This is a genomic window from Roseomonas sp. F4 (assembly GCF_053891155.1).
This window is the reverse complement of the sequence record NZ_JBSSHK010000002.1, coordinates 1-57671: the sequence shown is the minus strand read 5'-3', so window position 1 is coordinate 57671 and position 57671 is coordinate 1. Positions and strand designations below refer to the sequence as shown.

Genomic DNA, 57671 nt, shown 5'->3' with positions numbered 1-57671 from the left:
GCGCACGCGCATCCTGCACCTGGATCCTGAATTGATGGTGTTGGACAAGCCCGCCGGCCTGCCGGTTTCCGCCCGCCAGGGCGAAAGCCTGGAGAGCTGGCTGCCCGCCTTGCGCCTCGGCAAGAAGCGGCTGCCGCAGCCGGCGCACCGGCTGGATGCCGATACCGCGGGCTGCCTGGCCTTGGGCCGCACCGCGCCGATGCTGGCGCGGATCAACGCGCTATTCGCCGCGCGGCAAGTGCAAAAAACCTATTGGGCCGTGGTGCGCGGCGATCCCGGCGCCGAATCGGGCGTGGTGGAGGCGCCACTGAAAAAGATCAGCAGCGCGGCGCAGGGCTGGCGGATGCAGGTGGATGCGAAGGGCGACCCCGCGCGCAGCCCCTGGCGGGTGTTGGGGCGCGGGGCGGGACTCACCTGGCTCGAACTGGCGCCGGAGACCGGGCGGACGCATCAGTTGCGGGTGCATTGCGCGCATCTCGGCTGCCCGATCCTGGGCGATGCGCTGTATGGCGGCGGCCAGGCTGGTGGCCTGCACCTTCTGGCGCGCGCCCTGACCCTGCCGCTGGAGCCCGAACTGCGGTTCGAGGCGCCGGTGCCCGCCCATATGCAGGCGGCGATCCGGGCCTGCGGGGGATAGGTCAGGCCAGATCTGAGGGATGGGAGGCCTGAGGCTGAGGTCCGGGCCTCGCCGCGCTCACCGCACGCGCAACTCGGCCGCCGCCGCAACGCCATCCGCGTCCAGCACCGTCACCCGATAAAAACCTGGGCCGGGCGGGGTCCAGGCGGCCTCGCGCCGGGCGCGGTGGTGGTCCAGCGGGGCGCCGTCGACCAGGAAGGTCAGCGGGCGGCGGCCGCCGGCGGCGCGCAGCGTGACATGGCCGGCCCCCTCCGACAGTTCGGCGCCGGGCATGGGGAACAGCAGGCGCAGCCGGTCCGCGGCCTCGGCGAAGGGGCGCGGGGTCGCGCGGATGCGCAGCGGCTGGCGCGGCGCGGCGGGCAGGCGGGCGAAGATCGCGGCCAGTACCGGCAGGGCGGCGGTCCGCCCGGTGAGGCCCGGAATCGGCGTGCCATCCGGCCGTCCGACCCAGACGCCCGCCACATGCCGCGCATCCAGCCCCAGCGCCCAGCCATCCCGCCCACCCCAGGAGGTGCCGGTCTTCCAGGCCACCCCCTCGGGCCCGCCCCCCGGAAAGGGATTTACCAGTATGCCCGCCACCTCCGACGCCGCGCGCGGGCGCAGGACCTGCACGGGCGCGGAAGCGGCCCCCGGAAGCGCCACCAATGGCGCGGCGCGGCCGGCATCGCCGAGCAGGGCATAGAGCGCCACCAACTCCCGCAGCGTCGTCCCCGCCCCGCCGAGCGCCAACGGCAGGGAAGGTTCCGCGCCCGGCGCCATGCGTGGCGGGCTGCCGGCCAGCTTCAGCGCGGTGGCATAGCGCAGCACGCCCAGCTCGCTCAGCAGCGCCACCGCCGGCAGGTTCAGCGACTGTCGCAGAGCATCGGCCGCCGTGATGCGGCCCATGAAGTCGCGGGAGAAATTCTCCGGCGCGTAATTGCCGAAGCGGAAGGGCAGGTCCGCCACCAGCGTTTCGGGCCGCGCCAGTCCCGCCTCGAAGGCCATCGCATAGAGGAAGGGTTTTTGGGCCGAGCCGGGGGAGCGGATGGCGCGCGTCAGGTCCAGCATGCCGGCGCGGGTCTCGACGCCAAAACTGCCGCCGACAAGGGCGCGGATTTCGCGGGATTCGATTTCCGCCACCACCATCGCCATGGCGGCGTGGTCCGACAGGGGTAGCAGCCGGTCCTCCGCCAGCGCCTCCGCCGCGCGTTGCAGGTCGCGGTCGAGGGTGGTGCGGATGCGCGCGCCCGGTTCCGCGCCCTGGGCCAGTTGGCGGGCGAGGTGTGGCGCCAGGCGCGGCATGGGCTGGCGGGCGGCGGGCACCGGGCTGGCCAGGGCGAGGTCACGCTCCGCCGCGCTCACCTGGCCGGCGCCGGGGGCGCGCTGGCGCAAAAGGGCGTCGCGGGCCTGGCGCGCGGCGTCCGGATGGCGGTCTGGCCGCAACGCCTCCGGCCGCCGGGCCAAAGCGACCAGCAGAGCGGAGTCGGCGGCGTCGAGCTGGCCCGGCTGACGGCCGAACCACGCGAGCGAGCCGGCGCGCAACCCTTCCAGATTGCCGCCCTGGGGGGCCAGGGTCAGCCAGATGCCCAGGATTTCGTCCTTGCTGAACCGCGCTTCCAGTTGCAGGGCGCGCAGCATCTCGACGAATTTGCTGCGCAGCGTGCGGGGCCGGGGTTCCAGCAGGCGGGCGGCCTGCATGGTCAGCGTGGAGCCACCGGAGACGATCCGCCCGGCGCGAATCCACTGGAAGGCTGCGCGGCCCAACGCCAGGGGATCGACGCCCGGATGCCAGCGGAAACGCGCATCCTCCGCCGCGATCAGCATGGCGAGGAGGTGCGGCGGCACATCGGCGGTGGCCGTGGGCAGGCGCCAGATGCCGCCCGTGGCCGGCAGGGTGGAAAGGGTGCGGCCCTGGCGGTCCAGGATTTCGACGCCGGCGTGGAGGCGGGCGAGGTTGGGGGGGAAGGCGCGGTCGAGGGTGAGGAGGGTGGTGGCGATCACGAAGCCAAGACAGCCGGCGAGAACGAGGCGCCTCCTTCTCCCCCTGACAGGGGGAGAGGGTGGGGGTGAGGGGGGCCGCGACTTGGAAGGCGCGCCCTCGCCACCCAAAGCCCCCCTCACCCAACCCTCTCCCCCCGTTGGGTGGAGAGGGCTATCACGCGCACACCCCTCCATCACTCGCTCGGCAACACCGTGATCCGCGCCGCGTTCTGCCGCGCGAAAACGCCCGGACGGTACATGTCCTGCGCCTCCATCCCCGGCAGTTCGAAGCGCCCTGCGGTCACCGCCCGCAGCCGGACGGCGAAGCGCGCCAGGGGCTCACCTGCCGTCAGGGTCATGGCGGCGGCGTAGCGGTCGTCGCGGGCGGGCTGGGCCTCCGGCTCGGTCAGGGTGCCGAGCCAGGCCATGCCCTGCACCTCGCCCGAGCCGAGCCGCCCGGCGATCTCCCAGCCGGCTGGCAGGCCCTGGATCAGCATGGCCTGGTGCTGTTCGTTGGTGGTGGCGCGCACCTCCATCAGCAGCACGAAGCCGGTGCCGGCGCGCAGCGTGTCGAGGTTCAGCGGCTGGCCATCCAGCGCGAAGAAGCGCCGCGCCACCCGCATCCCCTGCGACGCCGCGGGCAGAGGTGAGGTCGGAACGCCGGTCAGCGACACCGCCTGCACCACCGGCGCATCGCCCCGGTTGCGCACCTCCCCGGCTGCCGTCAGCGGTGCGGTCACCACGCCGGCCACCGGCAGGTCACGCTCATCCAGCGTGATGCGCGCCGGCCGGCCATCCCGACCGAGCACAAAGGCGGCGGCGACGGCCCAGGCCTGTTCCTGGGTATTACTCACCGCCGGGGTGAATTCCGATCCGGGCAGACGGCCGAGCAGCGCCGGCAGCCGGTCCTGCGCCACGCCGCTTTCGCGCAGCAGCAGGGCAGTGGCCAGCGCATCCCGCGCCGCGCTGCCGAAATCGCTGTACCAGACCTGCCGCGCCGGGGCGGCCAGGCTGTCGGCGAAGATCGCCTCCGCCCGCCCCCGATCGCCCGCCCGGGCGAAGGCGGCGGCCAATTGCGCCTTGGCGAGCGGCGTTGGCAGCCGGTCGAGCTGTTCCGCCAGCCGCCGCGCCGCGCCCAGCCGGTTGCGCCCGGCCAGCGACAGCACATGCACGCGATAGGCCTGCACGGAGAGCGCCTCCGGCGTGTCGCCGCCGCTTTCCAGATCATCCTCCGCGGCCTGAAGCGCGGTGTTCAGCGCCGCCTCCGGCACCGGGGCGCCATTGGCGCGCGCCCGCAGCAGCGCTTCCGTCGCATAGAGGCTGGCCCATTCCTGCACCTGGCCCTCCGCGCTCCAATAGCCAAAGCGCCCGGAATAGGTCTGGCGATCGAGCACGGAGGCGATGGCCCGGCCGAGCAGCGCCGCATCCTCCTGCGCCGTGTCCGGATTGGCCGGGGCGTAGGACAGCGCCAGGACGCGGGAGGAAGCCTGTTCCACGCAGTCCAGCGGGAAGCGCCGCAGGGCGGAGAGCAGGGCCTGCGGGTCGTAGCGCACCGGCGCGCCCCAGCTCGCCGTGGCCCGCCAGGTGCCGGGCAGGAAGCGGGACGAAGGCAGGGCCAGTGGCGCGGTGGCGCCGGGAGCCAGCGTGCTGACCGCCACCTCCGTCACCGGGGGGCGGGAGGAGCGGATGGTGATCGCTGCCTCGCGCTCGGTCCGAAACCCATCCGGGCCGGTGACGGCAAGCCGCACCACCCCCTGCCCCACCATGGTCGCGCGCAGCGTGGTCGCCGGCACAGCGCGGGCGCCGGTGGCCAGGGACTGGTCGAAGCTGGCCAGGCCGGCGAGTTCGATGGCGCCGGTCGCGGTCAGGCTCATGCGGAAATCGCCCGCAGGCAGTTCCACATTGTGCAGCAGCAGCGGCAGCCGTGCCTCGTCGCCCGGGGCCAGGAAGCGCGGCAGCAGCATCTCGGCCACCGCCTGTTCCCGCACCGTCATCGGCTTGGCCGCCGCGCCGATGCGGCTGCCGTCCCAGGCCACCGCCATCAGCCGCAACTCGCCGGCGAAATCCGGCAGGTCGAGGGGGATGGTCGCAGTGCCATCGGAGGCGAGCTGCACCGGCCCCTCGAACAGCGCCACCAGACGCTGCGGAATCTGGAGCCCGGCGCCACCCTCCATGCCGTCGCCACCCTGGCGCAGCAGCGCGGCCTCGCCTTCCGCCGGGGCGATCAGTCGGCCGTAATCGTCGCGAATATCCAGGCCCAGCCGCCGCCGCGCCAGGAAATGCGCGACCGGATCGGGGGAGGCGAAGTTGGTGATCCGTAGAATGCCCTCATCGACGGCCGCCAGGGTCACCATGGCGGTGCCGCTGGCGCCGGCAAGGCGGATCGGCACATCCACGCGGGTGCGCGGCCGGGCCAAGGCGGGCGAGGCGATGGTCAGCTCCATCCGCCGCGCCGCCGGGTCCAGCCCGATCCAGGCGAGGCCCAGCGCCCGCGCCGGCCGCCCCGCCGGGGCACTGCCGGGCCGGAAGACCGTGACGGCGACATGCGCACCAGGCCCCCATTCGGCGGCCACCGGCACCTCCACCTCCAGCCCCGCCTCCGGCACCTCGACCTCTCGCAGGGAGACCAGCCGGTCGGTCAGCACGGCGATGCTGGCGCGGCCGGCGAAGGGCGGGGTGATGCGCAGCCGCGCCGTGTCGCCGGCCGCATAGGCGCGACGGTCGGCGGCGACATCGACGCGGTCCGGCACCTCGGCCGATTCCGCCTGCGCCCAGCCGGCGCGGAAACGGTAGCTGGCGATGCCGAGGCCATTCGGCTCCGTCACCTCCAGCCGGTAGCGGCCGAAGGGCAGGTTGCGGGCGAAGCGCGCCGGGCGGCCGGGGGCCACCTGGACATCGGTGGAATCCACCGGCTCATCGCGCCACACCGTCTCATAGCGGGCGAGGCGTTCGCGGGTGACGATGCGCCAATCCGGCCTTTCCCGCACCAGCCGCACCCGCAGCGTGCCGCTGGTGGCGGCGCCGTCCGGGTTTACCGCGGCGATGTCGAAAGCGGCCTCCGCTCCGTCATTCACCGCGCCGCCCTCGAAGGCCGGTCGGATGGCCAGCAGGGTGCCGCGGGCGCGCACCGGCAGGGACAGGCGCGTGCCACTGGTGCGCCCGCCGGGCTCCGACATCAGCACCGAGACATCGGCACGCAGCGGCCGGGTGGTGTCCGGTGCCTGGGGCAGCAGAAGGGAGAGCGTCGCCTTGCCCTCTGCATCCGTCTCCGGCACGTCGAAGGCCTGCATGTCCGGCGTGAAGCTTTCGTCCATCAGGCCGAAGCGCCAGCCGCGCCAGGCCTCGAAGGGCTGCGGATCGACGGAAAGGCGCAGCTCCGCCGAGCCGGTCAGCCCGGCGCCGGGCGCGCCATAGAGGAAGCGGGCCGTGACCGGCACCTCCAGCGCCTGTCCGGCCACCAGCGGGCCGGGGGTCGGGCCGGCGGTGACTTCCAGCCGTTCCGGCACGAAGGCATCCACCCGGAAGGTGGTGGTGCCGATCGGCGGGGCGTTGGGGTCGGCCAGCACCTCCACCGTCCAGGCGCCCGCGGGCGCGCTGGCCGAGAGCGTCACCAGCGCCACGAAGGCCGCGCCCGCCACCCGATCCGGCACGGATTCAAAAAACACCTGGCCATTGGGGCGCTTGATGCGCAGCCGCGCCGGCAGGTCCACCGGCTGGCCGCCGCCATCGCGCAGCAGCGCGCCCACCCGCACCACCTCACCCGGGCGATAGATGCCGCGGTCGAGCCAGAGGAAAGCATCCAGCGGCCCCGGATGCGGCCGACCCTCCGCCCCACGATCGGTCAGGTCGAAGGCGGCGCTTTCCAGGTTCAGCGTGGCGAAATCCTCGCCGGAGAAGGCCTGCACCGCCAGCGGGGCAAGCTGGCCGGCGCCACGCAGCGCCGCCGCGCCGAAGCGCGCCAGGCCATCCGCGCCCGTCTCGGCTTCCGCCAGTACGTCATTGTTGCGCGCCAGCAGCGCCACCCGCACGCCGGAACGCGGCGCGGCATCCGAGAATCCGCGCAGCTGCACGGCCAGCCCCTGCGGCCCGCGCCAGGCGGTGATGCCGAGATCGGTCGCCAGCACGGCCAGCGAGGCGCTGCCCCGCCCCCGCGTGCCATCCCCCGGCCGCGCCACCAGCACATACATGCCGGGGCCCGAAGCGCGCAGCGCCTCCGGCAACGGCAGGGCCGTGCGGGTCATGCGGTTGGGCTCGGCGGCGGGCAGTTCGGCGCGGCCTTCCCAGACAATGCGGCCGAGATCCTCCGACAGATTCTCCGCCACCCATTCATCCATGATCTGGCCCGGCCGCCAGTCCCGCATCAGCGGCACGGTGTTGCGCTCCGTGATCCGGACCAGTCGCAGATGCAGCGCGGTGACATTCACGGTGGCGACCGTCACCCGCGGCTCCTGGCCCTGCGGCAGCAGGAAGGCGCGGCTGTCGAAGGCGATGCGGGCGGGGCGGTTCGGCATGGCGATGCGCAGCGTGGTGTCGCGCAGCATCCGCAGCCCATCCTCCCCGGGCAGGCCGGTGCGCAGGGTCAGCCGCGTGGTCTGGCCCCAGGGCAGGCCGGCGACGCAGATCACATCGCCTTCGCGGGTCACCGCCATCTCCGGCAAGGGCGGATCGGCGGTCAGCCAGTCCTGAGGCTGCCAATCCGTGCGGCGAGCGGGGGCGGAGCTGAAGGTCAGGCAGGCCCGCGCCGGCTCGGCATCCGGCTCCGTCTGGATGCGGCGCACCAGCAGGCCGGCGGCGCGGCGGGCGGCGCTGAGCAGCTCGCGCTGCTTCACATCCTCCGGCGCCCGTTCCACCACAGCCTCCAGCGCCTCGATCTGCCACATCGGCTGGTTCAGCCGGCGCAGCGCCTCCGCCATCAGGGTCAGGGAGGGGATTTCGGGCGCGCCGCCGGGGACCATCATATAGGCGCGCCAGCCGGCCTGGAGGGCGCGCAGCGCCTCCGGCGGGTTGCGGGCGAGCTGGGCGCGGGCCAGCGCCATCCAATGATCGGCGGTGGCCTGGCCGGCGCCGACGCGCTCCTCCCAGGCCGTGGCGGCAGCCGTCCAGTCATTGCGGGCTTCCGCCGCGCGGGCGCGGGTCTCGGCCTGGCTGCGCTGCTGCGGCGTGGCGCCGGCGGGGAAGCGGCGGTTCAGCGTATTTTCGTAATTCGCCGCGTCATTGGGCAGGCCCGGCGGGTCGAAGGCCTGCGCGACCCCCGGCAGCAGCCAGCCCAGCAGCATCAGGACAGGCAGCAACAAGCGTGGCGACATGGGCGGCTCCCGCGCGGCGTTTTGGGCAGCATGGCACGCCACGGGGATGGCGTGCAGCAGCGCAGCCAGGATCGTCCGAACAAATAACCGGCGCGAGGCCCGTGGGATTCACGCTTTCGCAAGCAGCCTCGGCGCAGGCTGCCCGGGCCGGGGCAGCGCCCCACCCCTTCTGGGAGCCTCTCGCATGAAGCGCGCGCGCAAACGCGTCCTGGTTACCGGCGGCGCCGGCTTCCTCGGTTCCCATCTGTGTGAGCGGCTGCTCGCGGAGGGGGAGGAGGTGATCTGCCTCGACAACTTCTTCACGGGCTCGCGGGACAATATCCGCCACCTGCTGCCGCATCCGCATTTCGAGGTGATCCGCCACGACGTCACCCAGCCGATCCAGGTCGAGGTGGACGAGATCTACAACCTGGCCTGCCCGGCCTCCCCGGTGCATTACCAGCACAATCCGGTGCAGACGGTGCGTACCTCCGTCCATGGCGCGATCAACCTGCTGGACCTGGCCAAGCGCCTGGGCGCGCGGATCTTCCAGGCCTCGACGTCCGAGGTCTATGGCGACCCGGCGGTGCATCCGCAGCGGGAAAGCTACCGTGGCAACGTCAATCCCATCGGCATCCGCGCCTGTTACGACGAGGGCAAGCGCTGCGCGGAAACGCTGTTCTTCGACTATCACCGCCAGGACGGGGTGGAGATCAGGGTCGGGCGGATCTTCAACACCTATGGTCCGCGCATGCATCCGCAGGATGGGCGCGTGGTGTCCAACTTCATCGTGCAAGCGCTGCGCGGAGAGCCGATCACACTCTATGGCGATGGGCGGCAGACGCGATCCTTCTGCTATGTCGATGACCTGGTCGACGCCATCGTGCGGCTGATGCGCGCGCCGGATGGCGTGAGCGGGCCGGTGAACATCGGCAACCCATCCGAATTCACCATCCGCGAACTGGCGGAGGAGGTGGCGCGACAGACCGGGTCCCGCGCCGGCTTCGTGCTGCGGCCGCTGCCGCAGGACGACCCGATGCAGCGCTGCCCGGACATCACTCTGGCGCGCAGCCTGCTGGGCTGGCAGCCGGAAGTGCCGTTGCAGGAAGGGCTGCGCCGCACCATCGCCTATTTCTCCGAATTGCTGGATCTGCGGCTGCCACTGCACGCGGCGGCGCGCTGACGCGCTTCCGGTTTACCGGCGGGCAACACCGGCCAGGGTAGAATTCCCGCATGACAATGGCCGACAGAAAGTTGGCACCGGAACTCACGGCGCTACGCTGCGTGTTCCTGGTGGCCATGCATCACGGCCTCCAGCTCGCGCCGGATGAGCTGCCGCAGCCGGGCCATGGCGACATGGTGCCGGAGGTGCTGCGCGCTTTGCAGGGCGCCGGGCTGAAGGCCCAGGCGCTGCGCCGCGCGGGTTGGGACAAGGCGGCCGGGCTCGGCACGGCCTATCCGGCGCTGGTGCTGCGCAGCGATGGCAGCTGGGTCATCCTGATCCATATCCTGGACGGCAGCGATGGCCAGCCCGTCGCCGCCGTGCTCGACCCGGTGCGGGAGGCGGAGGGTGTGCGGCTGATGCCGCGCGCGGAATTCCTGGCCGAATGGTCCGGCACGCTGGTGCTGGTGAAGCGCGTGCACGCCCTGACCGATGAGGACCAGCCCTTCGGCCTGCGCTGGTTCCTGCCCGAAATCATCCGCCATCGTCGCTGCTTCGCCGGCGTCGCCATCGCGGCGCTGGTGGCCAATCTGATCGGCTTCGCGATTCCGCTGCTGTTCCAGGTGCTGATCGACAAGGTGATCACGCACCAGGCCTGGCAGACGCTGTATGTGGTGGTCGGGGCCTTCGTGCTGCTGACGGCGTTCGACGCACTGTTCGGCTATATGCGGCAGCAATTGATGCTGCTGGCGAGCAACAAGATCGATGCAAGGCTCGGCGCCCGCACCTTCCGCCACCTTCTGTCCCTGCCGCTGAACTTCTTCGAAACCCACGCCGCCGGCGTGCTGGTGCGGCACATGCAGCAGACCGAAAAGCTGCGCCACTTCCTGACCGGGCGGCTGTTCCAGACCCTGCTGGACGCCGCGCTGCTGCCGATCCTGCTGCTGTTCCTGGCCCTGTATTCGGGTGTGCTGACAGCGGTGGTGCTGGGCTTTTCGCTGGCCATCGCGCTGGTCATCGGCGCCATGGTGCCGAGCTTTCGCGCGAGGCTGAACCGGCTCTATGCGACGGAGGGCGCTCGCCAGGCACATCTGGTGGAAACGCTGCACAATATGCGCGCCGTGAAATCCCTGGTGCTGGAGGGTGCGCGCCAGGCGGATTGGGACCGCAAGCTGGCCGCCGCGGTGCGCCAGCATGCCGAGGTCGGGCGCATCGGCGCGGCGGGCAGCGTCGCCACCGGGGCGCTGGAGAAGCTGATGCAGATCGCGGTGCTGGCCACCGGCGCCACGCTGGTCTTCGACGGCGCGCTGACCATGGGTGCGCTGGTGGCCTTCACCATGCTGTCCGGGCGCGTCAGCGGGCCGCTGGTGCAGATCGTCGCGCTGATCAACGAATACCAGGAAGCCGCCTTGTCCGTGCGCATGCTCGGCACGGTGATGAACACCACGCCGGAGCGCGGTTCCACAACCCGCATGGCCCGCCCGGCCATCAGCGGCCGCCTCGCCTTCGAGGAGGTGAGCTTCCGCTATCCCGGCGCGGCAACGCCGGCGCTCGACCGCGTCTCCTTCACCGTGGAGGAAGGGCAGGTGATCGGCGTCGTCGGCCGATCGGGGTCCGGCAAGACCACCATCACGCGGCTGATCCAGGCGATCCACGCGCCGCAATCAGGGCTGGTCCATCTGGATGGCGTCGATCTGCGGCATATCGACCTGAACCATCTGCGTCGTTCGATCGGCGTGGTGCTTCAGGACAATCTTCTGTTCCGCGGCACCATCCGGGAGAATATCGCCGCGACCCGTCCCGATGCCGGCCTGGACGAGATCATCGAGGTGGCACGGCTCGCCGGCGCGCAGGAATTCATCGACCGGCTGCCGATGTCCTACGACACGCTGGTGGAGGAAGGCGCCAGCAACTTCTCCGGCGGCCAGCGGCAGCGTATCGCCATCGCCCGCGCCCTGCTCACCAAGCCGCGCCTGCTGATCTTCGACGAGGCGACCAGCGCGCTGGACCCGGATAGCGAGGCGATCATCCAGCGCAACCTGGCGGAGATGGCGCGTGGACGGACCATGGTGATCGTTTCCCATCGCCTGTCCTCGCTGGTGAAGTCGGATGCGATCCTCGTCCTCGAACAGGGCAGGCTGCTGGATTGCGCGCCGCATGGCGTGCTGCTGGAGCGCTGCGAGATCTATCGGCACCTATGGCAGCAGCAGACGCAGTTCATCCATTGATGGGCCTTTGCCCCTCCCGCCGCCGCGCCAAGCCCGCGCGGCCGCCGGTGGCGAAGGAAGCGATTGGCTTCCAGGACGACCTGGAAGCACTGATCGCCGAGCCGCCCTCGCGCTTTCTCGGCGGCGGCCCCTGGCTGCTGGCGCTGATGGCGGCCGCGCTGCTGGGCGGCGCGGCGCTGGCGCGGGTGGATGTGGTGGTGACCGGCAGCGGCAGGCTGGTGCCCGATGCGCCGCCCATCGTGCTGCAACCGATCGAACGCGCCGTGCTGCGCGAATGGCGCGTGCGCCCCGGCCAGGCGGTGCGGCAGGGGGAGGTGCTGGCGCTGCTCGATCCCACCTTCGCTGAGGCCGACCGCCAGGCCCTCGCCGCCCAGGCGCAATCCTTGCAGGCGCAGCTCACGCGGGTGGAGGCGGAGCTGGCCGGCACGCCGCCCGCCCCGGCCGGCAACCCGGATGCCGCCCTGCAAGCCGTGCTGCATGCGCAGCGCCAGTCGCTGCGCGCCACGCGGTTGCAGGCGCTGGAGGCGGATACGCGGGCGCTGGACCAGGCGCTGCACGCGCTGACCGCGCAGCAGGCCAGCCTGGCCGAGCGCGCCGCCATCGCCCGCGACGTCGAAGCCATGCGCCTGCGCCTGACCGAGGGCCAGATCGGCTCCCGCCTGAACCTTCTCGCCGCCCGCAGCGCGCGGCTGGAGGCGGAACAGGCGCTGGAAGCGGCGCGCAGCCGGCAGCAGGAACTCGCGCACAGCCTGGAAGCCCGCCGCGCCGAGCGTGACGGCTTTCGGGATGACTGGACCCGGCAATTGCTGGAGGAGGCGGTGCGGCTGCGCGGCGAATTGGTGCGCGTGTCGGAATCGCTCGGCAAGGCGACACGGCTGGCGGCGATGAGCACCATCACCGCACCGGCCGATGGCGTGGTGCTGGAAGTGGCGCGCCGTTCCGCCGGATCGGTGCTGCGGGAGGCGGAGCCGCTGGTGACGCTGGTGCCGGCGGATGCGCCGCTGATCGCGGAGATCACGCTGCGCTCGGCCGATATCGGCCATCTGCGCATCGGCGATCCGGTGGTCCTGAAGGTGGACGCCTTCCCCTTCCAGCGCCACGGCCCTTTGCACGGCACCCTGCGCGCCGTCAGCCGCGAAAGCTTCGGCGCCAACCAGCCGGCCGGGACGGAGCCTCTGCCGGGCGTCACCGGCGGCGCGGTGCATCGTGGCCAGGTGGAGATCTCGCCCGGCGCGGCGCTGCGGCTGGCGCCGGGGCTGGCGCTGATCCCGGGCATGACGCTGGCCGCCGAGGTGAAGGTCGGTGACCGCAGCGTGTTGGGCTACATCCTGAACCCGCTGCTGCGCGGTTTGCAGGAAAGCCTGCGGGAGCCATAGCGGCGCGCCGATCTCGACAAGCTTATTGGCGGCCGATGTCCCAGTGGCTGGTCTCGAACTGCCTTCGACGGCTGCTCGGCAGCATGGCCGCCTGTCCGCGCAACAGGCTCTCAACCTCCCTCGCCGGCAGGGGACCGCTGTAGAAATAGCCCTGCAATTCGTGGCAGCCATGGCGTTGCGCCCATTCGGCCATCGCCAGCGTCTCGATGCCTTCGGCCACGATGGTGACCTGCATGAAGTTGCACATGGCGATCACCAGGCGGACGATTTCCTCATTGCGCGGCAGACCCTGCATCAGGCTGCGATCGATCTTGATGCAGTCGACGGCCATCTCGTTCAGGCGGGCCAGGTTGGAATAGCCCGTGCCGAAGTCATCAATGGCGATGCGAATGCCGAGCATCCGGACATTCGCCAGATTGGCACTCAGCACGGGATTGTCCTCGATGAGCAGCGTCTCAGTCACCTCCAGCTCAAGCCGCGACGGATTGCAGCCGTGCTCATCGAGGATGCGCTGCACCATGCAGGCGAAGTCCGCCTCGCAGAGCTGGCGCTGGGACACGTTGACGGAGACGGAGATATCCAGCCCCCGCCGCTCCCACTCACAACGCTGCCGCACCACCTGTTCCAGCATGGCGGCGCCGAGCTGGTTGATGAGGCCCGACTTCTCCGCGACGGGAATGAATTCGGAGGGTGGGATCAGGCCACGTTCGGGGTGCTTCCAACGCGCCAGCGCCTCCACCGACACCGCACGCTGGGCCGTGGCGGAATAGCGCGGCTGGTAGTAGGGCACGATATGGCCGTCACGCAGCGCATCCCGGAGATCCGAGAGGAGCTGAAGCTCCTCCTCCCGCTGGTTGCGCATGCTTTCGTCGAACATCCGGCACTGATTCCGCCCGCCGGCCTTCGCCTCATACATCGCGAGATCGGCGCGCTGCATCAGGAGCTGTGCGTTGATGCCATGATGCGGGAAGCAGGCGATGCCGATGCTCGGCGTCACCAGCAGCTTGCGACGCTCCGCATGCACCGGCAGCGCCAGGCGATCCAGGATCAGCTCCGCCAGGGCCGCGATGCGCCCTGCCTGGTCCGGCGCCTCCATGGCCAGGAACAAGAACTCGTCGCCGCCCAGGCGGATCACCGTGTCATCGCCGAGGCGCAGATCGGAAAGCCTTTGCGCGACCTCTATCAGAACGCCATCGCCATAAAGATGTCCGAGCGTGTCGTTGATGGCCTTGAACTGGTCGAGATCGATGAACAGCACGCCGATCCGCGCGCCACGCTGTTCCGCCTTGCGGACCATCGTCTGGAAGCGTGCGGGCATGGCGAGCCGGTTCGGCAGACCGGTCAGGGGGTCGTGATGGGCGCGGCTCTGTGCCAGCGCCTCGGCCTCCTTCAGCTCCGTGACATCCGTCTCGCTGACCAGGATCGATGGTCGGCCCGAGACCGGGTCGTGGCAGGAACGGACCGTCAGCTCATGCCAGCGCTGGCCCGCGGTGCTGAGGACCTCCGTGATCAGGCTGACCTCCGCCTCGCTGCGGATCTGCGCCATCATGCGGTCGAAATCCGGCCGGTGCAGGAATCGCGAAGGAAGGTCCTGATGGGGGGATTCGAAGCTGGCCCGTGCGGCGGGGTTGCAGTACAGCGTGCGGCCATCGAGATCGTGCAGCGAGATCATCAGCTTGGTGTGCAGCAAGGCATCCGCGCTGCGAATCGCTTCCGGCTGAAGGCGGGCCTCGTCCCGGCCTTCGCACAGCATCCCCATGCGCCCATCATCCAGCCTGGCGCCACTGAGCCTGACTTCCAGCGGCCGCGGAACGCCACGGGGATACAGGGTCCACATCTCGGTGAACGCCGCGTCATGGCTCATGAAATCGCTCTGGTACTGGCGAAGCCTGCGCGCGACGGCGGGCGACATATCCGCCTTCAGGTCACGCGACGCCAGTTCCGCCATCGAGGCGGCGTTCCAGACATCCAGGGCCGCGACATTGGCCCAGATGACGCGGCCCTCATCGATGTCGAAGATCCAGATCGCGGCGATCAACCGGTCCAGCAGGCAGGCCGGTACCCCGCCCATAGGTGACATGGACGGCATCGCGGATCGCTCGATGACATCCCTTGGATTCATCGATCCGTGCCTCCGCCCGCCGAGGATGACGAAACGGAGCGCGATGCCCGCAAGATGAGGGCGCGGCAACGGATCTGCGCATCGGACACAGACCCGCTCTGGCGCCAGGTTGAGGGCGGGCTTTGGCAGCTAACGGATTCGCGTGCAGCGTGCGGCGTATACACGAACGTCTCGATTACTGTTCGCCGTCACATTTATAGGAGGATCCTTGCGCATTGGTTGACGGGGCGCCGCCGTCGCAGCCCGGATGCAAGATGCGCCCCGGGCATAGTCCCCGGGGCGTCCGGATCAGGCGGCGATCGGCATCGCCTGTGGCACCGCGGCGCGCGGCTTGCGCAGGACACTGACGAAATAGCCGTTGTGCCAATCGCTGTCCTTGAAGGCGATCTCCGGATGGGTGTTGTCCAGCGTGGTGCGGATTTCCGCGCCGTAGAGAAGCTGCAAGCCACCCTGCACGATGGCGCGATGCGTGCCGGCGCGTACCGGCCACCAGTTCCAATCGTCACAGATGAAGACGAATTCGTCCTTCACCGCGGGCAGCGCGGCGATCAGCCCGTCATGCTGATCCTGCTCCTCATGCGGCCCATCGAAGAGATAGACCTCGAAGGGCGCATGGCGGGCGGCGAGGTCGGCGAAGGGAACGGCCCGGAAGTCGGCCTCGATCACCTCCACCGCCGCCTGTTCCGTGCGGAACTGCGCGAGATTGCCGAGGAAGGCATCGCGGGGGCCGCCGAACTGGCTCCAATTGTCGATGGCCACGGCCTGCACCGCATTGCCATGGATCGCGCTGCACAGCGTCGATCCCATCCAGCTTCCCACTTCCAGATAGCCGGTGCGGCCCAGCTTGCGCAGCAGGCCGTTGATGAAGTGGCGGTAGCGGGCACCCGACATGCCATCGATGTTGTAGATGCCCTGGCTACGGTCGATCGGCGCGGCCAGCGCTTCCGACAAGGCCAGGCGCAAGGGGGCGACGAGGCGCGCCTCCGGCTCGATCAGGATCTCGGTCAGATGGGTCATCGGGGCTTTTCTCCGCGCGGCAGCTCGCGCGCCATGTGACCGGAAAGGGCTGAACGGAGCGTGAAGGACGGCACATATCCAGAGTCCGTTCATTCTTTCCCGGCAGAGTGCCCCCCGCACCTGTTCCGGAAAAGCCGACGCATGGACACGCTACCGCCCCTTCTACAGACCCGCCGCGTGCTGCATGTGGGCTGCGGTGCCGCCTCGCCCGACAAGCTGCCGCCGCATTTCTTCCCCGTCGGGGAATGGCAGGAAATCCGGCTGGATATCGATCCGGATGTGGCGCCCGACGTCGTCTCCAGCATCACCGACATGGCGGCGGTGCCGGATGGGTCCGTCGATGCGGTCTGGTCCTCGCACAATCTGGAACATCTGTTCCCGCATGAAGTGCCGCTGGCGCTGCGGGAATTCCGCCGCGTGCTGAAGCCGGATGGCTTCGCGCTGATGACCATGCCGGATCTGCAACAGGTGGCGCGGCTGGTGGCGGAGGACCGGCTGACGGAGCCGGCCTATATGTCGCCCATGGGGCCGATCACGCCGCTCGACATGCTGTATGGCCATGGCGGGTCGCTGGCGCAGGGCAATGCCTTCATGGGCCATCGCGGCGGCTTCACGGCGCGGTCGCTGGAAGCGGCGCTGCTGGCGGCTGGCTTCCCCATCGTGCGCGTCGTTCGCGACCAGAGCTTCGCGCTCTGGGCGACCGCCTATATGGGTGGCGTCAGGGCGTAACCCTGACGCTCTCCAGCGCCGCTTCCAGGCGGCGCGTGAAGCCCGCGCAGTCGCCCAGCGTGCGCGCCCAGGCATCCCCCGCCAGCACCTGCTTCGCCGCCGCATGGCGGTCCCGATCGGTGGCGAGGGCGATGGCGCGGGCGACGTAGTCCTCCCGGCTTTCGGTGATGCCATCGGTCAGGCCGATGGCCGTCAACAGGCTGCAGGCCATGCGCGCGGCAAAGGCCTGGCCGGCGAGGGTCAGCAGCGGCAGGCCCATGCGCAGCGCGTCGCTGGCCACCGTGCCGGAGTTGTAGGGCGTGGTGTCCAGGAACAGATCCGCCAGCCGCATCCGCGCCAGGTAGCGCGCCGGTTCCACCCGCGGCCCGAGCACCAGGCGGTGCGCCGGCAGGCCCGAAGCCTCCCACCGTGCGCGCAGATTGGCGCTGGCGCCGTGCCCATCCTCCGCCAGCCACAGTACCGAGTCCGGCACGGCGTGCAGGATACGCAGCCAATCGGAAAACATCTCCTCCGTGATCTTGTAGAAATTGGCGAAGCAGCAGAAGACGAAAGCGTCCTGCGGAAGACCCTCCTCCGCCCGCGTCACCTCCGGCAGCTCCGGCATGCGGCTGTCATTGGCCTGGTACAGGCCCTCGATGGCCAGCGGCTTCGGCGCGTAGAGATGCGCGCGCTCGGGCGGCACCGCCACCGTGTCGCACAGCAGAAAGTCCAGCTCCGGCAGGGGCACATTGCCGATATAGCCGAGATAGGTGCCCTGCACCGGGGCCGGCTTCCAGCGCAGCACGCCCATCCGCGCGCCACGCGTCAGCCCGTTCAGGTCGATCAGGATGTCGATTTCATCCGCACGGATGCGCCGCGCCGCCTGTTCGTCATCCATCGCCACGATGCGCACATGATGGTCCAGCGCGCCGATGACCCGCGCGCGAATATCGCTGCCATCCTCGGGGGAGGAGCAATAGCCGAAGACCTCGAAGCGGGCGCGGTCGTGGCGTTCCAGCACCTCCGCGATCAGGAAGCTCATCGCATGGCGGCAGAAGTCGGAGGAGAGGTAGCCGATGCGGATGCGGTCGTGGCGATAGCCCTGCGCCGGCGCCAGCCGTTCCGGCGCCGCCGGTATCTTGCGCTCCAGCCAGGTGGCGACGATGCGGCGTTGCAGCTCGATATCATCGAACAGCGCCAACGCGCCGAGCGGCCCCGCATGCAGCTGCGCATCGGCCCGCGAAAGCCCGGGAATGTCGCCGGCGTGGATCGGCCACAGACACAGCTTCTGGCGTAGATGCGTCCAATGTTGCAGCACATCCGGCTGCATCGGGTCGCTGACCAGGCTGGCGCGCAGCGATTGCTCGGCATCGGCGAAGCGGCCGGATTGTTCCTGCACGCGGCCGCGCTGGTTCAGCAGATTGCGGCGCGTGGCCTCCGGCTGCAAGGCCGCGTCCCAGGCCGCCAGCGCCGCCTCCGCCTGCCCGGTCGCTTCCAGCGCGAGGCCGAGATTGATCGCCGCCTCGTGGAAATCCGCCTTCAGCGCCAGGGCGTTGCGGTAGCAGACTATTGCCTGGCCCGGGTCGCCCATCTGCGCCAGTTCGACACCCAGGTTGAACCAGGCGGCCATCGCCTGGGCATGGCCCGGATTGGCGGCGAGCCAGGCCTGGTAGACGGCGATCGTCACGCCGCGCCGCCCTTCCCGCGTCGCCTGCTCCACAAGCGGCAGAAGCCCTTCCAGGCGGATGGCGCGCAGCGCGCGCTGGCGCCGCGCTTCCTCCGCCGGCGGCAGCAGCGGTGGCCAGGCGGGGCCGGCGATCAGCCCGGCCAGCCAGCCGAGATCCAACGTCTCCATCGGCAGGATCGCGTTCATGCCGCACTCCACAGCCGCGCATCCGGCGGCAGTTTCTGGAAGCCATTGCGCCGCGCCAGTCTGGCGCGCCAGCGTTCCGTGTAATCCGGCACGGTGAACAGCTCCCGCGCATCGTGATCCTCGGCCAGGCCGAGATCGAGATAGGTGTCGAGATTGGTCAGATCCGGGCGCGGTAGCGTGCCGTCGCGGAAGGCCGCCCACATCGTCTCGAACTGCGCCTCGATGGCGCGCACGAAGGCCTCCGTGTCGAACAGCACGGAGGTTTCGCGCAGCGCCAGAAGCCGGGGACGATAAGCACGCAGCCGCGCGACATCGTTGCCCAGAGCGATGGCCTGGGCGACATAATCCGCCGGCGTGTCGCAGACCAGTTCCGGCACGCCAGCCGCGCGCACCAGGCTGGCGCAGACGCGACTGGCAAAGCCGCGGCCCGGCAGGGTCAGCACCGGCGTGCCCATCCAGAGCGCGTCGGACGCCGTGGTATGCGCGCCATAGGGCGCCGTATCCAGGAACAGGTCGGCGGCGGCGTAGCGCGCGACATGATCGGCATTGCCCGCCATCGACGCGAAGACCAGCCGCCCCGGGTCGATCCCCGCCGCCGCGGCGCGCTCGCGCAGCTTCACATCCACCGCATCGCTGGACTTCAGCAGCCAGAGCACGCTGCCGGGCACGCCGTGCAGCACCCGCATCCAGCGTTCGAAGACGAAGGGCGTGATCTTCTGGGCGCCGTTGAAACAGCAGAACACCACCGCATCTTCCGGCAGGCCGAGCGAGGCGCGCGTTGGCGTGGCCGCCACCTGCCGGTGCCGGTCATTCGGCTGGTAGCAGGGCAGCCGCTGCACAGCCTCCGAATACCAAGCCTCCGACCCCGGAGGGATGATGGTGTCGTCGGCCAGGATATAGTGGTGATAAGGCGTGCCCATGGTGCCGGCATAGCCGAGCCAGTTGACGATCACCGGCGCCGGTCGGCGCGACAGAAGCTTCGTGCGCGCGCCGCGCGTATGGCCGTTGATGTCGACCAGTATGTCGATGCCATCCGCCAGCATCAGCGCCAGGGCGGCGTCGTCATCCAGCGGCGTGATGTCCGTCCAGTGTTCCGCGCTGTCGCGGATGCGCGCCTTCACCGCATCCTCCTGCGGGATGCCACAGTAATAGATGAAGACCTCGAAGCGCTCGCGGTCATGCAGGCGGTACATGTCGGCGGTCAGATGGCCGATGGCATGCGAACGAAGGTCGGAGGAGAGATAGCCGATGCGCAGCCGCCGTCCCGGCACCTCCGTGCGCCGATCCGCGAAATCCGCCTCGCTGCGGAATTCGGCGGGTATCCCGGCCTCGGCCTGCGAATAGGCGGCGGACAGCGCCAGGGCCATCAGCGGATCATCGGCATAGGTCACGAAGCTCAGCGGCGCCATGCCGTGCAGCAGCGCGCCGCGATCCAGCGGCCCCACCGCTTCCAGCAGGGGCCAGGCGCATTGCCGCTGGCGCAGGCTGATCCAGTGCTGCACCACATCGCGCATGGTGGGCGCGATCTCGATGATCTGGCGCAGATGCGCCTCCGCCTCCGCATGGCGCTGCTGCGATTCCAGGACGCGCGCGATGTGCTTCAGCGCGGCAGTCTTATAGGCCAGCGCATCGCCGGTCAGCGCGGCGAGGCTGCCCGCCGCATGCGCCCAATGCGCGATCGCCGGCTCCACCGCGCCCAGCCGTTCATAGACCACGCCCAGATTGATGAAGGGTGGGATGAAGGCGGCGTTGCGGCGGATGGCCTCGGCGAAGGCGGCGGCGGCGCCCGGCAGGTCATCGAGGCCCGAGAGCAGCACGCCATAGTTGAAATAGACGGCATGCCCCAGCGGGTCCGCCGGATGGCGGTCCAGCCAGTCGCGATACAGCGCGGCCGCCTGCCTTGCCTCACCGAGGCTGGTCAGTTGATGGGCTGAGCCGAACAGCTCCGCCACCGTGTCGATCCGCATGCTTCCATCCTGGCGCGCTGCAAAGGGCGGCGCAGCATGCGGCGCGGCGGTGAAGAACAGGTTACCGGGAAGGATCGCATTTCGTCGGCGCGGGATTCATCACCCGTCAACGCTTCCTGCCTAGGCTGCTCCAACGCCGGGACGACAAAACGTCCACCCGCACGCATTGCGCCACCTCCCCCCCCCGGAATCCGTGATTCCAGGCGCGATGCTTTGTTCCCATACGGGAGTTACAGGTGATGGCGCTGTTCGATTCGCTCACGACGACCCAGATCGGGCAGCTGACCACCACCACAATTGCTGCGTTGACCACTTCACAGATCCGAACGCTGGCCACGACCCAGGTGGCGGCGCTGACCACGACGCAGTTCGGCGTCATGGCTTCCACCCAGCTTGGCGCGCTGACCAGCACGCAGGCCGCGGCGCTGGAGACCACCGACCTCGCATCGCTGGGCACCACGCAGATACGCGGCCTGGTCTCGACGCAGCTCTCGGCGCTCAGCACGACACAGCTCGGCGCGCTGACCAGCACCCAGCTCGGCGCTTTCTCCTCCGTCCAGGCGGCGGCACTGAACACCACCCAGGTCGCGGCGCTGACCACCACCCAGGTTGGCGGGCTGGGCACCACGCAGATCATCGGCCTGACCAGCACCCAGCTGGCGTCCTTGACCACCACCCAGGTCGGCGCCCTGACCACGACGCAGATCGCGGCCATCGGCAGCGTCGCCCTGCGCGGCATGGAAACCACCGACCTCGCCGCGCTGACCACCACCCAGATCCTGGGCCTGACCGCGACCCAACTCGCCGCCCTGACCACCACCCAGGCGGCAGCGCTGGAGACCACCGACCTCGCGGTGCTCACCACCACGCAGATCCGCGGCCTGGTTTCCACCCAGCTCGGCGCCCTGACCACGACGCAGGCCGTGGCGCTGACCACGACGCAGCTCAATGCGCTGACGGCAACGCAGGTGGCGAGCCTCAGCACCACGCAGATGGGCGCGCTGACCACCACCCAGGTCGCGGCACTCGGCACCACGCAGGTGGCGGGCCTGACCTCCGGCCAGTTGACCGCGCTGACCACCACGCAGATCGGCGCCCTGACCAGCACCCAGATCGGCGCCATCACGGCGACGCAGATGCGCGGTCTGGAAACGACGGATGTCGCGGCGCTGACCACCACCCAGGTCGCCGGCCTGACCTCCAGCCAGCTCACCGGCCTCAGCGCGACGCAGGTCGTGGCGCTGGAGACCACGGACCTCGCCGCGCTCACCACCACCCAGATGCGCGGCCTGACCACGACGCAGGTCGCGGTGCTGACCACGACGCAGGCGGCGGCGCTGACCACGACGCAGCTCGCCGCGCTGGCGACAACGCAGGTCGCGGGCCTGACCAGCACTCAGCTGGCGGCCTTGACCACCACGCAGTTCGGTGGCCTGTCCAGCACGCAGATCGGTGCCATCAGCTCCCTGCAGATCCGCGGCATCGAGACCACGGACCTCGCCGCGCTGACCACCACCCAGATCGGCGGCCTGACCGCCGTGCAGCTCGGCGCGCTGACCACCACCCAGACGGCGGCGCTGGAAACAACAGACCTCGCGGCGCTCACCACGACGCAGCTGCGCGGGCTGAGCAGCACGCAGCTCGGCGCGCTGACCACGACGCAGGCGGTGGCGCTGACCACGACGCAGGTCGCCTCGCTGACCAACTCCCAGGTCGGTGGGTTGACGACGACCCAGGTCGGTGCCCTGACCACGACGCAGGTCGGTGCGCTCGGCACCACGCAGATGGCCGGGCTGATCTCCAGCCAGGTGGCGGCGCTGACCACCACCCAGGTCGGCGTGCTGACCACGACGCAGATCGCCGCCATCGGCAGCAGCCAGATCCGCGGCATGGAGACCACTGACCTCGCCGCCCTGACCACCACCCAGATCCTCGGCCTGACCACGGCCCAGCTCGGCTCGCTGACCACCACCCAGGCTGCGGCGCTGGAAACCACCGACCTCGTGGCACTGACCACGACTCAGCTCGGCGGCCTGGTGTCCACCCAGCTCGCGGCGCTGACCACCACGCAGGCCACCGCGCTGACGACGACCCAGGTCGGCGCTCTGACCACGACCCAGGTCGGTGCCTTCACGGCCACCCAGATCGCGGCGCTGACCACCACCCAGATCGGCGCCTTCGGCACCACCCAGATCCAGGGCCTGACCACCGGCCAGCTCGCCGCCCTGACAACCACGCAGGTCGGCGCCCTGACCAGCACCCAGGTCGGCGCCATCCGCCGCAACTGGATCACCGGGCTGGAAACGACCGACCTCGCCGCCTTCACCACCACGCAGATCGGCGGTCTGTCCTCCGACCAGGTGAATTCGCTGAGCAGCACCCAGTTCGCGGCGCTGGAAACCACTGACCTCGCCGTGCTGACCACCACGCAGCTGCGCGGCCTGACCAGCACCCAGCTCGGCGCCCTGACCACCACCCAGGCCGCCGCCCTGACGACGACGCAGATCGCCTCCCTGGCCAGCACCCAGATCTCGGGCGTCACCTCCGCGCAGCTCGCGGCGCTGAACACGACGCAGATCGGCACGCTGACCAGCACCCAGCTTGGCGCCATCAGCTCCACCGCGCTGCGCGGCATGGAGACCACGGACCTCGCCGCGCTGACCACCACGCAGGTGGCCGGGCTGACCGCGACGCAGATCGGCGCGCTGACCACCACCCAGGCCGTGGCGCTGGAAACCACTGACCTCGCCTCGCTCACCACCACCCAGCTGCGCGGGCTGACCAGCACGCAGGTGGCGGCGCTGACCACGACGCAGGCCGTGGCACTGACCAGCACGCAGATGGCGGCGCTGAACAGCACGCAGTTCGCCGCGCTGACCAGCACCCAGACGGCAGCGCTGACGACAACGCAGGTCGGCGCGCTCGGCACCACCCAGATTGCCGGCCTCACCTCCACCCAATTGGCGGCGCTGACCACCACCCAGGTCGCAGGGCTGACCACGACGCAGATCGCGGCCATCCGCAGCAGCCAGATCCGCGGCATGGAGACCACCGACCTCGCCGCCCTGACCACCACCCAGATCCTCGGCCTGACCACGGGCCAGCTCAGCTCGCTGACCAGCACCCAGGCGGCGGCGCTGGAGACCACGGACCTCGTGGCGCTGACCACGACGCAGCTCGGCGGCCTGGTGTCCACCCAGCTCGCGGCGCTGACGACAACGCAGGCCATCGCCCTGACGACGACGCAGGTCGGTGCCTTGACCACGACGCAGGTCGGTTCCCTGACCACCACCCAGGTGGCGGCGCTGACCACCACCCAGATCGCTGCCTTCGGCACCACTCAGATCCAGGGCCTCACCACCGGCCAGCTCGCCGCCCTGACAACCACGCAGGTCGGTGCCCTGACCAGCACCCAGGTCGGCGCCATCCGCCGCAACTGGATCACCGGGCTGGAAACGACCGACCTCGCCGCCTTCACCACCACGCAGATCGGCGGTCTGTCCTCCGACCAGGTGAATTCGCTGAGCAGCACCCAGGTCGCGGCGCTGGAAACCACCGACCTCGCCGTGTTGACCACGACCCAGCTGCGCGGCCTGACATCGACCCAGCTCGGCGCCTTGACCACCACCCAGGCCGCCGCCCTGACCACGACGCAGATCGCCTCCCTGGCCAGCACTCAGATATCGGGCATCGGCTCCGCACAGTTGGCGACGCTGACCACCACCCAGATCGGCTCCATCACCAGCACGCAGATCGCGGCCATCACCTCCACCGCGCTGCGGGGGATGGAGACGACCGATCTCGCCGCGCTCACCACGACGCAGGTCGCTGGCCTGACCGCGACGCAGATCGGCGCGCTGACCACCACCCAGGCCTCGGCGCTGGAGACCACCGACCTCGTCACGCTCACCACGACGCAGCTGCGCGGCTTGAACGCGACGCAGATCGCCGCCCTGACCACGACGCAGACCACGGCGCTGACCACGACGCAGATGGCGGCGCTGAGCAGCAGCCAGTTCGCGGCGCTGACCAGCACCCAGGCCTCCAGCCTGACCACGACGCAGATCGGCGCGATGGGCACCACTCAGGTGGCCGGCCTGACCAGCACCCAGCTGGCATCCTTGACCACCACCCAGGTCGGCGTGCTGACCACGACACAGATCGCGGCCATCGGCAGCGTTGCCCTGCGCGGCATGGAGACCACTGACCTCGCCGCTCTCACCACCACCCAGATTGGCGGCCTGACCACCACGCAGGTCGCGGCGCTCACCACCACCCAGGCGGCGGCGCTGGAGACCACCGACCTTGCGGTGCTCACCACGACGCAGCTTGGCGGCCTGACCAGCGCCCAGCTCGCGGCGTTGACCACCACCCAGGCCACGGCCCTGACCACCACCCAGGTCGGCGCTCTGACCACGACCCAGGTCGGTGCCTTCACGGCCACGCAGATCGCGGCGCTGACCACCACCCAGATCGGCGCCTTCGGCACCACCCAGATCCAGGGCCTCACCACCACCCAACTTGCCGCGCTCACCACCACCCAGGTCGGCGTGCTGACCAGCACCCAGGTCGGCGCCATCCGCCGCAACTGGATCACCGGGCTGGAGACCACTGACCTCGCCGCCTTCACCACCACGCAGATCGGCGGCCTGTCCTCCGACCAGGTGAATTCGCTGAGCAGCACCCAGGTCGCTGCGCTGGAAACCACTGACCTTGCGGTGCTGACCACCACGCAGCTGCGTGGCCTGACCAGCACCCAGCTCGGCGCCCTGACCACAACCCAGGCCGCCGCCCTGACCACGACGCAGATCGCCTCGCTGGCCAGCACCCAGATCTCGGGCATCGGCTCCGCACAGCTGGCGACGCTGGCCACCACCCAGATCGGGGCCCTGACCACCACCCAGATCGCAGCCATCGGCAGTGTCGCCCTGCGCGGCATGGAGACCACGGACCTCGCCGCCCTGACCACCACCCAGGTGGCCGGGCTGACCGCGACGCAGATCGGTGCCTTGACCACCACCCAGGCTTCGGCGCTGGAAACCACCGATCTCGTTACGCTCACCACCACCCAGGTGCGCGGTCTGACCAGCACGCAGGTGGCCTCCCTGACCACGACGCAGGCGGTCGCCCTGACGACGACGCAGGTGGCTGCGCTGACCAGCTCCCAGGTCGGCGGGCTGACCACCACTCAGCTCGGAACCCTGACCACCACCCAGGTCGGCGCCTTCGGCACCACCCAGGTGGCGGGGCTGAGCAGCAACCAGCTGGCGGCCCTGACCACCACTCAGGTCGGCGTGCTGACCACGACGCAGATCGCGGCCATCGGCAGTGTCGCGCTCCGCGGCATGGAGACCACCGACCTCGCCGCCCTGACCACCACCCAGATCGGCGGCCTGACCACCACGCAGGTCGCGGCGCTCACCACCACCCAGGCGGCGGCGCTGGAAACCACCGACCTTGCGGTGCTCACCACGACGCAGTTCGGCGGCCTGACCAGCACCCAGTTGGCGGCTCTGACCACCACCCAGGCCATCGCCCTGACCACGACGCAGGTCGGCGCCCTGACCACCACCCAGGTTGGCGGCTTCACCACCACCCAGGTCGCGGCGCTCACCACCACCCAGATCGGCGCCTTCGGCACCACTCAGATCCAGGGCCTCACCACCGGCCAGCTCGCCGCCCTGACCACCACGCAGGTCGGCGCCCTGACCAGCACCCAGGTCGGCGCCATCCGCCGCAACTGGATCACCGGGCTGGAAACGACCGACCTCGCCGCCTTCACCACCACGCAGATCGGCGGCCTCTCCTCCGACCAGGTGAATTCGCTGAGCAGCACCCAGGTCGCTGCGCTGGAAACCACCGACCTCGCGGTGCTGACCACGACGCAGCTGCGTGGCCTGACCAGCACCCAGCTCGGCGCCCTGACCACAACCCAGGCCGCCGCCCTGACGACGACGCAGATCGCCTCCCTGGCCAGTACCCAGATCTCGGGCATCGGCTCCGCACAGCTGGCGACGCTGACCACCACCCAGATCGGCTCCATCACCAGCACGCAGATCGCCGCCATCACCTCCACCGCGCTGCGGGGGATGGAGACGACCGACCTCGCCGCCCTGACCACGACGCAGGTCGCTGGCCTGACCGCGACGCAGATCGGCGCCTTGACCACCACCCAGGCCTCGGCACTGGAAACAACCGACCTCGTCACACTCACCACGACGCAGCTGCGGGGCCTGACCAGCACCCAGGTGGCCTCCCTGACCACCACCCAGGCCGTGACGCTGACCACGACGCAGGTGGCCGCGCTGACCAGCTCCCAGATCGGCGGGCTGACCACCACCCAGCTCGGTAGCCTGACCACCACCCAGGTCGGCGCCTTCGGCACCACCCAGGTGGCGGGGCTGAGCAGCAACCAGCTCGCGGCCCTGACCACCACCCAGGTCGGCGTGCTGACCACGACGCAGATCGCCGCCATCGGCAGCGTCGCGCTCCGCGGCATGGAGACCACGGACCTCGCCGCCCTGACCACGACCCAGATCGGCGGCCTGACCACCACGCAGCTCAGCTCGCTGACCACCACCCAGGCGGCGGCGCTCGAAACCACCGACCTCGCGGTGCTCACCACGACGCAGCTGCGCGGCCTGACCAGCACCCAGTTGGCGGCGCTGACCACCACCCAGGCCATCGCCCTGACGACGACGCAGGTCGCCACGCTCACCACCACCCAGGTTGGCGGCTTCACCACCACCCAGGTCGCGGCGCTCACCACCACGCAGATCGCTGCCTTCGGCTCCGACCAGGTGATGGGCCTCACCACCGGCCAGCTCGCCGCCCTGACCACGACGCAGGTCGGTGCCCTGACCAGCACCCAGATCGGCAGCATCCGCCGCAACTGGATCCGCGGGATGGAGACCACCGACCTCGCCGCCCTGACCACCACCCAGATGGCCGGACTGACCTCCGACCAGCTGAACGGCTTGACCAATACCCAGGTCGCGGCGCTGGAAACCACCGACCTCGCGGTGCTGACCACGACGCAGCTGCGCGGCCTGACCAGCACCCAGCTCGGTGCCCTGACCACGACCCAGGCGGCGGCGATGACCACCACCCAGGTCGCCTCGCTGGTGAACAGCCAGATCTCCGGGCTGATCTCCAGCCAGGTCGCCGCGCTGACCACCACCCAGATCGGGGCGCTGACCACCACCCAGATCGCCGCCATCACCTCCACCGCGCTCCGCGGCATGGAGACCACCGACCTCGTCGCCCTGACCACCACCCAGATCGGCGGCCTGACCAGCACCCAGCTTTCCGCCCTGACCTCCACCCAGGCGGCCTCGCTGGAAACGACGGATCTGGTGGCGCTGACCACCACGCAGTTCCGCGGCCTGGACTCCACCCAGCTCGCGGCGCTGACCACGACGCAGGCGGTGGCGCTGACCACCACCCAGCTCGGCGCGCTGACCACCACCCAGGCCTCGGCGTTCACCACCACCCAGGTGGCCGCGCTGACCACGACGCAGATCGGCGGGCTGGGCACCACCCAGATCGGCGGCCTCGGCAGCAATCAGCTCGCGGCGCTGACCACGACCCAGGTGGGGGCGCTCACCTCCACCCAGATCGGTGGCATCAGCAGCGTGCAGATCAAGGGCATGGAAACCACCGACATCGCGGTGCTGACCACCACGCAGTTCGGCGGCCTGTCCTCCACCCAGCTCAGCGCGCTGACCAGCACCCAGGTCACCGCCCTGACCACCACCCAGGCCGCGGCGCTGGCCACCAGCCAGCTTGTCGGCCTGACCCAGACCCAGATCGGCGCCTTGACCACGACCCAGGTCGTGGCGCTGACCAGCACCTCCGTCACCGCGCTGACCACGCGGCAGATGGCGGGGCTGACCACGACGCAGCTCGCCTCCCTGACCACCACGCAGGTCACGGCGCTGGAAACGACGGATATCGCGGCGCTCTCGGACGCCCAGGTCGCCGGCTTCACCAGCACCCAGATCGGCGCGATGTCCTCGAACCAGGTGAACGCCTTGTTCAGCTGAACAGGCGGGGGCGGGGGCGATCCCCGCCCCCGTCCCTCACGCCTGCGGCGGCGTCGGCCGGTGGCCGGACACGCGGGCGGCCGCATCCCGCGGCAGCCGCAGCGCGCCGGGCAGCATCGCCAGCATCACCAGGCCGGCCACCACGAAGCCGGCCTGGAATTCCGCCAGGCCCGGTTCGGCCGTGCCCCGAAAATGCATCCCCGCCGCCAGGGTCAGCGACCCCAGCACCACGCCCAACGCCACCGACAATTGCTGGATCGTGCCCGTCATCGCTGTGGCCGCCGCCAGCTTGTTCTGCGGCACATCCGCAAACGCCATGGTGGCCATGGAGGTGAATTGCAGCGAGCGAGACAATCCGCCGGCCGCCAGCACCAGGAAGATGGCAATGGGTGGCCAGGACGGGTTGAACAGCGCGCAGGCCGCCACCCCCGCCGCCGCCGCCACGGCATTGGCCACCAGGATCGTGCGGAAGCCGAAGCGCCGCAGCAGCGGCCGGATCAGCGGCTTCATGGTCAGTGCCCCAAGCGCCGTCGCGAAGGTCAGCAATCCGCTGCCGGAGGCCGAAAGGCCGAAGACCAATTGCAGCGTCAGCGGCAGCATGAAGGGCAGCGCCCCTGCGCCGATGCGGAACAGCGTGCCGCTGACCATCGGCATGCCGAAGCTGGGGATCGACAGCAGGGACAGATCCACCGCCGGCCGCACCGCCTGCTTCGAATGCAGCACCGCCGCCAGCGTCGCCAGCGCACCGAGGCCCAGCACCCCCAGCGTCACCCAGAGCGGCACCAGGCCACGCCCGATCGTCTCCAGCCCCGACACCAGCAGGGCCAGCGCGATGCCCCAGAACAGCAGCCCGCGCGTGTCCAGCGGGCCGGGGTCCTGCCGCTCCAGCTCCGGGATGAAGCGCCAGACCAGCAGCAGCCCGAGCGCGCCGACCGGGATGTTGATCCAGAACACCGCGCGCCAGGACACCGCATCGGTCAGCAGCCCGCCGATCGGAGGGCCGAAGATCGGGCCGAGCAGCGCCGGCATGGTCAGCCAGGTCATCGCCGTCAGCAATTCCTCCTTGCTGACGCGGCGCAGCAGCAGCAGGCGCCCGACCGGCACCATCATGGCGCCGCCGACCCCTTGCAGCACCCGCGCCGCCACCAGCGTGCCGAGGCCCTGCGACAGGCCCACCAGGGCGGAGGCGCCGGTGAAGACCAGGATCGCCCACATGAAGACCCGCCTCGGCCCAAACCGGTCCGCCACCCAGCCGGAGACCGGGATGAAGACGCAGAGCGCCACGAGGTAGGAGGTGATGGCGACCGAGAGATGCACCGGGTCCTGCCCCAGGTCGCGTGCCATGGCCGGCAGGGCGGTGGCCACCACGCTGCTGTCCAGGTTCTGCATGAACAGGGCGCTGGCGACGATCGCCGCGACTATTCTTGGGTCGCGGGGCGCGACGGGGCGCGGATCGCGCGGCTTCTTCTCGGTCTCGCTCACCCGGCCGCCATCTCCCGCAATCGCGCGCGCTGAATCTTTGGGCCGTTCGGCCCATCCACCACCGGAAATCTTTCGAGCGCCACGATCCGTGACGGCACCTTGAAACGCGCCAGATTCGCGCGGCACGCGGCCATCAGCGCGGCCTCGTCATAGCCAGGGCCGGGAATGATGAAGGCGACGGGTTTGCCGCCGGCCTCCACCACCTGGGCGGCCAGGACGCGGGGCTGGGACTGCAAAAAGCCCTCGATCTCCTCGGGGGAGACGAGAAAGCCGCCAATCCGCAACGCATCGCCACGGCGCGTCTGGAAACCGAAGCCGCCATCGGGCTGCGCCGCCGCCAGATCACCGCTGCGGAACCAGCCGTCTGCCGTACGGGCCTGCGCGGTGGCCTCCGGATTGCCGAGATAGCTGTCGAACAGCGAAGGGCCGCGCAGCAGCAGCTCGCCATCCTCCGCGATCCGCCAGCCGGCCTCGGCGCTGACCGGCGCGCCGCCGCCCACCGCGCGATATGGGCCAGCGGGGTTCTGGCCGGCGAACAAGGCCTGCACCTCGGAACTGCCATAGACGCCGCGCACCGCGAGGCCCAGCGCGTCAGATGCCGCCAGCACCCGCTCCGCCTGGCCATGGAAGCTGGCGAATCCGGTGAAGCGAAATCCCCGGTAGGGTCGGCCGGCGGCGGCCTCGGCCAGAAGCAGCAGCCATTCATCGCCGCCGACCATATGGGTGATGAACTCCGCCCGGATCAGCGCATCCGCCGCCGGCGCGTCCAGCTTTTCCAGGCAGGCGATGCGCGCGCCACCGGCCACCGCCGCCAGCGCCGCGCTCAGCCCAAACGTGCCGCAAAGGGGCACGGCGGCGAGCATCGCGGCGCCCGGCGCATCGGTGCCGATGGCGGCCGCCACATCCGCCGCATGGCCGGCGATGGAGGTTTGGTGGTGCAGCACCAGCTTTGGGCCGGCCGTGGTGCCGCTGGTGGTGAAGGTGAGGCATTCGGCCTCGGGCCTCGCCAGATCCGGCGAGTCCTCAGCCTCCAGCAGCGTTTGGCGAGTCAGCACCGGCAGGCCAGCGAGATGGCCCTCCGCCAGCCCATCCATCCCCAGCACCATCCGCAGCGATCCGGGCGGGTCGGGCAGCACGGCGGCGGCGTCCACGGCCGCAAAATCGCGGGCGACGGCCAGTGCCTTGGGGCGGGCGCGGGCCAACAGGTTGCCGACCTCCAGCGCCCGGAAGCGGGTGTTCAGCAGCACGGCGCAGGCACCACGCCGGGCCAGGGCGAACAACAACAGCAGAAAGTCGGGGCGATTCGGCAGGAACAGCGCCACCCGGTCGCCCGGCCCGATACCCGCCGCCGCCAGCCCACCCGCCATGCGCCGCACCTGCGCCTCGGCCTGCCCCCAGCTCAGCCCGGGGAAGGCCGGCGCATCGGGATGGGCGGCGGCGGTGCGGGCCAGAAGGGCGGTGAGTGTGGCAGGGCGTTCCATTGTCCCGCATGATGCGACCGCTTCGCGCGCCCCGCCAGACCACCCCGGGCGGAACAGACCCCCGCTTGACGCGCCGCGCCCAGGGCGTGACGGTCGGAACCATGCCAAGTTCCCCGCCCGACCCCGTCACCCTCGCGGTGCTCGAAAACCGATTCCGCGCCGTGGTGGAGGAGATGGGGGAGGCGCTGCTGCGCACCGCCACCTCCCAGATCCTGAACTCCTCCCGCGACTTTTCGATCGCGCTCTGCGATGCGCGCGGGCGACTGGTGGCGCAGGCGGATCACATCCCGGTTCATGTCGGCGCCATGCCCTTTGCCGCCGAAGCCGCGCTGGAGGCCTTTCCCGGCCAGATGCGCCCAGGCGACTGTTTTCTGCTGAATGACCCCTGGCATGGCGGCAGCCATCTTCCCGACCTGACGATTGTCTTGCCCGTCTTTGCGGATGGGGAACTGGTCTTCCTCTGCGTCGTCCGCGCCCATCAATCCGACATCGGCGGCGCCACCCATGGCGGCTACAACCCCTCCGCCACCGAGATCTGGCAAGAGGGCATCCGCATCCCGCCGATTCGGCTCGGGGAGAATGACACCCTGCGCGAGGACCTCGTGCAGATGCTGGCGCTCAACACCCGCATCGCCCGCGACTTCCGGGGCGACCTGATGGCCATGTGGGGCTCCGCCCGACTCGGCGCGAAGCGGCTGGAGGCGCTGCTGGCCAGCCACGGCGCCCCGAAGCTGAACGCCGCGACGGACGCCATCCTGGACCTGGCCGAGGCCCATGCCCGCCGCATCATCGCCACCTGGGCGGATGGCACCTGGCAGGGCGAGGCGGTGCTCGACGATGACGGCCATGGCGCGGAGAACGTGACCATCCGCGCCACCGTCACCAAGCAGGGCGGTGACCTGACCGTGGACCTGACGGCCAGCGACCCGCAGACGCTCGGCTTCGTCAATTCCTCCTGGCCCAACACCGTCTCCGCCGTGCGGATGGCGCTCGCCTATCTGCTGGACCCGGAGGTGGCGAAGAATGACGGCGCCTTCCGCCCGCTGACGGTGCTGGCGAAGGAGGGCACGGTGGTGCGCGCGGCGGAGGGTGCGGCCGTCACCCTCTGCACCAGCCACTGCTCCAACGAGATCGTGGAGGCGGTGGTGAAGGCCCTGGCCAATGCCTGCCCGGCCCGCGCCATGGGCGGATGGGGCCGCCGTTTTCGCATTGCCATCCAGGGCAATGACCCGCGGCGGGCCGGCAAGAAATTCGTCTGGCACCTGTTCCATGCCCGGCCGGGCGGCGGCGGCCATGCGACCGGCGATGGCTGGTCCGGCGCGGGCGAATGGCATTCAGCCGGCGGGCTGAAATTCGGTAGCGTCGAGATGGCGGAGGCGCGCTTCCCCCTGTTCTTCCGCCGCCACGAATTCTTGGGCGGCTCGGCCGGCGACGGCCAGTATCGCGGCGGACTCGGCGGGGAGCTGGAGCTGGTGGTGGAAACCGCCGGCCCGGCGCGGGCCAATACCGCCGGCGACGGCGCCCGGCACGGCGCGGCGGGGATGCTCGGCGGGCAGGACGGCGCGCCGCATCACTACCGGCTGGTTCCCGTCACGGGCGCGCCGCGCGATCTGCGGACCAAGGAAACCGGGGTGCAGCTCGCGCCCGGCGATGTGTTGCATGTGCGGTCGGGCGGCGGCGGCGGCTGGGGCGACCCGGCGAAGCGCGACCCGGCCGCGCGGGCGGCGGATGCGGCCGAGGGTTTTGTCTGACGCGCTTTTCGAACGGCACAGCCCCCCTCACCCAACCCTCTCCCCCCGTCGGGGGGAGAGGGCTGCGCAGGCTTGGCGCGTAGCGCCTGGCCGAAGCGGGTGAGGGGGGCCGCACATTGGAGTAGCCCATGCTTGCCCCCTACCGGATCGGCTGCGACGTCGGCGGCACTTTTACGGATGTCGTCTGCATCGGTGCCGATGGCAGCACCCTCCTCGCCAAGGCGGCGACCACGCCGGATGACCAGTCGCGAGGCGTGCTCGATGGCCTCGGCGTGCTCGCCGGCATGCTCGGCCTGCCCCTGCCTGAGCTGTTGGCCCAGACCGAACGCCTGGTGCATGGCACCACGGTGGCCACCAACGCCCTGCTGGAACGCCGCACCGCCCGTATCGGCCTGCTGACCACCGAGGGCCATCGCGACGTGATCGAGATGCGCGAAGGCCTGAAGCCCGAACGCTACGACCTGCGCCTCTCACCCCCCGCCCCCCTGGTGCCGCGCCGCCTGCGCCTGCCGCTGCGCGAGCGCATCCGCGCCGATGGCGAGGTGGCCGTCGCCCTGGATGACGCCTCGCTGGCCGCCGCCATCGAGACCCTGCGCGCGGAGCAGGTGCAGGCCGTGGCCATCTGCCTGTTCCATTCCTGGCGCGACCCCTCCCACGAACAGGCCGCCGGCGCCGCCGTGGCCGCCGCCCTGCCCGGCGCCTATGTGACCCTCTCCTCGGACGTGCTGCCGCAGATCAAGGAGTTCGAGCGCTTCTCCACCACCGCGGTGAATGCCGCCGTCGGCCCCATCGTCGCCACCTATCTCGGCCGGCTGGAAACCCGCCTGGCGGAAGCCGGGCTGCGTGCGCCGCTGTTTGTCATTCTCTCCCATGGCGGCGTGGCCCCGGTGGCGGAGGCAGCGCGCATCGCCGCCGGCACCGCCCTCTCCGGCCCCGCCGGCGGCGTCGCCGCCGGGCTGGCGCTGGCACGCGCCGGGCTGGGCCAGGACCTTGTGACCTTCGATGTCGGCGGCACCTCAACCGACGTCGCGCTGATCGACGGTGGCGAGGCCGCGCTCGGCCGGGGCCGCGTGGTGGGCGGGGAGCGGATCGCGCTCGAAAGCCTGGATATCGTCACGCTGGGCGCCGGCGGCGGCTCGATCGCCCATCTGGGCGCAGGTGGCATGATGCGCGTCGGGCCGCGCAGCGCGGGCGCCGTGCCCGGCCCCGCCTGCTACGGCGCGGGCGGCACGGAGCCGGCGGTCACCGATGCCAATCTGGTGCTGGGCTATCTCGACGGGTCGCGCTTCCTCGGCGGCCGGCGGTCGCTGGATCTGGCGGCGGCACAGGGTGCGGTGGAGCGGCTCGGCACGAAGCTCGGCCTTGGCATGATGGAGTGTGCGGCGGGCATCCATGCGCTGGCCAATATCGCCATGGCGGATGGCATCCGCGTCGCCACCGTGCGCCGCGGCGTCGATCCGCGCGGCTTTTGCCTATTGGCCTTCGGCGGGGCGGCGGGGCTGCATGCCAGTGCGGTGGCGCGGGATTTGGGCATGGCGCGGGTCGCCGTGCCGCTGCTGGCGGCGGGCCTGTCCGCCTGGGGCATGTTGCAGACCGACCTCCGCTACGAGGTGTCGCGCAGCCTGATCGGCGCCACCGGCCTGCCGGACGAGCCCGCCATCCGCGCCCTCTTCGCCGAGTTGGAAGCCGCCGCCCGCGCCCGTATGGCCGAGTGGATGGACGGCACGCCCGCCATCCGCCGCAGCGCCGACATGCGCTACGGCGAGCAGGTGTTTGAGGTCGGCGTGCCGCTGGACTCCGTGGATTGGGACGCGCCTGGCCTGCCCGCGCAAATCGCCGAAAGCTTCCACAACCGGCATGAGGCGCTGTTCACCTATGCCCTGCGGGGGGAGGAGGTGGTGCTGGTCACCGCCCGCGTCGCCGCCATCGGTCGCCTGCCCGCCCTGCCCGTGCGCGAGTTGCCGACAGTTGCCCCGGCCACGCCGGTGGCGCAGCGCCGTGCCTTCGTGGCCGGCGCGGTCCAGGACCTGCCCGTCTACAGCTTCACCGCCCTGGCGCCGGGCCAAAAACTGCCCGGCCCGGCCATCGTGGAAAGCGACACCACCACCGTGCTGCTGCTGCCCGGCGACGTGGCCTGGCTGGATGCGCGCGGCTGGCTGGAAGTGGCGGTCGGGGGCTGAGCCCCCGCCCCGCCGAAAGATCAGGCCGCCCGGCCGTAGCCCAGCCTGGCCTCGCCCGCGACGCAGAGCGTGATGGTGGGTGCCAGCGCCGGATCGGCCCCGGGCTGGCCGGAAAGCCAGCCGGCATAAAGCCCTTCCAGCACCGCACCCACCCAGGCTCCCTCGGCATCGTCCCCGGTGCCGATCGCCGGGGCGGCGGCATGGGTCACAAGCAGGCGCCGCTGCTCGACATCGACGGAAAGCTGGCAATAGCCCCATTCCGCCGCGCCCAGCGCGTCATTGATGTGGGATTCCAGGCCCTTCAGCGTGTCGCAATGCGGCAGCGGCATCGCCTCCGCCATGCGCTGCCCGATGGCCCGCATCAGCGCCGCCCGTCCGGCATGGTCCAGATGCGCGTCCAGCGTCTCCACCAGCCCACGCACGAAAATCCGCCACTGCGTCGCGACGCCGCGGCGGGCCAGATAGGCGGCCGTCACCGGTTCTGTCGCCTGAACTTCCGTCATGCCCCGTATCCCATTCAGCGATCGAAGCGGTAGCGGGCATAGAACAGGCCGCGCGTCTCGCTCCAATCCGCGGCCTGATCGAAGCGCAGCGCGCCACCGATGCGCAGCTGCGGCGTCAGCATGTATTCGATATCGCCGCGCAGCCCGCCAGTCAGGCCGGTCTTGGACTGGCCGGCATAGAAGGCATCCACGCCGGACTCGCTATTGGAGCGGGCCACAAGCTGGCCTTGCAGCGTGGTGTCATTCGGGAAGATCTCGGTGCGGTCCTCGGTGAAGGTCGCCACGCCGATGCTCGCACCCACCCGGTAGAACAGGTTGTTGGACCGCCCGCGATAGTCGATCGGCACATTCGCCGCGATGAAGCTCTGCGGGCTGTAATAGCCGCCATGGCCCAGCGTGAAGAAGCGCAGGTTCTTGTCATAGGCGAAGTAGACCAGGTCGAGACCCGTCACCAATTCCTCGGTGGCGGAGCGCCAGATCGGGGTCTGGAAGCCGGCCCCGGCCTCGATGCGACTGTTCTCGGCCACCCCTTCGCCGCTCATGCTGAAATAGCCGCCGGCGATGTAGAAGTTGGTGTCGCCGCTGGCGAATTCGAGCTGCACGCGGCCACCGGTGCGGACCACGCCGCCCCAGGTGCTGCCCAGCGCCGGGTCGCGCAACCCGCCCCAGGATAGCAGGCTGTCCGTCATAGCCCGGCGTTCCGCCGTGACGCGCAGCCGCACGCCATCGCCGATCTCGGGCGCGATTTCGATGCCGCCCACCACATTGTCCCGCAGGAAGCCGAGCGGGGTGGTGCCGATATCGGCGGAGAAGCCGCCGCGGGCATAGGCGGCGCCGAGCGCCACGCCGCTCTGGCTCGATTCCGTGTTGCGCGCGGTATTGGCCTGCGCCTGGGTCAGCGTGCCGCCCGTCCCCGCCAGCGTCAGCGGATAACCGCCAAAGCGCCGCATGGAGGCGAGCGAGCCCTGCAGATCGCCGGAATCCAGCGAGACCGCGCTGGCCCGCGCCGTCAGCCGGCCGCCCATACCTGGCACCGCGATGCTGCCCTCGGCGCCGACATGGGTCTCTGTCAGCGCATCGATGCCGTCATCGCCGGAGCGTGTGCGCATGCCCAGCGCCGGGGTGATGCGCGGTGCGGCTTCCTGCCGAACCTCCACCAGCTGGCGGTTGATCTCGTTCAGCAGCGGATCGGCCGGCTGGGCCGGACCGCCGAGGCTGGGGGAGCCGAAACCCTGCGCCTGGGCGAATTGCTGACCCTGGCCGCCCATATCCTGGCCGGAGAGCGGCACGCGCCGGAAGGGATTCTCCGACTGCGACGGCCGGCCTTCCGGCAGGGTCGCCTGCGGCACCATGGCGCCGCCGAGCAGGCCCGGCGTATCGGTGGCACCGATCTGTTCGCGTCGCATCCGCGCCGCCGCTTCCAGCGCATTGCGGGCGCGGCGCTGGTCGCCCCAGGCGCGGGCCAGCCGCGATTCCAGCAGCGGAATGCGCGGATCGTTCGGCATCAGCGCCCGGCCTTCGGACAGCAATGCCTCCGCCCGGCCCCAGTCGCGATTGGCGATGGCGGCGTCCATCGCCGCCTGCCGCGCATCGGTGTCCCGCGGGTTGCGCGACAGCACAGCCTCGGCGATGCGCCCTGCCTGCTCCGGGTCCCGCGCGCCCTGGTACAGGCGGGCGAGGGCCAGGTTCGCCGCCGGATTCGACGGGTTCTGGCGCAGCGTCGGTTCCAGCACGTCGAAGGCAGCGGCCTGCTGGCCGCGCTGGTTCAACTGGTCGGCGGCGCGGATCGACAGGCCGGCGGAAAGGTCATTGGCCTGCCGGCGCTGATCCGTGGTCAGCCGCCCGGCATCGATCGCCTGGGCGGCGGCGGAGGCCTCCGGGTTGAGCCCGGCCTCGGCCAGCGCACCGGCAGCGGCCAACTGGGCGGCGGGTGCCTGGCCACGCGCCGCGATGGCGTACATCCGCGCCGCTTCCTGCGCGCCGCGGGTGTCGTTGATGCTGTTCAGCGCCCGCACGGCCGCCGGCCCGACCTCCCCGGTCGGATCGCGGCGCGAGGCCATGGCGATCAGCCGCTGGCGCGCCTGCTGGCGCTGCCCGCGCCGCGCCAGCGCGACCGCGTCCTGCACCTCCGCCTGGACGCGCGCGGAGGCCAGAAGCTGGTTGTGGGCGGCGGTGCGCGCGCGGGCCGGGATGCGTTCCATCAGCCGCACCGCCTCGGCGGGGCGGGACTGTTCGAAGGCGAAGATCGCGGCGGCGTGGATCGTCTCCGGCGTCGCCCGGTTCGCGACCGTGGAGGCGACCATCTGGTTCGCTTCCGCGCCCTGACCGGACTGCGCCATCAGCCGCGCCAGGTCGAGCCGTGTCCAGGGGTTGGAGGGGTCGTTCTGGATCGCGGCGCGCAGCAGCGCGGCGGCGGCCTGCGGGTCATCCGTGCGCTGCGCTTCCGCGCGCAGGGCCTCGGCGCGGACCTGCGGCGCGTTGGTGCCACCGATGCGGCGATAGACCTCCTCGGCCTCCGCGAACTTGCCCTGTTCCTGCAAGGCATTGGCGAGGCCGGACATGGCCGCGCCGAAATTGCTGCGCCGCGCCAGCGCGGAGCGATAGCGCTCCTCGGCCAACGCCGCATTGCCCTGGCGCAGCGCGATATCGCCCAGCAGCGCCTCGGCATCCGGCCGGTCGCCGCCGCCGCGCGCGACGATGCGCGCCAGCACGGGCTCCGCCTGGCTGATATTGCCCTGCGCAACGAGGTTGCGCGCCGCCTGGATATCCGGCCCCGGGGCGCCGCCACCGCCGCCGCCGCCACCACGGCCCACGCCCGCATTGCCACGCGGCACCACAGTGGCGCCCCGCAGCGCCTCCTCCCAATTCGCGCGACGCGACGGGTCGGCATCGATCGCCGCCTGCAGCAGGCGCGCGGCCTCGGCCCGGCGTCCCTGACGCAGGCGCACCAGACCCAGCCCGCCGAGCCCTTCCGGGTCGTTGGGGTTCACCTCCAGCACGGCGGAGAAGCGCTGCTCCGCCTCCCGCAGCCGGCCCTCGCTGAAGGACTCCCAACCATCCATGCGGATATTGCCGGTGGGGTCGGTGGGCTGCGCCTGGGCGCGCGCCTCCTCCAACCGCCGCTGGATCTCGGCGTCGTTCGGGAATTGGGCGAGGTAGCCTTCCAGCGGCTGCACCGCCTCCGGCCCCTGGCCGAGCCAGGTCAGCGCCTGGCGCCAGGCGGCGGCGGCACTCTGCTGGCTGCCCGGCTGGCCGGACAGGCGGCGCAGCGCGTCGATGCCCTGGGCGCGGGTTTCCTCGCGATAGGTCAGAACCTGGGCATAGGCGAGCTGCACCGCGGTGTTGTTCGGGTTGCGCCGGGCCAGCCGGCCCAGCCCATCCTGCGATTCCCGCCAGCCAGCCTCGGTGCCGGCAAGGGCCTGGTAGTATTCCAATGCGAAGCTGTCCGGCACCGGCGCGCCGGAGAAGATGGCGCGGTAGCGCTCCACCGCCTCGGCATTGCGGCCGGCCTGGGCGAGTTGGCGTGCCTGGGCAAGTGCGGCGGCATCGACGGTGGAGGTGCGCACCGCGACATCGGCCTGGATGGTGCGCGGATCAGCCGGTGCGGTGGCCCGCAACTGGCCGAGCGCCTGCTGCGCCTGGGCGACATTGCCAAGCTGCGCCTGCGCCTCGGCCAGGCCGGACAGCGCGTCGGCGTTGCGCGGGTCCACCTGCAACACACGCTCCAGAGTCCGCACCACCTGGTCGGGGCGGTTCTGCAGCTTCCAGTAATTCGCCTGATCGAGCAGGGCCGCGATGCCGCGATCCTGGGCGAAGCTGGGGCTGGCCGCCAGGCTGACGGCCACCAAGGCGGTGCTCAGCAGCCCCGCGCGGATCGTCCGGGTCGGGCTTTTCATCATGTGGTCCTCGTCCGCAGACGGATGGCCGCGCGGCGACGCAGCGCCCAATAGGCCGGAATGGCGATGATGGCGCAGGAGATGGCGAGCAGCAGCAGCAGCAGGTCCGGACGCGTCTGCAGGAAGTATTGCGGCCAGATATAGGGCGGCAGGGTACCCACGGTGTAATGGTTGCCCAGGGTGAAGCCACTGATCCGGCCCGCGGACAGGATCGCCAGATCACCCTGCACCCGCGGCGCCTGTTCCGGGTCACGCAGCGCCGCCAGCATCTGTTCCAGCCCCTGCGGGGTGGTGCCGGTCAGCGCCACCACGGACTTGCCGGAGCGCAGCGGGCTTTCGAAGCCCATCAGGATGCCGAGGCCGTCGCCGGTGGACGCCAGCAGGGCCTGCGCCTGTTCCCGCGCAACCCGGGGCTCGTCACCCAGGAACAGGTTGCGGAAGCCTTCCAGCGCATCGGGCAGCGCCACGGTCAGGCGGTTGCCTTCCAGCACCACCGGCCCGTCGCGCAGCAGGGTTTCCAGCGCCGGCTGGCGGCCCAGCGTGCCGATCACCAGCAGGTCGCGCGAGGCCACGCTGTCCAGCGCCGCCGGCCGCACCACCCGGATGCCCGTGGTGGCATGCCCGACATGGGAGGCCAGGCGCCCCATCAGCGTCAGGAAGGAGGTCAGTTCCACCTCATTCGGCTGGTCCGGCAGCACCGCCGCCGTGTCGCTGAAATCCGCCATGCGGGTGAAGGGGAAGCCCGAGCCGGAGAAGAAGGCCAGGTTCGGCAGGGTGGTGAAGCGATAGGCGTCGGACAGGTCGATGGTGCTGTCCGGGTCGATCCCGGCGCGCACATCGGCCGGCACGGCGATGCAGTCGCCACGGTGCAGCGGCCGCATGTCGAAGCGCATCTGCAATTCATTCGCCCCGAAGATCAGATAGGGCGGCAGGCCGAAGCGGCCGGTCATGCGCTCGGACTGGCCGAACTGGCGGGAGAAGTAGCTCAGCGGCCAGGGCGCGTCGGCATCGCGCAGCGGCAGGCTGCGCAGATAAATGTCGTTCAGCGCGATATCGAGGCGCGACACCGCGACATCGGTGATCGGACCGGGCGGGGAGCGGTAGTTGAGCTCCACCGGCAGCGGCCGGCCACGCCAGGTGTAGAGGTCCGGCGCGGTGCGGAAGGGCACGGAAATCGGACCCGGCGCGTAGCCGAAGGCCTGAAGCTCGGTGGGGTCCACCAACTCACCCAGGCGCACCGGGCGGTCGCTGCGTACCCAGCGCGGCGCGTCATAGGGCTGGCGCGCCGGCACGGTGATGGGCTGCACCACGGCGATTTCGCCGGCCAGGGCTTCCTTGCTGCCGGCCAGCACCACCGCGGCCTGCGCCGCTTCCTCCCCGGTCCGGCCGCCGACCACCAGGATCAGGCCGAAGCGGTCGGTCGGGTTCGGCACCAGCGCCAGGGTCGGCCCGTCGAAGCGGGGCAGCGCCAGGCCGGGGATCGCTTCCGGCCCGCCCGCGATCACCACCGCATTGCCGCGCTGCGGCAGGGTGAAGGAGACGGGGAAGCTCGCGCCGCGATAATCCGCCTGCACGGCGAACCAGGAGGCGACGGTCGCCGCCGCCTGCAGGCCCTCATTGCTCGCCGCCTGCGGCACCACCACCGGCAGCACCAGCGGTTCCCGCAGCAAGCGCGGATCGAAGAAGGGTTCCGGCAGGCGCGCCAGGTCGCGCTGCAAGGGCAGCCGCTCCAGCGTCAGTTGCAGGGTCGAGAGGTCGGAGACATTGGCCCAGAGCAGGCCGGAGAGCGGGTCGTTGCACTCCAGCGTGTAGCGGCCGGTGAAGCGGAAGTTCAGCCGGTTCAGGTCGGCGAAGAACACCGGGTTGATCGGGAATTCCAGCGGGCCGAAGGCCGGTCGGTTGCGGTCCGGGTTGATCACGCCGACGAACTGCTCGTTCAGCGCCATCGCCACCTGGCTGTATTCCGGGATCAGCGCCGGGCTGGTCGCGCCTTGCAGCACCAGACGCGCGCTGGTCACCACCTCATCGCCACGGACGCCGAACAGGACGCCCTGGAGGTCGGAAGTGCCGCGCATCTGCATCGGCGCGCGCAGGCCGAGCTGGCGCAGCGTGCGGGTCTCCGTGCGGGTGGAGCCGATATCGCCGGTCGGCGCGCCGAAGCCACCGATGACGGGACCGCCCTGGAAGGCGGGCTGGGCCTGCGGCAGCGGCGGCAGGCCGGTATTCACCTGACCAACCGTGCCGACCGGCACCTGCTGGCCGGGCACCTGGCCGGGCGCCACCTGCCCGAAGGGAACGAGCGGCCCGGCGCCGGAGACGGAGGGTGCCTGGCCGGGCTGGGCCGGCTGCCCGAAGGGCGTCAGCGGGGCGCCGGCGGGCGGTGCCGTCTGCTGCCCGAAGGGCATCAGCACATTGCCACCGGGGGGACCGGCCGGCGGCTGGCCGGGCTGCGCAAAGGGAGAGCCCTGCACCTGCAAGGGCACCGCGCCACCCTGGGTCGCCGGCGCGCCGAAGGTGCCGACCCCGGGGGATTGCGGCGTCAGCGTCAGCGGCAAGCCCTGCGGACCGGGCTGCAAGGGCGAGGGCGGCGGCGGCGCGCCGCGCAGATTGACCTGCGCCAGGGCCAGACCCGGCGCGGACAGGGCCAAGGCCAGCGCGACCGCGGCGGCGCGACGCACCGTGCTTTCGCCCCGCGCCCGGCGCGTGGGTGCCGTGGGCTCCGGCGGGGCTTCCGCCGTGACTGCCTCGGCGGCCGGGGCCTGCGCGCTCATCACGACCCGGTTGCGCCGCTGGCGGCGGGTGAAGAAGGAGAACTGGCTGTCGCCGCGGAACAGGCCGCCGATGGACCGTGCCACCTCGCCCAGGCTGCGGAGTGGTTTATCTTCGCGCACGTCGTCCCAATCCACCCAAGCATCCGCGCGACCCAGAACGGCGCGCACGATGTTACCCTCGTCATGCAGCGTCTGCGCCGCGAAGCGCAGCTGCATCCGCCCGTCCTGCCAGCGCAGCACCTCCGCCGGAATCGCGACCCATTCGGGGCCCACATCCAGCTCCAGTGTGATCGCCAGATCTTCCGGCACATCGGCCGGCCGCTCGATCGCCACGGCGGCGCCACCCAGCGAAAGGTCCATCGTCTCGCCTTCGATCACCCGTCCATCGGCCAGCACCACATTCGCCGCGATCACGGCGCCGACGCGCGCTCGTTCGCGCACCTGCCGGCGTTCACGACCCACGGCGAGACCCGCCAGCACCACCACGAAGGACAACACCGCCCAAAGGAAGTTCAGCGCGAAGGCCTGGAAGTCCAGGCTGTCCACCGGATTGGTGGTCAGGCCGTAGATGCCCGAGAGAAGGCCGGCGATCAGCGCCAGCGCGAGCACCATGTTCGGGCCCACGGCGCGCAGGTCGAAGAAGCCTTCCTGCAGCGTGCCGCCCTTGTCGGTGACGTTGAATTTTCCCTTCTTCGGGTCGAGCAGCGTCGCGAGCATGACGGGGATCAAATACAGCGCCAGAACCGTCTCGTAGATTTCCGACCAGAAGCTGTGCCGCACATGGCCCGACAGCCGGCTGGTGGCGCCCACCGAATGCAGGATATGCGGGCCCGCATAGGCGATGATCGCAAGCGGCGATGCGGCGATGATGCTCTCGCCGAACAGCAGGAAGGCCAGCGGCGCGGTCAGGAAGACGAAGCGCGGCAGCGGGAACAGGAAGTGGAACTGCGACATGAAGTAGCAGCAGCGCTGATAAAACTTCAGGCCCGCGCCCAGCATCGGGTTCTCGATGCGCAGAATCTGAATCATGCCCCGGCCCCAGCGCATGCGCTGGCCGATATGCAACATCAACCGTTCCGTCGCGAGGCCGGCGGCCAGCGGGATGCGCAGATAGGCCGTGCGCCAGCCGCGCCGCTGCATCTTCAGCGAGCAGTGGCAGTCCTCCGTCACCGTCTCGGTCGGCACGCCGCCCACTTCCAGCAGCGCCTCGCGCCGGATCACCGCGCAGCTGCCGCAGAAGAAGGTGGCGTTCCACAGGTCGTTGCCCTGCTGCACCATGCCGTAGAACAGCAGGCCCTCATTCGGGACGCGCTGGCCGGAGGCCAGGTTCCGCTCAAACGGGTCGGGCGAATAGAAGTGGTGCGGCGTCTGCACCATGGCGAGGTCGCGGTCGCGCAGCAGCCAGCCCACGGTCAGCTGCAGGAAGGCGCGCGTCGCCACGTGGTCGCAGTCGAAGATGCAGATGTATTCGCCGTTGGTGACCTTCAGCGCGGCGTTGATATTGCCGGCCTTGGCGCCCTTGTTGTCGGCGCGGATCAGGTAGTTGCAGCCGACCTGCTCGCAGAAGCGCCGGAATTCGTCGCGGCGGCCGTCATCGAGCAGATAGACGTTCATCTTCTCGCGCGGCCAGTCGATCGCCAGCGCGCCGTAGATGGCGGGCTTCACGATTTCCAGCGGCTCGTTGTAGCTCGGGATGAAGACGTCGATGGTCGGCCATTCCTCCGGATCCTCCGGCAGCGGCACCGGCTTGCGGTCCAACGGCCAGATCGCCTGGAAATAGGCCAGCAGCATGGTGGAAACGGCATAGACCTCGGCCAGCAGAAGGCCGGTGCCGAGGAAGGTCTGGATGAAGCTGGTGAATTCCAGCGTATCGACCAGACGCCAGTAGATGTAGCGCATCGATACCAGGCAGGACATGAAGACGATGAAGATCGTCATCGCCCGGCCCGGGATGCGATTCGCCACCAGGAACAGCAGGAAGCCGGCCACCGCCAGCCAGGCCTGCTGCTCCGCCTGCAATGGCGCAACCGTGAAAATCAGGCCGATGATCAGGCTCAGCGCCATCAACGGCCAGGATACCCACCGTCGCGCCCAGGGCCCGCCGCGAAAGGCACGACCCTGTCGCAGGGATTGGGCAAAGCTCATCGCGCGCCCCAACCCATGCCGAAGCCTTCCGGCGCAGCCGGCAGCGCGGCCTCGATGGCGCGGGCGATGCCGCGGATGTCTTCGGAGGCGCGGCTGTCCGGCGCGATCTCCTGCACCAGCTTCTGCATCGCCAGCGCCTCGGCCAGCGTCTCGTCACGGCTGACCGCGCCGAGCAGGCGCGGGCCGAGATGCCGCGCCACCGCATCGGCGGCCGCGCGCGAAAGGCGGGAATTCAGGTCCACCTCGTTCAGCACAACGCGCAGGCGGCCGGCAAACAGCGCGGCCATGGTACCCGAGCCGAGGAAGCGGCCGCTGTCGATATCCGGGATCAGCGCCGCGCTGATGGCTTCCGCCTGCAGCACGGCGATCACCATCGACGCCATCGGCACCAGCACCGCGAGCGCATGCGACGGGCCGGGCGAGGTGTCGGCGATCACGGTCAGGCCGGGGTCGGAGAGGATGGCGCGCATCGGCGCGGCCAGCAGCTCCGGATCCCGCTCCAGCGCCGCGGCCAGGCCGAGCGCGCCGCGCAGCTCCATCGCGCCATGCGGCAGGACCATCACGCCGGAGGCAGTCTCCCGCACGCAGCTGCGCCAGTCCGGGCGGCGCGGCAGTTCGGAGGTGAAGCCGCCCATATCGGACAGCGGCACGCCGAAATGCAGGCGCAGCGTGTTCTGCGGGTCGAAGTCGATGACCAGCACGCGCCGGCCCTCGCGTTGCAGGGCATCGGCCAGATTGGCCGCCAGGGTGGTCTTACCGACGCCGCCCTTGGGAGACGCGAAGCAGATCAGCGGCATGGTCGGGGGAAGCCTCCCGTGAAAACGTGGAACATCAGGATTGCGACGCGATCGCCTGGGAAGGACGGCGCAGGTCGAGGAAGGCGCCGGCGCTTTCCGCAGGGTCCGCGGCCAGAAGACGCAACAGCTCCGCCAGCGGCAGATCGATCTCGGCCGCCTGGAGGATGGCAGGAGGCAGCGGAACGGAGGCCGGGGCGGCGGGCTCGGGCGCCGGCGCCGCCGTACCACCGCGCCGGGCGGCCAGGCCACCGGGCAGGTCCAGGGCATCGATCAGCGGGAACAGGCTGCGCGGTGCGGCCGCAGGCGCCTCTTCCACCTTGGGCGGCGTGGCGGAGAGCGCCGACAGGGTCGAGACGGCGAGACGCGCGGGCGGCAACGCGACCATCGTATCGGCCGCCCGCAGCAGACCCATATCAGCCACGCCATAATTCGGCTGCGCCGGCGCGGCGGGGGCGGGCGCCACCTCCACCTTCGGAGGCTCCGGCGGGGGCGCCTCGGCCTGCGCCACCTCAACCCGGGGGGCCGCGACCATCACCGTGGCCTCAGTCTCTACAGCGGCGGGTGCTGGCGGTGGCTCCGGCGCGGCAGGCACCGGGGTCCAACCCGTGGCGACAGGCTGCGCTTCAGGCTCCGGCGCGGTGTAGGCGATCGGCGGGGGTGGCTCGGGCGGGCTAACGGGCGCCGGGGCGGGCTCCTGCGGCGCGGTCCAGACATAGGGCTCTGGCTCTACCGAAACGGCGACGGGCGGCGGCGCAGGCGGGGGTGGGGCAGGCGTCGGCTCCACCGGCGCCGGCGCGGGCGTCGGCTCCGCCGAAAGCGAGGCGAGCAAGGGCTCCGACGGCGCGGACCAGGAAACGTGCGGCGCCGGCTGCGGCTCCGGCCAGGCGGGGGGCGGCGCCTCGTTCCAGGCGTGCGGCGACTGCCAGGGCTCGGCGGGCGGAAGGCCCTGCTGCTGCGCGACCTGCGCCGCCGCGTTCATCGCGGCGCCAAGCAGGCCCTGCCCGGATTCCGGCGCCGGAAGCGGCGTCCGGACGGGTTCATTGCCGAAACTGCGGTAACGAATGGCGGGTGCCCGCAGAGCGGCGGCAACCCTGGCAACATCCGTGTCCTGGCGCATCCGAGATATACCCCCCATCGCGCCGCAACATGCCGTGTACGCGACGGTTAGGGAATACCTAATCTATCCCGAAACACCAGGGCTATATAGAAGCTGTCAAGGAATCTCGCCAAGCGAGACGGGCGAGCAGTGTCAAGATGGCTGAATAATAGTCTCGCACCTCGATAATCGAGGGAAAACTCGATATTTGATCCAGCTCGCCGTGCTTGGCGATCGCCAATTGGGCCACGGCTCGTATGCCGACCGGCGCCGCATAGGGCGAGATTGAGTCGCTGCCGAAATCGGTCCAGGCCGGCATCCGCGCATGCTGCGGGTCCGACCAGAATCGCGCCGCGCCGACCGCCGCTGGCTCCCGCCCCAAGCCGGCCCAGGCCAGATAGAGCGGCACGCGCACGGCGTCATAGGAGAATCGGGCCGGCCAACCGGGCGCCGGCGCGGGCCTGCCACCTGCCCGCGGCAGTGCCAGCCAGTCGGCCGGCAGGCTCCACCGGCCGAAGCGCGCGCGGCGCAGCAGCGACAGGCCGTCCGAGGCCAGGCGCAGCCAGGTCGGATCGGGCACCGCCTGCGCCAGCGCCCGTAAGGCCGGGAAGGCGTAGTAGGAGGGGTTGACCACCACATGGTCGCGCTGTTCGAAGCCGCTGGCACCGGGCAGCAGCACCGTCTCCTCCCCCACCTGGCGAATCAGCAGGCGAAGGACATCGCGCGCGATCGCCACGCCCTGCGCGGTGTAATCCGGCGAACGCCACCTCCGGCCCGCGCGCAGCAGCGCCCAGGCCACCATCAGATCGCCATCGGTGGCGTTATTGGGGTCATCCACCACGCCGCTGACGCCGGAGGCATCGGGCCGGAAGCGCCAGGACAGCAGCGCGTCATTGGGCCGCGCCAGTACCCGCAGCGTCCATCCCAGCACGCGGTCGAAGGTTTCCCGGTCCAGCGCCTGCTCGGCGCAGATCAACGCCCAGCCCTGCCCCTCGCTATGGGAAATGCCGTTGTTGAAGGTATCCACCACCCTTCCGTCGGGGCGCAGGAAGCGACTGCAGAAGGCCTGCCATTCCACCGCCTCAAGCGGTGCGACCCCGGGAGCGCTGGCCGAAGGGCCCGCGACGGCCGGGGCAGAGAGCGACGGCGCCGGAAACATCGGTGCGGCCGCCAGGGCGAACAGGGCGCGACGGGAATGGGGATGTGACATGCGTTCCAAGGATCGCAGCAGCAGGTGAATGGGAGGTTGATTAACGCAATCAACAACCATTCAGTGCCGACGTCCAGAAATTTACCCGCATGAGTTGTGTGACGCTGCCGAATACATCTTCACGTCAAAGCGGGCGCCGCAGCATCGCGGCTTTTATCACCAATTTTTGAAAGCTGCCGTCAGTTGACCCGTATCATTCCGGCTTCATCAGCCCTGATCGGCCCTCGGATGCGCCGCACGCCAGGTCTCCAGCAGCCCTACGGCATCGACTCGGGTGTAGCGCTGCGTGGTGGACAGGCTGGCATGGCCCAGAAGGTCCTGGATCGCACGCAGATCGGCCCCGGCCCCCAGCAGATGAGTGGCGAAGGAATGGCGCAAGGCATGCGGCGTGGCGTGTTCCGGCAGCCCCGCCAACCGCCGCCAGTTGCGCAGCGACCTTTGCGCTACGCCGGGATCGAGTCGCGCCCCGCGCGCGCCCACGAACAGCGGCGCATCGGGCGCGGGGTCGGGATGCTCGGCCAGCCAGGCGCCCATCGCCTGCCGCACCACCGGCAGCACCGGCACCAGCCGCTGCTTGTTGCCCTTGCCGGTGACGCGCAGCGCGCCGTCCTGCCCGGGCCGTGGTGCATCCCGCACATCCAGCGCCAGAGCCTCCGCGATGCGGATGCCGCAGCCATAGAGAAGGGTGAACAGCGCCACGTCGCGCGCCGCCTGCATGCGCGGCAGTTCCGCGCGGTCCGGGTCATGCACCGCGCCGATGCCGAAGGCGACCTCCCGCGCCTCCTCCGGCGTCAGGGCGCGGGGCACGGCGCTGGGCGCGCGGGGGCCGCGCAGGCCGGTGAGCGCCGTGGTCGGCTGTCCATGCCGGCGCGCGAGATGGCGCAGGAAGCCGCGCAGCGCCGCAAGCCGGCGGGCGCGGGTGGCATTGCCATCGCCCTGCCGCACCCGCTCCGCCATGAAGGCGCGCAGATCGGCGGGCCGCAGCGCGCCCAGCGCCGCCACATCCGGCTCCTCCCCCAGATGCTGGGTCAGGAAGCCGAGGAACAGGCGCAGATCGCCGCCATAGGCCTCCACCGTATGCGGGCTGGCGCGGCGTTCGGCCGCCAGCATGGCGAGCCAGCCCTGCAACGCCTCCGCCCCGCCCATCTCAGCGCGACATGGCGGCGGCGACGGTGCGGCCGAGGAAGGCCAGGGTGGTGGCCACCTGCCGGGTCGGCAGCGCCGCCGCATCGCGGGCGCCCAGCGCCAGCAGGCAGGGCGTGCCGCAGGCCAGCGGCACGCGCACCAGCGCGTCCCGGGTCACCAGCCCGGCAGCCTCGGCATGCAGCAGGGTCGCGTCCGTCACCTCGGTCCGCACCCGGGCGTCGCGACCGCGGCCGACCAGTCGGGTGACCGCCCCGGCGGGCAGGGGCAGGATGCCGGCCCGGCGAAAGGTGAAGGACAGTTCCGGCCGGCGCGGCAGGCCCAGTGCGGCGGGCGCGGGCTCGGCCAGCACCGTACAGCTATCCACCCGCAGCAAAGCGGGCAGTTCCTGGGTCACGCTCTCCACCACATCCCGCGCCCGCATCAAGGCGAGCACGGCGAGTCGCACCCGCATCACCAGCGTGGCGCCGGCGCGGCCATCCTCGATCGCCGCCTGCATCTCCGCCTCCAGCGCGCGGGTGCGGCTGCGTTCAGCGGCGACCATGGCCATCATGTGGTCGGCGAGGTTTTCGCCATGGATGCGGCGCGGCGGGACAAGGGCGCGATACAGCTCCGGCCGCCGGGCCAGGAAATCCGGGTGGTCGCGCAGATACGCCGCGACCTCCTCGGCCATCGCATCAAGGGACGGGTCGAGGAGGGTCGCGGCGCAGCGTGTCACAGGATAGTTTGCCCCGTCTTGGCCCAGTCGGCGAGGAAGGCCGCCAGGCCGCTATCGGTCAGCGGATGCTTCAGCAACTGCCGGATGACGGCGGGCGGCAGCGTCGCCACATGCGCACCCAGCTTCGCCGACTGCACCAGATGGATCGGGTGGCGGACGGAGGCGACCAGAACCTCCGTCTTCAGGTTCGGATAGTTGCGGTAGATCTGGACGATGTCGCCGATCAGCGTCATGCCATCGGTGGCGATGTCGTCCAGCCGGCCGACGAAGGGCGAGATGAAGGCGGCGCCCGCCTTCGCCGCCAGCAGGGCCTGGGCGGCGGAGAAGCAGAGCGTGACATTGACCGGCGTGCCTTCCTGCGACAGGGCCCGGCAGGTGCGCAGCCCGGCCTCCGTCAGCGGCACCTTCACCGCGACATTGGCGGCGATGTCACGCAGATACTTGCCCTCGGCCAGCATGCCGGCGAAGTCCGTCGCGGTGACCTCCGCGCTCACGGGGCCTTCGGTGATGGCGCAGATCTCGGCGATCACCTCCGACATCTTGCGTCCGGACTTGGCGATCAGGCTGGGATTGGTGGTGACGCCGTCGACCAGGCCGGATTCCGCCAGGGCCCGGATCTCGGCCACATCGGCGGTGTCCACGAAGAATTTCATCAGTCGCGCTTCCTTTGGTCGCAAGGCGGCGGCGTTTGGCCCGGCCGCCCGGCATATCCAACAAACTTGTTTCGGTTTCGTTCGTCTCGGAGCATAGAGCATGGCCCTGCCCGGGTGGAAGTCATCGCAACCGAACCAACTGCCGGGCGTGGCTTCCGCGCCACGAATCCCGGTGCTGCTGCCGTTGCCGCTTGCCGCCGGGGCCTATGACTACCGCATTCCGGCCGGCCTGTCCGTAGAGCCTGGCGATTTCGTGGTGGTGCCGCTGGGGGGGCGGGAGCTGGTGGGCGTCGCCTGGGATGGGGCGGCCGATCCGGACCTGCCGGAGCGCAAGCTGCGCGACATCGCGGGCGTGATGGACGCGCCGCCGATGACGGAGACGCTGCGCCGCTTCGTCGCCTGGGTCGCCAGCTACACGCTGAGCCCGCCCGGCGCCGTACTGCGCATGGCGATGAGTTCCCCGGCCGGGCTGGAACCGCCGCCGGCCCGCGCCGGCTGGCAATTGTCCAACGCCCCGCTGCCGTCCCGCCTCACCCCCGGCCGCGCCCGCGTGCTGGCCATGCTGGCGCCCGGGCAGGTGCGGACAGGGCCGGATCTCGCCACGGCGGCGGGCGTCTCCCCCGGCGTGATCCGCGGCATGGCCGATGCCGGGCTGCTGGTGCCGGCGCTGCTGCCCCCCGGCCTGGCCTTTGACCCGCCGGACCTGGCACGCCCCGGCCCGGTGCTGGGGCCGGAGCAGGATGCGGCGGCGGCGGCGCTGCGGACGCAGGTGGCCTCGGGGGACTTCGGCGTGACGCTGCTGACCGGCGTCACCGGCTCGGGCAAGACGGAGGTCTATCTGGACGCCGTGGCGGAATGCCTGCGCCAGGGGCGGCAGGCGCTGGTGCTGCTGCCGGAGATCGCGCTGTCCGCCCAATGGCTGGAGCGCTTTCGGAAACGCTTCGGCGTGGACCCGGCGCTGTGGCATTCCGAGCTGGGGTCCAAAACGCGGGCAAAAACCTGGCGGGCGGTGGCGGAGGGAGGGGTGCAGGTGCTGGTCGGGGCACGCTCCGCCTTGTTCCTGCCCTTCCCCGATCTCGGCCTGATCGTGGTGGATGAGGAGCATGAGACCGCCTTCAAGCAGGAGGAAGGCGTGGTCTACCACGCCCGCGACATGGCCGTGGTGCGCGCCCGGCTGGCCAAGGCGAGCATCGTGCTCGTCTCCGCCACCCCTTCCCTCGAAACGCTGAACAATGTGGAATCCGGCCGCTACCGCCACCTCGACCTGCCGGAACGCCATGGCGCCGCCGGCATGGCGGTGGTCGAAGCGCTGGACCTGCGGAAATCCCCCCCCGAGCGCGGCCGTTTCCTGTCCCCGGTCCTGGTGGAGGCGATTCGCGAAACGCTGGCGCGGGGGGAGCAGGCGATGCTGTTCCTCAACCGGCGCGGCTATGCGCCGCTGACGCTGTGCCGCGCCTGCGGCCACCGCATGCGTTGCCCGAACTGCACCGCCTGGCTGGTGGAACACCGCGCCCAGAAGCGCCTGCAATGCCACCATTGCGGCCATGCCGAGCCGATCCCGCCGGTCTGCCCCGAATGCAGCGCTCCCGGCACGCTGACGCCCGTGGGACCCGGGGTGGAGCGGGTGGTGGAGGAAGCCACGGCCCTGTTCCCCGATGCGCGTCGCATCGTCATGGCCAGCGACACCATCCCCGGCCCGGCCGCCGCGGCCGCCGCGGCGGCGGCGATTTCGGACCGGCAGGTGGACCTCATCATCGGCACGCAGATCGTCGCCAAGGGCTGGCATTTTCCAGGGCTGACACTGGTCGGCGTGGTGGATGCCGATCTGGGCCTGGCGGGGGGCGACCTGCGGGCGGCGGAGCGGACCCTACAATTGCTGCACCAGGTGGCCGGCCGCGCCGGCCGGGCGGAGGCGCCGGGGCGGGTTCTGATGCAGACCTTCAACCCGGACCACCCGGTGATGCAGGCCCTCGTCTCCCACGATTTCGAAGCCTTCATGCAGGCGGAGGCGGCCGGACGCCGGCCGGGGCATTGGCCCCCCTTCGGCCGGCTGGCGGCGCTGGTGGTCAGTTCCGAGGATGAGCGGGAGGCGGACCGCGCGGCGCGCGACCTAGGCCTCGCGGCGCCGCGGGCGGAGGGGGTGGAGGTGCTGGGTCCGGCGCCGGCGCCACTCGCGCTGCTGCGCGGCCGGCACCGGCGGCGACTGCTGCTGAAGGCCCGCAAGGATGTGCAGGTGCAGCCACTGATCCGGGAATGGCTGGAACGGGTGACGCTGCCGAATTCCGTGCGCGTGCAGGTGGATGTGGACCCGGTGGGCTTCATGTAGACTGCCGCCGTTGCTTCCCGGAGCCGCCGATGAGCCCCTCCTCTCTTGCGCCTGCCGGCCGCCGGCGCCTTCTGCGCCTGGCCGCCTTCACCTGCCTGCCCGTCCCGGCCATGGCGAACAGTGTCATCACCACCCGCACCAGCACGGGCGGCATCGCCAGCGACCTGGTCGGCGCCTGTGAGCGAGAGACCCATCGTGCGCCACAAGGCTCCGCGCCAAGCTGGCGCTGCCCGATCTGCGGCTGTCCCGGCCGGAGTCCGGAACCCACGCGGTAAAGCCAAGCCGGGCGAAACCCGGACAAAAGCATGACGTTCCCGCCTACGTGAATTTTACGTAACGCGGGGGTCGGCATGGAACGGAACACCAAGGAAGGGGCGGTCACGCCCACACGGCCATCACGGGGATGGCTGTTTCTCCACCGAGCTCTGCTGCTGCTGCTGGGTCTGCTCGGGCTGGGCCAGGCCGTGCTCGGCGGCTGGCTGCTGGCCCTGGGCGGGACGCCCATGCACCTGATCTGCGGCCTGCTGCTGCTGGTCGCCGCCTGGCTCGGCTTCCGCGCCTCCGGCCGGGCGGAGGCGCTGGCCGCTGGCCTTGCCGCCGTCGTGGCACTGGCCTGGGCCCTGGCGGAGATCGCCGGCAAGGGCTGGATGCCAAGCTGGATCTTCGATTTCGCCGGCCGCGTCGCCCTGGTGCTGATCCTGCTCGCGGCGGTGCTCGCCGCCTCCGTCATGGCGCGGCACCGGCCGGGCCATTGGGCGCGCCGGGCCGTGGGAGGCGCCACGGCGGCCTGCCTGCTGCTGGTCGGCGGCGGCATCGCGCTGCTCTGGGAAAGGCCGCAGGAGCCGGCCCAGACCGCCGCCCGGCCACCACTGCCCGCCAATACAGCGGAGGTGACCAACACGGCGGAGAATTGGCGTGCCTATGCCGGGTCGAATCTCGGCCGCCACTACTCGCCAGCGGTCCAGATCACCCCGGCCAATGTGCATCGGTTGCAGGAAGTGTGGAGCCATCGTTCCGGCGATACCGCGGCGAATGAGCGGGTGTTCTTCTCCTCCCAGAACACGCCGCTGAAGGTCGATGACACGCTGTATTTCTGCACCAGCAGCGCGCAGGTTTTCGCACTGGATCCCGGCACCGGGGAGCAGCGCTGGCATTACGACCCCGGCACCCCTGCCCGCGCCATGGAATCGCTGTTCAGCGTCGCCTGCCGCGCCGTCGGCCATCACGGCACGCGCGGCGAGGCCGCGTGCAGCGAACGCATCCTGGTCGCCACCGCGGATGGCCGGCTGATCGCCCTCGATGCGCGACAGGGCCAGCCCTGCGCGGAGTTCGGCACCAATGGTGTCGTCGATCTGACGGAGGGGATGGGGCTGCGCGATCCGGGCTTCGCCTCCAACACCTCCGGCCCCGCGGTGGTCGGGGACTTCCTCATCATCGGCCAGCAGGTCAGCGACAATCAGCGCCGCGATTCCCCCTCCGGCGTCGTGCGCGCCTATGACGCGCGCACGGGCGCGCTGGCCTGGGCCTGGGATGCGCATCGTCCCGATGCGCGGGCGCCGCTGGCCCCGGGCGAGATCTATCCGCGCGGCACGCCGAATGTGTGGAACGTGATCTCGGCCGATGAATCGCTCGGCCTGGTCTTCCTCGGCACCGGCAATTCCGGCGCCGACCATTGGGGCGGTGACCGCACCGCGGAGGAGGACCGCGCCACCGCCGCCATCGTCGCGGTGGAGCTGGAAACCGGCGCAACCCGCTGGTCCTATGCCACGGTCGATCACGACCTGTGGGATTATGACATCGGTGCGCAGCCCACGGTGCTCGACATCCCGATCGACGGCCAGTCGCGCCGCGCCGTACTGCTCGGCACCAAGACCGGATCGCTGTTCCTGTTCGACGCCGCGACCGGCGAGGCGCTGCGCCCGATCGAGCAGCGCCCCGCGCCGCAGGGCGCGACGCTGAGCGGGGAGCGTCTGTCGCCGACCCAGCCGCAATCCACCTTCTATCCGAATTTCGCCGCCCATCCGGGCCGCGAGCCGGAGCGGATCGATGCGCGCCACACCTTCGGCATCTCGCCGCTGGATGCCGCCTGGTGCCGCATCCAGTTCCACCAGATGCGCTACGAGGGGATGTACACGCCGCCGGTGGCCGGCGCGCATGGCATGCTGCTGTTCCCCGGCACCATCGGTGGCATCAACTGGGGTGGCGTCGGCGTGGACAGCACGCGGCTGATCGCCATCACCAACCACAGCCGTCTGCCGAACCACGTGGTCATGGTGCCGCGCGCGGAGGTCACCGATGTCGCGGTGGGCGATGGCGGGGCGCGGCCGGACCAGACCGTGGCACCGCAGGCCAACACCCCCTATGGCGTCAAGCGGCCGATCTGGTTCTCGCCGCTCGACATGCCCTGCATCGCGCCGCCCTGGGGCTATCTGGCGGCGACCGATCTCGCCTCGGGCGAATTGCTCTGGTCGCGGCCGCTGGGCACGGCCTTCGACACCGGCCCGCTTGGGGTGCCGATGCGCCTGCGCATCCAGGTCGGCACGCCGAATATCGGCGGCCCGCTGCTGACCGGCAGCGGCCTGACTTTCATCGCCGCCGCGCAGGACAACTACCTGCGCGCCTTCCAGACGGAGACGGGCCGCCTGCTCTGGACCGCGCGGCTGCCGGCGGGCGGGCAGGCCTCGCCGATGACCTATGTGCATGAGGGTCGCCAATATGTGGCGATGGTGGCCACCGGCCATTCGCGGCTGGAAACGGCGACCGGCGACCACCTGGTGGTCTATGCGCTGGAAGACGGCGCGAGGTGAGAGACCATTGCGGGCCGGTCGCAGGACCGGCCCGCGAAGCTCAGCGCCCCGGCAGGGCGTAGGCGATGACGTGGTCGCCGGCGGTGGTGCCCAGCGAGCCATGGCCGCCGGCGATGACCAGCAGGTACTGGCGGTTGTCGGCGCCGGTATAGGTCATCGGCGTGGCCTGGCCACCAGCCGGCAGGCGGGATTCCCAAAGCTGGTTGCCGGTGGTGGTGTCATAGCCCCGCACATAATCGTCGACGGTGCCGGACAGGAAGGCGACGCCGCCGCGCGTCAGCAGCGGGCCGCCGAGGCTCGGCACGCCCATGCGGAAGGGCAGCGGGATCGGCGACATGTCGCGGACGGTGCCGTTGCGATGGCGCCAGGCGATCTCGCCCGTCGTCAGATCCGCACCGGCGACCGAGCCCCAGGGCGGCTGCTGGCAGGGCAGGCCGATGAGGGAGAGGAAGGGGCTCATCTGCACCGCATAGGGCGCGCCGAAATTCTCGTTCAGCGCCGGCAGCGCGCCTTCCGGCGGATTGCCGCCCTGGACGTAGAGGGTGGTGGCGTCACCGCGCGGGATGAGGCGGGAGACGAAGGCGAGGGAGGCGGGGGTGGTGAAGGCGATCTGCCGTTCCGGATCGACGGCGATGCCGCCCCAGTTGAAGACACCGAAATTGCCCGGATGGACGATGGAGCCTTGCAGGGAGGGCGGCGTGTAGCGACCCTCATAGCGCAGGCGCCGCAATTGGATGCGGCAGGCCATCTGGTCCAGCAGGGTCGCGCCCCACATGCGGGCGCCGGTCAGGGCCGGCGGGTTGAAGCTCAGGGCGGAGACGGGCTGCGTCGGCGCGGTGCTGTCGCCCGGCACGGCGCCTTGCGGAGCTGGGACTTGCCGAACCGGCAGGATCGGCTGGCCGGTGCGGCGGTCCAGCACATACAGATCACCCTGCTTGGTGGGCTGCACCAGGGCCGGCACGGTCTGGCCGTTCACCGTCAGGTCGATCAGCGTGGGCTGGGACGGCACGTCATAGTCCCACAGGTCGTGATGCACGGTCTGGAACACCCAGCGCAGTCCGCCATTGGCGAGATCCAGCGCCACGACGGAGGAGGAGAAGCGCTCCACATTGGCGCTGCGATTGCCGCCGAACTGGTCGGGCGGCTGGTTGCCGAGCGGCACATAGACCAGGCCGAGCGCCGCATCGGCGCTGAGGATCGACCAGGCATTGGGCGAGTTGGCGGTATAGAAGCCCTCCGGTGCGATCGGGGTGGTGACCTCCGGCGCGCCCGAATCCCAGTTCCACAGCAGGGCGCCGCTGCGCGCGTCATAGCCGCGGATCACGCCGGACTGTTCGGTGGTGGAGACGTTGTCGAGCACGGTGCCGCCGACCACCAGCACGCCATTGGCGACCACGGGCGGCGAGGTGGAGTAATAGCCGCCGGGATTCGGGTTCGGCATATTGGCCCAGAGATTGATCTGGCCGGTGCCCTCGCCGAAGTTGCGGCAGACCGCGCCCGTCTCGGGGTCCAGCGCGATGACGCGGCCATCGGCGGTCGGCATGAACAGCCGGGCGCCGCAATCGGCGGCCGGCACGTTGTTGGCGGTGGCAATCGGCAGGTTCGGCACGGCAGCGCGGGCCGCGGCCTGCCGCGCCGGGTTCTGCGGCGGCGGGAGAGGCGCATCCAGCGCGGGGGCGGGCAGGTAGGCCAGGCCACGGCAGGTCAGGTGCTGCAAGGCCAGGTCGTTCAGGATGGCGGGGTTGTAGCGCCAGATCTCGGCGCCCGTCGTCGCATCCAGCGCGATGACGGCCTGGTGCGGGGTGCAAAGGAACAGGCGGTTGCCCAGCTTCAGCGGCGTGACCTGGAAGGTGGTCTCCTCCGGCTCGCCCGGCTGGCCGCGCACATCGCCGGTGCGGTACTGCCAGGCGACCTCCAGCCGCGCGACGTTCTGCGGCGTGATCTGGTCCAGCGGCGAGAAGCGCTGGGCGAGGCCGGTGCGGCCATAGGCGTGCCATTCCCCATCCGGGATGCCGGAAGGGGCGACGGCGATGCGACGCTCCGGCAGGGTGCCAGCGATGTCATGCGGGTCGCGCAGCATGGCGACGCCGGCGGTGACCATGGCGGCGAGCAGGACGAGGCTCAGCGCCAGGCCGCCGCCGGCCCGGGCGCGGGTGCCAAGCGGGCGGGTGACCCAGGGCGTCAGCATCACCAGCGCCAGCACCACCAGCAGCCCGCCGCGCGGCGCCAGCGCCCACCAGTCCAGCCCGACCTCCCAGATCGACCAAGCCAGGGTCACGGCCAGCAGCAGCGCGAAGACCGCCAGCGCGGCAGCGCGGCCGCGCCACAACAGC

General features: G+C 70.8%; 29 protein-coding genes. 11 read left to right on the top strand and 18 right to left on the bottom strand.

Going from position 1 to position 57671, the window contains the following annotated elements; all coding sequences use genetic code 11:
• The first annotated feature begins 34 nt into the window (after positions 1 to 34).
• Positions 35 to 637, top strand: coding sequence for an RluA family pseudouridine synthase (locus ACVFYP_RS07710; protein WP_499199580.1), 603 nt, complete (start codon positions 35 to 37; stop codon positions 635 to 637).
• A 57-nt stretch (positions 638 to 694) separates the two neighbouring features.
• On the opposite strand, the gene pbpC is transcribed toward ACVFYP_RS07710, so the two are convergent.
• Together pbpC and ACVFYP_RS07700 are read right to left on the bottom strand one after the other, a co-directional pair.
• The gene (gene pbpC, locus ACVFYP_RS07705; RefSeq protein ID WP_499199579.1) at positions 695 to 2617 is read right to left on the bottom strand and encodes a penicillin-binding protein 1C; all 1923 of its coding nucleotides are present in this window, start codon (positions 2615 to 2617) and stop codon (positions 695 to 697) included.
• A 173-nt stretch (positions 2618 to 2790) separates the two neighbouring features.
• Entirely contained in the window at positions 2791 to 7902 is a 5112-nt protein-coding gene (locus tag ACVFYP_RS07700) for an alpha-2-macroglobulin family protein (protein WP_499199578.1), read from the bottom strand.
• Between the two features lie 184 nt (positions 7903 to 8086).
• Between ACVFYP_RS07700 and ACVFYP_RS07695 the strand changes: the two genes are divergently transcribed.
• The 3 genes from ACVFYP_RS07695 to ACVFYP_RS07685 are packed head-to-tail and all read left to right on the top strand — an operon-like array spanning position 8087 to position 12647.
• On the top strand, positions 8087 to 9064 hold the full coding sequence (locus tag ACVFYP_RS07695) for a UDP-glucuronic acid decarboxylase family protein (protein WP_499199577.1): 978 nt from the start codon (positions 8087 to 8089) through the stop codon (positions 9062 to 9064).
• A 56-nt stretch (positions 9065 to 9120) separates the two neighbouring features.
• Positions 9121 to 11271, top strand: a complete 2151-nt coding sequence (locus ACVFYP_RS07690) for a peptidase domain-containing ABC transporter (RefSeq protein ID WP_499199576.1) — start codon at positions 9121 to 9123, stop codon at positions 11269 to 11271.
• The gene (locus ACVFYP_RS07685; protein ID WP_499199575.1) at positions 11271 to 12647 is read left to right on the top strand and encodes an HlyD family type I secretion periplasmic adaptor subunit; all 1377 of its coding nucleotides are present in this window, start codon (positions 11271 to 11273) and stop codon (positions 12645 to 12647) included. The genes ACVFYP_RS07690 and ACVFYP_RS07685 overlap by 1 nt, the downstream gene beginning before the upstream one ends.
• Before the next feature lie 22 nt (positions 12648 to 12669).
• On the opposite strand, the gene ACVFYP_RS07680 is transcribed toward ACVFYP_RS07685, so the two are convergent.
• A complete protein-coding gene (locus ACVFYP_RS07680) occupies positions 12670 to 14727 on the bottom strand; it encodes a putative bifunctional diguanylate cyclase/phosphodiesterase (RefSeq protein WP_499199574.1) in 2058 nt (685 codons plus the stop codon).
• Positions 14728 to 15057: 330 nt separating this feature from the next.
• Positions 15058 to 15786 (bottom strand): class I SAM-dependent methyltransferase, encoded by a 729-nt coding sequence (locus ACVFYP_RS07675; RefSeq protein ID WP_499199573.1) that lies wholly within the window; start codon positions 15784 to 15786, stop codon positions 15058 to 15060.
• A 141-nt stretch (positions 15787 to 15927) separates the two neighbouring features.
• Here ACVFYP_RS07675 and ACVFYP_RS07670 point away from each other — a divergent pair, with 141 nt between their 5' ends.
• Positions 15928 to 16515, top strand: a complete 588-nt coding sequence (locus ACVFYP_RS07670) for a class I SAM-dependent methyltransferase (protein WP_499199572.1) — start codon at positions 15928 to 15930, stop codon at positions 16513 to 16515.
• Here the strand turns inward: ACVFYP_RS07670 and ACVFYP_RS07665 are convergent.
• Both ACVFYP_RS07665 and ACVFYP_RS07660 read right to left on the bottom strand, forming a co-directional pair.
• Positions 16505 to 18367, bottom strand: coding sequence for an O-linked N-acetylglucosamine transferase, SPINDLY family protein (locus ACVFYP_RS07665; RefSeq protein ID WP_499199571.1), 1863 nt, complete (start codon positions 18365 to 18367; stop codon positions 16505 to 16507). The two genes, ACVFYP_RS07670 and ACVFYP_RS07665, sit on opposite strands and share 11 nt — an antisense overlap.
• Entirely contained in the window at positions 18364 to 20334 is a 1971-nt protein-coding gene (locus tag ACVFYP_RS07660; protein WP_499199570.1) for an O-linked N-acetylglucosamine transferase, SPINDLY family protein, read from the bottom strand. Before ACVFYP_RS07660 ends, ACVFYP_RS07665 begins: the two co-directional genes overlap by 4 nt.
• A 239-nt stretch (positions 20335 to 20573) precedes the next feature.
• On the opposite strand from ACVFYP_RS07660, the gene ACVFYP_RS07655 reads away from it, so the two are divergent.
• Positions 20574 to 28379, top strand: coding sequence for a beta strand repeat-containing protein (locus tag ACVFYP_RS07655; protein WP_499199569.1), 7806 nt, complete (start codon positions 20574 to 20576; stop codon positions 28377 to 28379).
• Between the two features lie 36 nt (positions 28380 to 28415).
• Here the strand turns inward: ACVFYP_RS07655 and ACVFYP_RS07650 are convergent, their stop codons facing one another.
• Positions 28416 to 29861, bottom strand: coding sequence for an MDR family MFS transporter (locus ACVFYP_RS07650; protein WP_499199568.1), 1446 nt, complete (start codon positions 29859 to 29861; stop codon positions 28416 to 28418).
• Positions 29858 to 31342: an AMP-binding protein gene (locus tag ACVFYP_RS07645; protein WP_499199567.1), complete on the bottom strand. Its 1485-nt coding sequence runs from the start codon at positions 31340 to 31342 to the stop codon at positions 29858 to 29860. The genes ACVFYP_RS07650 and ACVFYP_RS07645 overlap by 4 nt, the downstream gene beginning before the upstream one ends.
• A gap of 65 nt (positions 31343 to 31407) precedes the next feature.
• Between ACVFYP_RS07645 and ACVFYP_RS07640 the strand changes: the two genes are divergently transcribed.
• On the top strand, positions 31408 to 33093 hold the full coding sequence (locus ACVFYP_RS07640) for a hydantoinase B/oxoprolinase family protein (protein ID WP_499199566.1): 1686 nt from the start codon (positions 31408 to 31410) through the stop codon (positions 33091 to 33093).
• A gap of 128 nt (positions 33094 to 33221) precedes the next feature.
• Positions 33222 to 35273: a hydantoinase/oxoprolinase family protein gene (locus ACVFYP_RS07635; protein WP_499199565.1), complete on the top strand. Its 2052-nt coding sequence runs from the start codon at positions 33222 to 33224 to the stop codon at positions 35271 to 35273.
• Positions 35274 to 35293: 20 nt separating this feature from the next.
• Here ACVFYP_RS07635 and bcsD read toward each other — a convergent pair whose 3' ends face one another.
• The 9 genes from bcsD to fsa all read right to left on the bottom strand — a co-directional run bounded on the left by bcsD (position 35294) and on the right by fsa (position 50205).
• Complete coding sequence (gene bcsD, locus ACVFYP_RS07630; RefSeq protein ID WP_499199564.1) at positions 35294 to 35776, bottom strand: cellulose biosynthesis protein BcsD; 483 nt, start codon at positions 35774 to 35776, stop codon at positions 35294 to 35296.
• Positions 35777 to 35790: 14 nt separating this feature from the next.
• A complete protein-coding gene (locus ACVFYP_RS07625) occupies positions 35791 to 39672 on the bottom strand; it encodes a cellulose biosynthesis protein BcsC (RefSeq protein ID WP_499199563.1) in 3882 nt (1293 codons plus the stop codon).
• Positions 39672 to 44588, bottom strand: coding sequence for a UDP-forming cellulose synthase catalytic subunit (gene bcsA / locus ACVFYP_RS07620; RefSeq protein ID WP_499199562.1), 4917 nt, complete (start codon positions 44586 to 44588; stop codon positions 39672 to 39674). Before bcsA ends, ACVFYP_RS07625 begins: the two co-directional genes overlap by 1 nt.
• A complete protein-coding gene (locus ACVFYP_RS07615) occupies positions 44585 to 45385 on the bottom strand; it encodes a cellulose synthase operon protein YhjQ/BcsQ (RefSeq protein ID WP_499199561.1) in 801 nt (266 codons plus the stop codon). The genes bcsA and ACVFYP_RS07615 overlap by 4 nt, the downstream gene beginning before the upstream one ends.
• Before the next feature lie 34 nt (positions 45386 to 45419).
• The gene (locus ACVFYP_RS07610) at positions 45420 to 46502 is read right to left on the bottom strand and encodes a hypothetical protein (protein ID WP_499199560.1); all 1083 of its coding nucleotides are present in this window, start codon (positions 46500 to 46502) and stop codon (positions 45420 to 45422) included.
• An 82-nt stretch (positions 46503 to 46584) separates the two neighbouring features.
• Entirely contained in the window at positions 46585 to 47640 is a 1056-nt protein-coding gene (locus ACVFYP_RS07605) for a family 8 glycosyl hydrolase (RefSeq protein WP_499200461.1), read from the bottom strand.
• A gap of 258 nt (positions 47641 to 47898) precedes the next feature.
• A complete protein-coding gene (locus ACVFYP_RS07600) occupies positions 47899 to 48837 on the bottom strand; it encodes a tyrosine recombinase XerC (protein WP_499199559.1) in 939 nt (312 codons plus the stop codon).
• 1 nt (position 48838) lies between these two features.
• Positions 48839 to 49552, bottom strand: coding sequence for a DUF484 family protein (locus ACVFYP_RS07595; protein WP_499199558.1), 714 nt, complete (start codon positions 49550 to 49552; stop codon positions 48839 to 48841).
• Positions 49549 to 50205 (bottom strand): fructose-6-phosphate aldolase, encoded by a 657-nt coding sequence (fsa, locus tag ACVFYP_RS07590; protein ID WP_499199557.1) that lies wholly within the window; start codon positions 50203 to 50205, stop codon positions 49549 to 49551. Before fsa ends, ACVFYP_RS07595 begins: the two co-directional genes overlap by 4 nt.
• A gap of 100 nt (positions 50206 to 50305) precedes the next feature.
• On the opposite strand from fsa, the gene ACVFYP_RS07585 reads away from it, so the two are divergent.
• From ACVFYP_RS07585 to ACVFYP_RS07575, 3 genes are all read left to right on the top strand, one after another.
• Entirely contained in the window at positions 50306 to 52531 is a 2226-nt protein-coding gene (locus ACVFYP_RS07585) for a primosomal protein N' (protein ID WP_499199556.1), read from the top strand.
• A 29-nt stretch (positions 52532 to 52560) separates the two neighbouring features.
• Positions 52561 to 52806 carry a hypothetical protein gene (locus ACVFYP_RS07580; RefSeq protein WP_499199555.1) on the top strand — a complete coding sequence of 82 codons (246 nt, stop codon included), beginning with the start codon at positions 52561 to 52563 and terminating at the stop codon, positions 52804 to 52806.
• 75 nt (positions 52807 to 52881) lie between these two features.
• Positions 52882 to 55338 (top strand): pyrroloquinoline quinone-dependent dehydrogenase, encoded by a 2457-nt coding sequence (locus ACVFYP_RS07575; RefSeq protein WP_499199554.1) that lies wholly within the window; start codon positions 52882 to 52884, stop codon positions 55336 to 55338.
• 40 nt (positions 55339 to 55378) lie between these two features.
• Here ACVFYP_RS07575 and ACVFYP_RS07570 read toward each other — a convergent pair.
• A partial coding sequence (locus ACVFYP_RS07570) for a membrane-bound PQQ-dependent dehydrogenase, glucose/quinate/shikimate family (RefSeq protein WP_499199553.1) occupies positions 55379 to 57671 on the bottom strand: 2293 nt, incomplete at its 5' end.

What these genes read in the sequence shown, in the direction of transcription:
- ACVFYP_RS07710 (WP_499199580.1), top strand. Translation starts at nt 35, where the DNA reads ATGGTGTTGGACAAGCCCGCCGGCCTGCCGGTTTCCGCCCGCCAGGGC.
- ACVFYP_RS07700 (WP_499199578.1), bottom strand. Translation starts at nt 7,902, where the DNA reads ATGTCGCCACGCTTGTTGCTGCCTGTCCTGATGCTGCTGGGCTGGCTG.
- ACVFYP_RS07695 (WP_499199577.1), top strand. Translation starts at nt 8,087, where the DNA reads ATGAAGCGCGCGCGCAAACGCGTCCTGGTTACCGGCGGCGCCGGCTTC.
- ACVFYP_RS07690 (WP_499199576.1), top strand. Translation starts at nt 9,121, where the DNA reads ATGGCCGACAGAAAGTTGGCACCGGAACTCACGGCGCTACGCTGCGTG.
- ACVFYP_RS07685 (WP_499199575.1), top strand. Translation starts at nt 11,271, where the DNA reads ATGGGCCTTTGCCCCTCCCGCCGCCGCGCCAAGCCCGCGCGGCCGCCG.
- ACVFYP_RS07680 (WP_499199574.1), bottom strand. Translation starts at nt 14,727, where the DNA reads ATGTCACCTATGGGCGGGGTACCGGCCTGCCTGCTGGACCGGTTGATC.
- ACVFYP_RS07675 (WP_499199573.1), bottom strand. Translation starts at nt 15,786, where the DNA reads ATGACCCATCTGACCGAGATCCTGATCGAGCCGGAGGCGCGCCTCGTC.
- ACVFYP_RS07670 (WP_499199572.1), top strand. Translation starts at nt 15,928, where the DNA reads ATGGACACGCTACCGCCCCTTCTACAGACCCGCCGCGTGCTGCATGTG.
- ACVFYP_RS07665 (WP_499199571.1), bottom strand. Translation starts at nt 18,367, where the DNA reads ATGAACGCGATCCTGCCGATGGAGACGTTGGATCTCGGCTGGCTGGCC.
- ACVFYP_RS07660 (WP_499199570.1), bottom strand. Translation starts at nt 20,334, where the DNA reads ATGCGGATCGACACGGTGGCGGAGCTGTTCGGCTCAGCCCATCAACTG.
- ACVFYP_RS07655 (WP_499199569.1), top strand. Translation starts at nt 20,574, where the DNA reads ATGGCGCTGTTCGATTCGCTCACGACGACCCAGATCGGGCAGCTGACC.
- ACVFYP_RS07645 (WP_499199567.1), bottom strand. Translation starts at nt 31,342, where the DNA reads ATGGAACGCCCTGCCACACTCACCGCCCTTCTGGCCCGCACCGCCGCC.
- ACVFYP_RS07635 (WP_499199565.1), top strand. Translation starts at nt 33,222, where the DNA reads ATGCTTGCCCCCTACCGGATCGGCTGCGACGTCGGCGGCACTTTTACG.
- bcsD (WP_499199564.1), bottom strand. Translation starts at nt 35,776, where the DNA reads ATGACGGAAGTTCAGGCGACAGAACCGGTGACGGCCGCCTATCTGGCC.
- ACVFYP_RS07625 (WP_499199563.1), bottom strand. Translation starts at nt 39,672, where the DNA reads ATGAAAAGCCCGACCCGGACGATCCGCGCGGGGCTGCTGAGCACCGCC.
- bcsA (WP_499199562.1), bottom strand. Translation starts at nt 44,588, where the DNA reads ATGAGCTTTGCCCAATCCCTGCGACAGGGTCGTGCCTTTCGCGGCGGG.
- ACVFYP_RS07615 (WP_499199561.1), bottom strand. Translation starts at nt 45,385, where the DNA reads ATGCCGCTGATCTGCTTCGCGTCTCCCAAGGGCGGCGTCGGTAAGACC.
- ACVFYP_RS07610 (WP_499199560.1), bottom strand. Translation starts at nt 46,502, where the DNA reads ATGCGCCAGGACACGGATGTTGCCAGGGTTGCCGCCGCTCTGCGGGCA.
- ACVFYP_RS07605 (WP_499200461.1), bottom strand. Translation starts at nt 47,640, where the DNA reads ATGTTTCCGGCGCCGTCGCTCTCTGCCCCGGCCGTCGCGGGCCCTTCG.
- ACVFYP_RS07600 (WP_499199559.1), bottom strand. Translation starts at nt 48,837, where the DNA reads ATGGGCGGGGCGGAGGCGTTGCAGGGCTGGCTCGCCATGCTGGCGGCC.
- fsa (WP_499199557.1), bottom strand. Translation starts at nt 50,205, where the DNA reads ATGAAATTCTTCGTGGACACCGCCGATGTGGCCGAGATCCGGGCCCTG.
- ACVFYP_RS07585 (WP_499199556.1), top strand. Translation starts at nt 50,306, where the DNA reads ATGGCCCTGCCCGGGTGGAAGTCATCGCAACCGAACCAACTGCCGGGC.
- ACVFYP_RS07580 (WP_499199555.1), top strand. Translation starts at nt 52,561, where the DNA reads ATGAGCCCCTCCTCTCTTGCGCCTGCCGGCCGCCGGCGCCTTCTGCGC.
- ACVFYP_RS07575 (WP_499199554.1), top strand. Translation starts at nt 52,882, where the DNA reads ATGGAACGGAACACCAAGGAAGGGGCGGTCACGCCCACACGGCCATCA.